Raw genomic sequence first — 57671 nt, forward strand, 5'->3', positions numbered from 1 at the left:
CAAGCGGGTGTAGTTTAGTGGTAAAACTACAGCCTTCCAAGCTGTTGTCGCGAGTTCGATTCTCGTCACCCGCTTTGAACGAAAGTTCATACCAAGTTTTCGAACTTGGGCGCGTAGCTCAGGTGGTTAGAGCGCACGCCTGATAAGCGTGAGGTCGGTGGTTCGAGTCCACTCGTGCCCATTTCAATAGTATTATGGTCCGTTGGTCAAGGGGTTAAGACACCGCCTTTTCACGGCGGTAACACGGGTTCGAATCCCGTACGGACTATATATTCGGAGGATTACCCAAGTCCGGCTGAAGGGAACGGTCTTGAAAACCGTCAGGCGTGTAAAAGCGTGCGTGGGTTCGAATCCCACATCCTCCTTAGGGACGAATAGTAATAACGCGGGATGGAGCAGCTAGGTAGCTCGTCGGGCTCATAACCCGAAGGTCGTAGGTTCAAATCCTGCTCCCGCAATAGTTGGCTCGGTAGCTCAGTTGGTAGAGCAATGGATTGAAGCTCCATGTGTCGGCGGTTCGATTCCGTCTCGCGCCATAATTTTATAATCGGAAGGGTAGCGAAGAGGCTAAACGCGGCGGACTGTAAATCCGCTCCTTCGGGTTCGGGGGTTCGAATCCCTCCCCTTCCATAACCTTTACGGGCATAGTTTAAAGGTAGAACTAAGGTCTCCAAAACCTTCAGTGTGGGTTCAATTCCTACTGCCCGTGTTTAAATATGGCGGGTGTGGTGAAGTGGTTAACACACCAGATTGTGGCTCTGGCATGCGTGGGTTCGATCCCCATCACTCGCCTATTTAATAGTATTGGGGTATAGCCAAGCGGTAAGGCAAGGGACTTTGACTCCCTCATGCGTTGGTTCGAATCCAGCTACCCCAGTTAAAAACTTGAGCCGGCGTGGCGGAATTGGCAGACGCGCTGGACTCAAAATCCAGTGTCCTCACGGACGTGCCGGTTCGACCCCGGCCGCCGGTATAGCTTAAGTTTAGCGAAGCATTTTAGCTTCGTTTTTTTGTTGTCTCTTTAGTATTTATTTTCAAGCTAAAGCGGAAGGTTGAATCGTGATTTTGCTTGTAAATTTATACTCAACTAGTGTAGTGGATATGGAAGAATTTCACTATTAAATGGCTTATAAGATTTAGAATGCTAATAAGAGGCAGCTTGGTTTGTTCCTTTTATTCTCTGATTGAGTTTTATTTAGGGCTTAAGAATCTAATTGTATAATTAAATATTTTTTGTGAAAAGCATCTTACTTTTACTGAAAATTCTTGACTCTTTTCTGTTTTGTGGTATAATTAACCAGTAAAGCTTTAACTGGTTAAGAGAAGGAGGAAAGAAATGACTAATTTAGCGCAGAAGATCGATCAATTTTTAAATGAAGTTATTTTGAAAGCAGAAAATCAGCATGAGATTCTAATTGGTTCTTGCACGAGTGATGTGCCTTTAACCAATACGCAGGAGCATATTTTGATGCTTTTGTCTGAGGAATCTTTGACAAATTCTGATTTGGCAAAAAAACTGAATGTGAGTCAAGCTGCTGTGACTAAGGCTGTGAAATCTTTGGTTCGGCAAGAGATGCTGCAAGCTTTTAAAGATAAGAGAGATGCACGGGTTACCTTTTACCGTTTGACTGAGTTAGCTCAGCCGATTGCAAAGGAACATCAGCATCATCACGCACATACTTTGGAGACGTATCAAAAATTGGCAGAGCAGTTTTCTGCTAGTGAACAGGCGACAATCGCGAAGTTTTTGGAAGCCTTGGTGGGAGAAATCGGCAAATGAGATATATCACAGTGGATAATCTTTCCTTTTACTATGACAAGGAGCCTGTGCTGGAGCATATTCATTATTTTCTAGACAGTGGTGAGTTTGTAACTTTGACGGGGGAAAATGGAGCTGCTAAGACGACGCTTATCAAGGCTAGTTTGGGTATTTTGCAGCCTAAGCATGGGGAAGTGAAGATTTCCAAGACCAATGTGCGAGGCAAGAAATTGCGGATTGCCTACCTTCCTCAGCAGATTGCTAGTTTTAATGCAGGTTTTCCTAGTACGGTATATGAGTTTGTCAAGTCGGGACGTTATCCGCGCAAGGGTTGGTTTCGTCATTTGAATGAGCATGATGAGGAGCATATCAAAGTGAGTCTGGAGTCGGTTGGAATGTGGGAACATCGAGATAAGCGGATTGGTTCTCTCTCTGGCGGGCAAAAGCAGAGAGCTGTGATTGCTCGGATGTTTGCTTCGGATCCGGATATTTTTGTCCTAGATGAGCCGACAACAGGTATGGATGCAGGCAGCAAGGATGAGTTTTACAAGCTCATGCACCATAGTGCTCATCAGCATGGAAAAGCTGTCTTGATGATCACACACGATCCGGAGGAAGTCCGCAAATATGCTGATCGCAACATCCACCTAGTGCGTAATCAGGACTCACCTTGGCGCTGTTTCAATGTGCATGAAAGCGACAATGGACAGGAGGTGAGCCATGCTTAATCTATTTTCCTATGATTTTATGCAGCGAGCCTTCTTGGCAGTTATTGCCATGAGCCTCTTCTCACCGATTCTGGGGACTTTTCTGATTTTACGTCGGCAGAGCCTCATGAGTGACACCCTCAGTCACGTTTCATTGGCAGGTGTAGCTTTTGGTTTGGTTCTTGGGCTGTCACCGACTCTCACAACGGTGCTTGTCGTCATTGCCGCAGCAGTCTTCTTAGAGTATCTGCGGACTATCTATAAGAATTTCATGGAAATCGGGACAGCCATTCTTATGTCAACCGGCTTAGCCATTTCCTTGATTGTTATGAGTAAGGGCAAGAGTTCTAGCTCAATGAGTCTGGACCAGTATCTGTTTGGTTCCATTGTGACTATTAGTACGGAGCAGGTGATTTCTCTCTTTGTCATTGCTGCTGTGGTGCTCGTCTTGACCTTCCTCTTCATTCGCCCCATGTACATCTTGACCTTTGACGAGGATACGGCCTTTGTGGATGGGCTGCCTGTGCGGACCATGTCTATCCTCTTTAATATTGTGACGGGTGTTGCGATTGCCCTCATGATTCCAGCTGCGGGAGCCTTGCTAGTTTCGACCATTATGGTCTTGCCGGCCAGTATTGCTCTGCGGATTGGGAAAAATTTCAAGTCGGTTATTTTGCTGGCAAATGCCATTGGTTTCTTTGGTATGATTGCCGGACTTTATATTTCTTACTATGCAGAGACGCCAGCTAGTGCCAGCATTACGATTATCTTCGTCGGCTTGTTCTTGCTGGTCAATCTGGTCAAAAAATTTATGAAATAGGAGCAGAAAATGAAAAAAATTAGCTTACTATTAGCAGGTTTACTGAGTATTTTCTTAGTAGCTTGTTCTAATCAAAAAAATGCAGATGGCAAGCTCAATATTGTCACGACTTTTTATCCTGTTTATGAGTTTACCAAGCAGGTGGCTGGAGATGAGGCCAATGTTGAACTTCTAATCGGGGCAGGTACAGAGCCGCATGATTATGAGCCTTCAGCTAAGGCAGTTGCGACGATTCAGGATGCAGATGCCTTTGTCTATGAAAATGAAAACATGGAGACTTGGGTTCCAGATACGCTAAAAACTTTGAAAAATAAGGAAGAAACGGTTATCAAGGCGACAGGAGACATGCTCTTGCTGCCTGGCGGTGAAGAGGAAGAAGACCACGACCATGGGGAAGAGGGACATCATCATGCCTATGATCCCCATGTTTGGTTATCTCCGAAGCGGGCTATTAAAATGGTGGAGCACATCCGTGATAGCCTGAGCAAGTCTTATCCTGACAAGAAAGCTGCTTTTGAGAAAAATGCAGCGGCTTATATCAAGAAGCTGGAAGCCTTGGATAAGGAATATGAAGATGGATTGGCCAACGCCAAGCAAAAGAGCTTTGTCACTCAGCATGCAGCCTTTAACTATCTAGCATTGGACTATGGTTTGAAGCAAGTTCCAATTTCTGGCCTTTCACCAGACAGTGAGCCATCCGCTTCACGCTTGGCTGAATTGACCGAGTATATCAAGAAAAATAAGATCAAGTATATCTACTTTGAAGAGAATGCTTCCCAGGCATTGGCTTCCACTTTAGCTAAGGAAACAGGAGTAGAACTTGATGTCTTGAATCCGCTGGAAAGCTTGACCGAAGAACAGACCAAGGACGGAGCAGACTATGTTTCTATCATGCAGGCCAATCTAAAGGCTCTCAAGAAGACAACTGACCAAGAGGGAGCGGAGATTGCAGCTGAGAAAGAAGGAGACGATAAGACAGTCCAAAACGGCTACTTTGAAGACAGTGCCGTCAAGGATCGGACCTTGTCTGACTATGCTGGTGAGTGGCAGTCTGTTTACCCTTATCTGAAAGACGGGACCTTGGATCAAGTCTTTGACTACAAGGCTAAGCTGACTGGAAAAATGACGGCAGCTGAATACAAGGACTACTATGACAAGGGCTACAAGACAGATATTTCCAATATCAATATCACAGACAAGACCATGGAATTTGTGGTAGATGGAAAATCTAAGAAATATACTTATAAATACGTTGGCAAGCACACTCTGACTTACTCTAAGGGAAATCGAGGGGTACGCTTCATGTTTGAAGCGACAGACGAGGATGCTGGTGAGTACAAGTATGTTCAGTTTAGCGATCACAACATTGCACCGACCAAGGCAGCTCATTTCCACATCTTCTATGGCGGCGAGAGCCAGGAAGCACTCTTTGATGAGCTGGAAAACTGGCCAACCTACTATCCAAGTAAGTTGACAGGTCAAGAAATTGCCCAAGAGATGTTGGCGCACTAATATAAAAAAGTAAGAAGACGGGACTATCCCGCCTTCTTTTTTACATTTTTAAAATTAGCGATAAAAATACTTGACAAATTATGATTACAAATGTAAACTAATAAAGAGTTAGATTACATTTGTAAATGATAAGGGAGTGTTAAACAATGGAACAGCAAAATATTAGCCAAGCAGAATGGCAAGTGATGCGTGTGTTATGGGCTTATCCACATAGCCGTAGTACAGAGATTATAGCGCGGTTGGAAGCAGACTTCTCATGGAAGCCCGCAACCATCAAGACCCTTTTGAATCGTCTGAAGACCAAAGAATTTATCGCTATGGAAAAAATAGAGGGTAAGTTTTACTATGATGCTCGGATTTTAGAATCGGATCATCTGGAAAGTACTTTGCAGGCTCTCTTTGATAATATCTGCAACACCAAGCATGGAGAACTGTTGATTTCGATGATTGAGAGAAGTCAGTTCAGCCAAGGGGACTTGGAGCGGCTCAGCCAAGTCATTGATAAGAAAAGGGCTTCAGCTCCGTTAGAAATCAAATGTCACTGTCCGCAAGGTCAGTGTCGGTGCGGGCACGGAAAGGAGGAGCATTGATGAGCGAGAAGAAAGAATACAAACTCTCAGGAATGACCTGTGCATCTTGTGCTATGACAGTTGAGATGGCGGTCAAAGATTTAGAAACGGTTGAGGATGTCAGTGTCAATCTGGCGACAGAACGTCTCAGTTTGCTTCCTAAGGCGGGATTTGACAGCCAGCAAGTGCTGGCTGCTGTAGCCGAGGCTGGTTATCAGGCAGAAGAAAAAGGAAAAGACCGACCGTCCGATGTGAGCGAAGAGGCTGCAATGAAAGCGCAGGAATTGCGAAGGAAGAAGCAAGAATTACTAATTCTTTTGGTTACAGCTCTGCCTTTGCTTTATATCTCTATGGGCAGTATGGTCGGTCTTCCTCTACCTAGCTTTTTGGACCATATGGCGCATCCCTTGGTCTTCGTTCTGTCACAACTTCTTTTGACTCTGCCTGCTGTGTGGATTGGGCGCGGCTTCTATCAGAGAGGATTTCGCAATCTTATCAAGCGACATCCCAATATGGATAGTCTGATTGCAGTGGGAACCAGCGCAGCATTTTTCTACAGTCTCTACTCGGTCAGTCAGGTTTTTCTAGGTTATCATGCCTTTGTTCATCAACTCTATTTTGAGTCGGTTGCAGTGATTATTGCCTTGGTTCTTCTGGGTAAATATCTGGAAAGTTCAGCTAAGGGGAGAACGTCTCAGGCAATTCAGTCTCTGCTTGAGCTAGTGCCTAGTCAGGCGACAGTGATTCGCTATGGAGAGGCTGTGACCATTGATACGGAGGATATCCGAGTTGGAGACATTATCCGTATCAAGCCAGGGGAGCGTATGCCTGTAGATGGCCTTGTGACAGAGGGCCAGACCTTTGTGGATGAGTCCATGATGACTGGTGAAAGTGTCCCGATTGAAAAGAAAGTTGGCGACACTATTACTAGTGCAACAATCAATCAAAATGGTAGTATTGACTACCAAGCAACTAGGGTGGGTTCGGATACGACCTTAGCTCAGATTGTCAGATTGGTGGAGGAAGCGCAGGGTTCTAAGGCGCCGATAGCGGCTTTAGCAGATAAGATTTCGCTTTATTTTGTTCCAATCGTGCTGAGCTTGGCTGCTTTGTCTGCGCTGGGCTGGTATTTTCTAGCTGGTGAGAGTCTTAGCTTTTCTCTGTCAATCTTTATCGCAGTTCTGGTCATTGCCTGCCCTTGTGCGCTGGGATTAGCCACTCCGACAGCCATTATGGTTGGGACTGGTAAAGGGGCTGAAAATGGAATTCTGATTAAGTCTGGACAAGCTTTGGAAGCAGCTTATCAACTGGATACTATTGTTCTTGATAAGACGGGGACGATTACAGTTGGTAAGCCCAGTCTGACGGATCTGCTGCCCTTGAGTGATTTGAATCGGTCTGACTTGTTGCAGCTAATAGCTAGCGCTGAGCAGCATTCTGAGCACCCTTTGGCTCAGGCTATCTTGGAAGCAGCTGAAGAGGAGGAACTTGACTTGCTGCCTGTCATTCATTTTGAGGCCATTGTTGGTCGAGGATTGGCTGCTCAGGTTGAGGACAGACAGCTTCTGGTGGGAAATGAGTCTTTGATGAAAGAAAAGAACATTGACAGCAGTGCTTTTCAAGAACAGTTGTTGGAGCTATCCCAGGAAGGAAAAACAGCCATGTTTGTCGCAATAGATGGACAGCTGGCTGGTATTCTAGCGGTAGCAGATGAGATGAAATCTAGTAGCCTGTCGGCTGTGCAGGAGCTTCAGTCTATGGGGCTAGAAGTCATCATGCTGACAGGAGATCGTGAAGAAACAGCGACAGCTATTGCCCAGAAAGCTGGAATCCAAAAAGTCATCGCAGGTGTATTGCCAGATGGTAAGGTCGCTGCTATCAAGAACTTACAGGAAGCTGGAAAAAAACTAGCCATGGTCGGAGACGGTATCAATGATGCGCCGGCTCTGGTTCAGGCAGATGTGGGAATTGCCATCGGTTCAGGCGCTGATGTAGCTATTGAGTCGGCAGATGTAGTGCTCATGCATAGTGATTTGCAGGATGTAGTCAAGGCTATCAAGCTCAGTCAGGCAACCATCCGTAATATCAAGGAAAATCTCTTCTGGGCTTTTGCCTACAATACACTAGGCATCCCGATTGCTATGGGTCTACTGCATCTTTTCGGCGGTCCCTTGCTCAATCCTATGCTGGCTGGTCTGGCCATGAGCTTGAGCTCAGTGTCAGTAGTGGCCAATGCTCTGCGTCTAGGACGCTTTAAAATGAACTAAATATACGGAGGAATGAATCTATGAAACAAACAGTTCAATTAGAAAACTTATCTTGTCAAAACTGTGTTAAACATGTCACCCAGCACTTCCTATCTATGGAGGGAGTGTCAGATGTGGCGGTAGATCTAGAACAGCAGACAGCCCACGTCACGACTGATAAGCCTTATGGGACAGCTGATTATGAAGTTGCTCTGGCAAAGACAATCTACAGGGTTCTGGATGTGGCAGAAGCTGAATGAATAAAGTCAGTAGCTTTGCGCCTGCCCAGTTGCTAGAATTCTTCTTGTAAAAAGCGATAAAATAATCTATAATGTTACTAATCACATGATTTATCTTACCGTGAGAAAGAGGAGAAAAATGAAGAAAAAAGCTTTACCTTTTTTACTAGCAGGAGCTGCTTTATTAGCTATGACAGCTTGCTCAAAGGGCAGTGCTACGAATCAATCAGAGACGTCTACTAGCAGTACTGGCTCGGTAACAAGTTCTGTGGAGCAGGTATCCAGTCAATCAACTGCAGCAGCAACTTCAGCGGCTAGCAGCACTAGCTCAGAGAGTGCAAGCACAGAAAAAAACAAGGAAAAGAAGGAAGCGATGGACATTTCAGCACTTGCAAATGGCAATTATGCCAGCGTTAAAGGAACCTGGCAGGATGCTTCTGGCAACCAGCTTGTTTTTGATGACAAGGGCTTGGTTTCAAGTGTTTATGAATTGTACGGAGCTTCACTGACAGACTATGGGACTGCTGCTGGCGGTGTCTACGGCGGAGAAAGCGGAGGTTTTCTGATTGAGTTTCTTCCTAAGGGAGTTAAGGTCGCTGACAAGGAAAACTTTACAGACAACTCAGATGCTGGCCAAGATAGAATCTGGACAGGTGTTGGCATGAATAGCTTTGACGAGCAAGGCAGCTTCTATTATCGAGTAGATTAAACGTAGCTTGGCTTTTAGTTTTATAACTTATATATTGAGGAGAGCAGAAAAACATCTGCTCTTTTTTCTTTGGTAGAGTAAGAAATTTTACAGATAAAAAAGCCTGCCTAAATTAGGCGGGCTTCATAATTTTGAGTTGAATTAGGACTCACTATGAGGCATTATAAATTGATCCATAGGGGTTGAAATTACATTCAGGAACAATTTGGCGAAATCCTCTGCAGGCATAGGGTCTTCTTTGATGATCCAAATCTCAATGAGGGAATTAATCCATCTGACGACAATTTCAGTAGCCATCTCTTTCGAAATCCCCAATTTCTTAGAGTCAATTTCTAAATTTTGTACGACCCACTGAGTGAAGAAGGTAGATAGATAGTCACTCCAGAAAGGATCGATAGCTGTAGTGTAGAGCACCTTCATCCATTTCCTATGTTCATAGAGGGTAGGAATCATATGCTTGGCAAAGAAGCAGAATGGATTTTCTCCATTTCCTTCTTCGTAGCTTTCATACAGGGGCAAAAACGGAGCCATAATTGTCTGGCGGATGTATTGGATAATGTCTTCAACATTACTAAAATGCTTTTTATAGATGGCCTGGCGCGATAGACCGGCTTGTTTAGCAATCTCTGAAAAAGTAAAATAAGACTTTTCAGGATTTTGCTCTGCCAGCTCAATTAAGGCATTGACGACTTTGTCTCGAGTATCTTGGGGCATAAGTACCTTCCTTCTTTTATATTAAGTTCTTGCTGGTATGTCTAAAAAAATAGAGCAGACTCCAACAAACTAGTTTACCGTTTGTCAACTAAAATGATAACACTTTATAGAGAAAATGTCCAATTATTTTTAAAATTTAATATAAAAAACCAGTCTTCCCTTACAAGGACTGGTTCTGCCATTTCTCTGCTTTTCTTCTAGTTGGTTATGCGATAACAATTTTGTTTGAAGAACCAGCTGGACTATCATAAGCAGCAAAGCTGGTTAGGGGTGAAGATACAAGGTTGAGAAATGTCTTAGAAAACTGCTTGCAAGGAACGGGGTCATCCTGAGTGATCCAATTCTCGATAAGAGAACTAATCCAGCCGGCCAGCAGTTGATTGGCCAGGTCTTCAGGAATACCTAATTTTTGGTGGTCAAGATTTAGATTCTGCTCGATCCAGTCCTTGTAACTGGCAGTAATAAAATCGCTCCACAGGGGATCGACAGAACTAGTATATAATATTTTAATGCGTTGGCGTTGCTCATAAATAGCGGGAAGAATCGTTTGAGCCAAAAAGGCGAAAGGATCTAAGCCCGCTTCAGAATTGTTGCTATTCCAATTGGGAGCAAAGGCTTGCTTTACCATATCTTGGCGAATGTATTCGATAATTTCAGTAGTGTTATTAAAGTGTCGTTTGTAAATGGCCTGTCTTGACAAACCGGCTTTTTTAGCGATTTCTGTAAAGGTAAAACGCAGCCTGTCTGGCTGTTTATCTGCTAATTCAAAAAATGCATCCAAAATCCTATCTCGTGTATTAAGAGCCATAATTTTATCCCTCCTATACCATTTTACTTTTTCTGTCTGAAATAATCTAGAAAATAGCCCAGAATTTTTACTAAAAAAGTTTACACATTGTTAAATGGAATAATTTATAGATTGCTCTAAGCGCAGCTGGATTGTCACTCCGTAGTAGAAAAAAAGAAGAATAAATTTTAAAGCGGCCTATTGGTCTCTTTTTTGATGGAGAAAATTTTTAAAAATTATGCAAACGTTTTACTAAAAGTGCTTGAAAAAGTAAAAAAAAAACGATATAATGGACAATGTGAAAGCGCTTTGCAAACGAGAGCTTAAAAGAAAATATTTTTAATCAAAAGAAGGGGCTTATTATGGTCGAATTAAATCTGAAAAATATCTATAAAAAATATCCCAACAGCGACCACTACTCAGTGGAAGACTTTAATCTAGATATCAAGGACAAGGAATTTATCGTATTTGTTGGTCCGTCTGGTTGCGGAAAATCAACTACGCTGCGTATGATTGCAGGCTTGGAGGATATTACAGAAGGAACTGCCTCTATTGACGGTACAGTGGTCAATGATGTGGCACCCAAAGACCGTGACATCGCCATGGTCTTCCAGAACTATGCCCTTTATCCGCACATGACTGTCTACGACAACATGGCTTTTGGTCTCAAGCTGCGCAAGTACGGCAAGGAAGATATTGACAAACGGGTCAACGAAGCAGCAGAAATCCTGGGCTTGAAGGAATTCTTGCAGCGTAAGCCAGCTGATTTATCTGGTGGTCAGCGTCAGCGGGTAGCAATGGGACGCGCTATTGTTCGGGATGCAAAGGTTTTCCTGATGGACGAGCCTTTGTCTAACTTGGATGCTAAGTTGCGTGTTTCTATGCGGGCGGAGATTGCTAAGATTCACCGCCGTATCGGGGCAACAACTATTTATGTTACCCACGACCAGACTGAAGCTATGACCTTGGCGGATCGTATCGTTATCATGTCAGCGACCAAGAATCCTGCTGGAACTGGAACGATTGGACGAGTGGAACAGATTGGTACGCCGCAGGAAGTCTACAACAACCCAGTTAACAAGTTCGTTGCCGGCTTCATCGGCAGCCCAGCTATGAACTTCATCCCAGTTAAGCTTGAAGGGAATGAGATTGTAGCAGAAGGGCTGCGCTTGACAGTTCCAGAAGGAGCTCTCAAGGTTCTGCGGGAGAAAGGTTACGAGGGCAAGGAGCTGATCTTCGGTATTCGTCCAGAGGATGTTAATGCAGAAGCTGCTTTCTTGGAAACTTTCCCGAATTCAGTTGTGCATGCCAAGATTTCTGTTTCAGAATTGCTGGGAGCAGAGTCTCATCTCTACTGCCAAGTGGGTTCTAGTGAGTTTGTAGCGCGTGTGGATTCACGGGATTACCTAGAAACTGGTGCAGGTATTGACCTAGGCTTTGACCTCAATAAAGCGCACTTCTTTGATCCAGAGACAGAGAAGACAGTCTATTAATCAGTTGATAAACAAACAACGCAGACAGGCTTGTCTGCGTTGTTTACTGCTTGATGCGTATTGATCATAGATGGGCATAGAGTTGAGAATATGCTATAATTTTAGCAGGAATTGCTTTCAACTACAGGACAAAGCTACTGAATTAGACCTGAAAGTGAAAATACTGTAAGAAATAGGAGGAGCTACATGGGAAGCTCTTGGTATCATTTACTGGGCAATGATTATGTTCGTTTGTTGATTTTGGATCTTGTTTTTACTTTTTATGTGCTGCTTGGCATTCGAAAAAAGCACTTTCCCTATTGGGCATTGCTAGTGCCGAGTCTGACACTTTTTCTAGGCTATCAGATCTGGCGGTTTTTGTGGTAATGTTGTCACTTACTGTTAGATTCAAATAGATGTATAATAGTTTTCTCTAAAGGTTGAGGCAAGCTGTCTCAGCTTTTTTGCTGCAGCAAGATGTCTCTTTTTATCATAAACATTAATAGCTGGATTTTTCTATATAATAGATACTAGTATAAACTCTCATTCTTTGGTATAGAAAGGCTGTTATGAAAAGAATTAAGGAAATTGAACGGACTCACCCTGATGTCAAAAAGGTTGTTAAAAATGGCCTTACGATTGATTCGAAATATGTGGCTAGTCTCTTAGAGACCGATAAAGACTGGCTGGAGACGGCTGATAGGATTCCTCGTAGTCTGGAAGGCTATGCTAATGCAGTTGGACGGAATTTCAATCGCCATGACATTGGCAACAAGGCCAAGGAAACGGCGGCTCTTTCATCTATCATTTCTTGTCGCGCAGTAGGAATCATAGACTCTGCGAAGCATGTGTCAGAAAGTCAGGGACAGGTCTTTTTTGAAGATATTGTCATCTGTCGGCCAACCAAGAAAGAATATCAGGGGCTGACGATTTATGTGCCTCAGCATATCGCTGGCTTCTACCAACCTGCCGATCTGAGACGGATGGTTGGTCAGGTTTTTCCAGTTAAGATTATTGACTTGAAGCAGGTTGTTTTTGCTAAACGTTACGATGTCTTTAAAAAACAGGAAGAGCAACCGCTTGAAAATAAATATGTGGCTCTGGGTGACATTAATATCGCAGAGTACCTGCTCAACAGTCAAGTGTTACAGGAATTGGAAGAAGGTGGAGATCACTCGCCTATCCATGATGTGCAAAAGGGCATGATTAACTATATTTCTGACAATGGTGTTTTTGTGCTGACCGCCAATCTGGAACGGGTTTTTATTCCCAACAAACTTTTTAGCTATCGTTATCATTCGCGCATTTTGAAGACAGAAGATTATGCAGCTATCGGAGAGTTGGTGGATTTCAAATTTTTGCGCGGCCGTTATGAACAGGCGGACGACAAACGACAACGCCTAGGAATTGAGGGGAACTCCCCCAACTTAGTTGGAGAGCGACTTTCTTTGGAAAAAGATCCGGAAGCGGTTGTCAGAGATTTTATTGATGCTGGCCCGGGAACAGTTGCTTCGGGCTATATCACAGACTTCAACGAAATCAAGGGGCATTATTTTGAAATGGACGGAGCTTATGGTTACCCAGTTCGGTTGGTAGCCAATGAACGTTTGACACCTCAACTTTTTCAGAGAAAGCAGAAAATATCAGTGGTTCTGCGTCAAGGCAGTTATGAGACGGTCACAGACAAAGCGGGGAAATCTTATCTGAAAATTCGAGCTACTGTTGTTTATAACTCAACGTTTAGTGAGCATGCTGGCTTGGAGGATTTCTTTGACAGGTAGAATGGCGGCGGAACGAGATGAAATGATAAATATTTCGTTCCTCTCGCTTTTTCATCTCGGCTTGTATCTACAAGCAATCCTCTGCTATTGAGCAAGTGGTTGGGATGGCAGGAAGCTTTTGCTATAACAAGGTGAGGCTGAAACATGATTTTCTCAGCCTCTTTTAGAAAAGGAGCAGCAAGTTGGACTCAACTTTTTTAAATCATATTATGTACTATGTGATTATTGTTGCTGAAATTATTATCGGACTAGCCATTATCATATCCGGAATTGGTTGGGTAGTTGGCGATCAGACCAACAATGTCGAACGAAAACGGAAGTCTGGGCTGGCCTTCCTGATTTCGGTGTCATTGTTTTATATTTTTCGCTTTGGCTCTATCGCAGTTCTAGCTCTGCTCTTTTCAAAGGGGAGTTTGCCTGGAATGGAGGAAAAGAGTTTGGTTTATTTGCTGCGTATTCTGCAGGTTTTGGTTCTAGCTCTGGTACCGACTTTTTCCATTATTCAGCACTATATCTATCGTTATCAATATTTGATTATTGAGCGGGAAGAGAGCCGACAGCGTCAGCGTCTGTATTTTTACGTCGCTTTTGCAATGACGGCCGGTATTGTTGGCTTATTAGAGATTATGATTGGGTTGGTGAAGTGAGGTTTTCATGCTATTTTTACTTTCAAAATTACCTTATAAACTAAAAGGGCATCGAAGTGTTGATTATGTGATCTTTTTGCTGAGAAAGGTGATTTGGGCACTTTTCCTTTTTGGTGCTGCTAGTCTTACAGGAGTCATGCTGCTGGCTGTCATGAGAAAGCAAGTTAGTTTTGGCTTGTTTCTATTTCTGTTTATTATTCTCTTTTTGTCCGTCTTCCTGTCTCTTTATCTAGGGCTGTGGCACACGAATCTGACTAGCCGCCAACGCTACCTGCTGTTTAAAGAAAGGAAAGATTTCAAAGAAAATGATCGCAGTCAGACTATGCGACGTTATATTTTTCTATCCTTTCTATCAGCTCTGATATCCAGCATAGATATTATTGTTTTGACTTTGAATAATTATATCATTGCCATGCTCAATCAGATGTATGTGGCTGCCAGCGACTTTCTCAAAGAAGGGAATACCTATTTTGACTATAAAACTCTATCGCCACTGATTGGTAATCAATTTTGGAATACTTTGCTTTTGATTGCACCAGTTTTTCTCTTTGTCTATCTGCTCTATAACTCCTACAGCAGTGAGATTGTTGTCTATGATGATATGATGAAGCGGTGGTTGAAAAAACGCTTCTTTAAGCATAAGAAAGTGACTCATTTATTTAACGATTTGGACAGAGACGGCGATGCCTATATCCGTTTGGGACGCAATTCGGACATTGGTGATGATGTTATTCTCAAAACGGATGTCAGACGCTTGCACACAGCAGGGTTTGGTCCGATAGGCTCTGGTAAGTCTGTTGCCATTGCTAAGCCGACCATTGTTCAGGACGCCCGCAATGTGACTGTTTATCTGCGAGAATATGCCAAGTTTATCCAGGAGCAGGATCAGCAGATTGCAGCTTTGGGTATTTCTGACGAGCAAACTTTGTTGGAGACTAAGCGAGATTTCTATGAAAAATGGTATGAGAAAGGTTTGGGCAAGCAGTTAATCAACGGTTTCTATGTCAATGAGCCTTCAGGTGACTTGATTCATGATGCGGAGGATATTATCAAGCGAACCGGATTTCCGGAAGAGATGATCTGGCTGGTTGATCCGACTAAGGAAGACACTGATGGAATTAATATCTTTGATGCAGAGACAAATACAGCCGCAGGTCTGACTTCGGATTTGATACGTAATTTCGCGGATGAAGGTGGTAGCAGCGGTGGAAATACTTTCTTTAAAAATGCAGAGCAAGCCTATGTCCGCAATCTGGTCTTCATGCTGAAATCTACATCTCGGATTGAAAATAGCTATCTGGATGTGAATCTTAATGGCGGATCCCCAACCCTCAGCGAGTTTTATGATTTGCTGGAAATTCCTTCTCTGGTCATCAAGCGCTTAAAGCTCTTTAAAGTGTATCGAGATGCCAGTGAGCGAGAGTTCCAACGACTCTATGAAAGACCTTATCAGGAGCTCTACAATCTTGAAAAGGAAGAATTTGTCAAACAAGGTGGTCTCCCATCTCGCTTTGATTCCCATATGTCTCCTAAGTTGCGCAAGGCGTTTAATCAAAAACGAGATGCTGAGTCTAAAAATAAAATCATCAATACGACCTACCATTACTTTGCGGATGCTTATAAAGAAGACCCGCGGACGGGTGTTGAGTACATCACCCACGATGCTAATATTGAAGGTATGAAAAATACCATTCGTAAACTGGCTTCTTCTGACTTGGTGCGACGGATTTTCTTCTCCCAGTCTACCAAGGATATTGATATTCTTCTGAAAACGGGGGGCTTTCTATTGGTCAATACAGCCCGTGGTCCTGTAGACGATGACAGCTCCCGTATGATTGGTCAGATTACGGATATGATTGTGCAGAAAGGGGTTCTCAGACGGAATTCTAGCACGTTGGATCCATTCTTTTCCATTATCGAAGATGAGTACGGCTGGGTGACAACACCCAATACCGAGCGCTTCCTCAATCAATGCCGCAAGTATAATACGGCAGTGCTGGGTCTTTACCAGAATTATGAGCAGATTGAGGCTAGCTTGGGAGCTTCAGATACGGCTGCTCTGCTCAACTCTTATCGGAATATTTTTGTTTTCCAAGGTAGTTCCAATAAGTCAACAGAAACTATCGTAGAGCGGGCCGGAACGGAAAAGAAGGTCAGTCGGATGACCAATAAAGGCAGCGTAGATATGTTGGCAGGCAATGACAACAATGCTTCATCTTACCGAGAGGAAATTGCAGAGGAAGATGTGACTAATAGCTCTGAGCTCTTCCGCTTGGAAAAATTCCAGTTTGCTGGAGTTCATGTCATTGATGATGAAGAGAGCGAGCTAGTCAAGGTTACGCCGACACCATCCTTTGAGCTTCCGATTTTCAAGGATCCTAACTACAAGGCGCCATTTAATATAGAGGAAAATGAAGAAGATCGCCGTGCTTACGAAATTTGGAAAGAGCAGGTCGAGCGCTATTATGTTGAGCGCCATTCGGAAGGTGTCATTCCTTTTGACCGCTTTACACCAGAAGAGCAGCGTATTATTCTTGGATTAGATGAGGAACATAAGTCTCTAGAAAAACCTAGAAAAAACAAAGCTAAGCGCTCGTCTGAAGGAGGAAAACAATCAGCTGCGTCCAAGAGCAGTGACCATAAAGGGAAGTCCCGGTCAGCAGTTCAGAAAAGCAGTCAAGAAAGCGGTTTATCCGACCGACCAGTTGAGCCTGCTTCGGCTCAGCCGTCTAGTTCAGAGTCGGCTGCTAATTCTACATCAGATGCTCAGAGCAAGGATGATGCTCCAAGTATTGAGGCATTCTCTGAGGCTGCAAAACCACATGTTTCCAAAAAGTATAATCCGATGATGGACGATTAAATATTCATAATAGAAGGAGCCTCTTATGACAACTGAACCCCAGTCAAGCTTAACTAAGAAAGAGGATATTGCTGTTCTAGGTGGCTTTATTCTTACCCTTTGCTTTGCCTGGTTTTTATGGCAATATCGAATCAATATCGGTCACAGACTTATTTGGTCGTCCGTTCTCTCCCTTTCCTTTCCTTTTTTCTATCTGATTTTTGCCTACCATTACCTCGTTTCTAGGACTTCTGCAAGGCTGCCTCTTCTTTTTGGGAAGAAATATAGCCAGGCCAGTGATATGAAACTTTCTCTTGCTTGTCTGTGTTTTGTCTTTTTACTCTTGCTTTTAGGTGGTGTGGTAAGTAGCTTCTTTTCCAATCAGTTTAGTTTTGATAAGACCATCTTCATCCATAAAGATAGCCAGCAAGCCAAGCAGATTTTTAGTATGGAAGCTGGAAGCTATTCCGAGTTGCTTGAGAAGATAGAGAGTAAAGATAAGCGGGTTATTCTGTTTTATAAGCTTGCCTGCAGAAAGTGTCAGCGCGCTGTTCCTGAACTTTTAGCGCAAGTTCAAGACCAGGATAAGATTCTTTTTATTGATATATCCTCAGAGGCAGGGGGAAAGGCAGCACAGCGTTATGGTGTAGATCAGGCCGCGACGGCCATGGTCTGGGGAGATAGGGGTTACAAGCTCTATAGTCTGGCGACTAAGGAAGACGATGAGCGAATCACTCTTAATCAAGCTGAGTTAGACTATGTGGTTCAGATTCTTAATATAGACAACAAGTAGAAGTACGTTTTCTTTTCTGCAGGAAGTTCAGCCCTTTCAGAAACGAGTGTTTTGCTAAGTGCAGACTAGGTTACCTACTTTTTATCATAAACTAGAAGAAGGTAGAGTTATGATATACTGATGATACCGGCAAGCAACAATTCCTTTTTTAACTTTTTTCTAATTGGGAGCAGTGTTGATGACTGCTGTTTGTTGGTATCTCCTAAATAAGGTTTTACGACACCTTATTTACTTTAAATCTTTTTATTTGGAGGAGCTGGGGGAAGCCTTATTCTCAGCTCTTCTAGTTTTTTGTTTTGTAAGATGAAACAAAAAGTAACTTGCTTGAAGAATAGAGACGGTCAGCTTTTGCGGCTGTCTTTTTCTTTTTATCATAAACATTTATCTTGTTTTTTTGGGCTATAATACAGACATGGACAATAAAAAGAATAATAACGATGCTTTGGATGTATTTATTGAGAAATATATCGTTGGAAATGCAGTCGTTCAGACCTTGAAACGTAGGGCTATCCTAAGGAAATTTTTAACTTTTTTAGTTCTGATATCAATGTGGCTCTTTTTGCTAATCAATGCTTATTTGTCTCCTCAGCGGATTGAGTATACAGAGGCGCAGCTAGCTACGAGCCGAGACTTTGAAAATGATTCTGGGCGTATTATGCTGACTAAGCAGGTCTATTCAGAAAAAAATGGCATCCTGCTCCTGGAATTTGAGACATCGGATTATACTTCTTCTATTGCTAAAGGTATCAATGCCAAGAACTTAGAGTGGATGCTCTATGCCAAAAAGCAGGGTGAGGATACTAAGATGGAGGTTATTCCTCTAGCTAACCATAAAATTGATGTCATTGTCAGAAATGTTCCAGAGGATTTTGAAGCCATCGCCCTTAATATTACCAATAAGACAATGGCTAACAAAGATGTAGATGTTGATATTGAAGAGTATAACGATATCACTTCCAGCGAAACACGCTATTCATCTAAAAAGAAAAAGAAAAAAACGGATACGGCAGAGCTGAGCAATGAAGTGCAGTTCATGGTGGCTGCTCAGAGTGATAAACTTAAACATGCCTATCTGCAGGATTTGTCTCGGGAAAAGTTTGCTCTCAATGCTTTTGAAGAGGAAAAGAAATTCCAGATGAAGCAAATTGAGAAACTCCAGAAAGCCATTGAAAAGTTGGAAGCTTCCATTGAGGAAAATAGGACGACACTGGAAGATTTAGAGCGGTCAGGCCAGTATCTGGTTGGCAGTAATTTGACCGAAAATCAAGAGAAGATTGAAAATGTTGAAAAAGAAATCAACGGGAAGCAGATGAAGATTAATCAGGCTAAGGATAATATTTCTACCCTGCAGAATGCTGTTGATGCGCTGGATCGCTCCATGCAAGAAGTCCATGACGGGACTTATCAGTTTAATGCACCAATTACTTCAGTTGAGATGGATTTTTAAGAAAAAGGGAACTAGGACTAGCTGCTTCTGGCTAGCCTAGTCTCTGTTTATGCTAGCTCAACTGCAAGGAAAAAGTTAAAGGAGAATCTTATGTCAGAAGAAAACAACTATGAGAACCGTCCCTATGGTTTTCCGCGAGATCTTTTTGCGTCTGTCAAACTTTACGGCATCCGCCTTTTCAGTTTGCTCTTTGTATTTGGGGCTCCAATTCTTGCTATGCAGTTCACAGGCAGTGGGAAAGTCTTTCCTAAGCAACAAGCGGTTGAATACATCAGTTTCGTTGTGCTGACTTTTATCATTGCTCTTTATCTGATGTTCCCTTTTAACGGCGGAAAAAACAATCTTCATGCGATTAGGATTTTCTTAACGCGTCGACGTAAAAGATACCAATCCATTGACCGTATGAGGAGCAAGGAAGTCGCTAAAACAGAAAAGAGAGGGATAGGTAGAAGATAATGTTACAGACTGAAAAACTGCAGCAAAAAGAAGAATACCAAGAAAAAATCATGCCCGATACCTTGAAATTCCAAGACTCAGTGTCAATTGAGGAAGAGGAGAGCTTAACACCTTATCTGGATAAATACACAGAGAATGTTACTGAAAAGATTCGCAAGAAGATTGACAATTTTACAGTTTTTGGCCGGGATAAAGAGGTAGAGCAAGTCATTGTATCTCTTCTGCGGCAGACTAAAAACTCCCCTATCTTAGTCGGAGAAGCCGGGACCGGTAAAACAGCGATTGTGGACGGATTGGTGGTAGAAATTCTAAAAGGCAATGTCCCAGATGAGTTTAAGCATGTAACAGTTCGTTCCTTGGAGTTGTCTAATATCTCCAGCAAGTCAGATGGAGAGGACATGGTTTCGCGGCTCAAGCGGATTATTGAGGAGTTAAAGGTAACCAAGGGTGAAAATATCCTCTTTATTGATGAGGTCCATACCATTGTTGGAGCCGGTGGTGCCGGCAGTATGTTGGATGCCGGAAATGTTATCAAGCCGCCTTTGGCGCGTGGGGAAATTCAGATGATTTCTGCGACGACCTACGAAGAATACCAAAGTTCCATCGAAACCGATAAGGCTTTGGAGCGGCGGGTCCAGATGGTACCAGTCGAGGAGCCTACTGAAGACCAAGCTATTTTTATCCTTGGGAACATTCGTCGGCGTTTTGAAAAAGAAAGGAATATCACCATCACGGACGATGCAGTAGAGCAGGCTGTTCGGTTGGCTGTCCGTTACATTCCTGAGCGTTTTCTGCCTGATAAGGCTATTGACCTGCTGGATGATGCGACCGCTCAGGCTTATTTTGAGAAGCGCAAGGTAGTTGATATTGAAGATATTGCCCGCGTTATCCAGAAAATGAAGAAGATTCCAGTTACAACCATTCTGAAGGATGACTCAGAGAGGCTGATGAACTTCACTGATGAGCTGAAGAAGTATGTAAAAGGTCAGGATTTTGCAGTTTCACAGGTGGCTAATACCATTTATATCTCAAAAGAAGGTTTTCAACGGCCTAATAAACCTCTGGGAAGCTTTCTCTTTCTAGGAACAACTGGAGTTGGGAAAACAGAGTTGGCTAAAGCCCTAGCCAAGATTCTTTTTGACAATGTTGATGCTATGATACGGATTGACTGTTCCGAGTATTCCTCTAAAGGTGACAAGGATAAGCTGATTGGTAAAAACATTGTTGGCTCTAAAGGTCTCCTAACGGAGCCGGTAAAAAACAATCCTTATTCCGTAGTTCTTCTGGATGAGTTGGAGAAGGCCCACCCAGACATCTACGATATTCTCCTACAGGTGTTGGATGAAGGTCACTTGACGACAGGGACAGGGCGCAAGATTAACTTTAAAAATACTATCGTGATTGCGACAACCAACTCAGGTGCTGATGAAATCAAAAAGACCTACGCTAACGAGGGTAACTTCGGAGAGATGACTGACCTAGCTTATGAAGGTTTTATGAATCGGATTGTAGAAGAACTAAGTCTGACCTTCCGGCCTGAGTTCATCAACCGTTTTGGGAACAAGGTAGTCTTCAATATGTTGACAGCTGATATCATTGAGGCTATCGTAGATTTGGCTTGGAAGAAAGAAGAAAAACGGTTGGCTGAGCAAAAGGTCTATCTTCAATATGAAGACAAGGCGGAATTTTATGATTTTCTGCGTTCCAAGGGAACCAGTGTAGAAAATGGTGCTCGTCCTTTGGAGCGTCTGATTCAGGATCGGGTGACCGGTCCCATCGCTGAGAAGCTTTTTCTGTTGCAACGTCGAGGTGCCAAGTACAATGTTCTAATCAAAGTCATTGGAGAGGCACCGGATGGTATTTTTCACCATATTGACAAGCGGACACTGGATTTTGAAGCTACGAAAGTGGAGTAATCAGTTATCCCAAGCAGACTTTAATCTTTTGATTGGCTGATTAAGAGGTTCGTTGCTTTAGGTTGAATTGCAGATAAAAATCTATTTTGCTTTTGCATGAGCTTGTATTTTCTAAAAGAGAATCAGATAAATCTTTTGGGAAAATCTTCATTTCTCTTTATGATACAGCGAAACCGATATGCAACTAGGCTATAATAAAGCATGATAAATAAGAAAAGGAGATACTACCTTGAAAAATCTTAAAGTTAAACAAAAATGGCTAGCAGTGATGACTGCCCTCGCTACATTTCTGACTTCTAGTCCAGTTTTTGCAGGCGGGAAGAACCCGTTTGATTCAGTCAATCAGGGAGCAGATAAGGCGACGCAAAATTTTACTGCCCTTGGTTTTACTATTGCCGTTGCTATGTTGGTTGTAGCTGGTATTGGTCTGATGTTATCACAAAAGATGCGTGAATGGGCTAAAGGGCATATTGTTTATGTAATCATCGGTGTTGTTGTCATTGTCCTTGCCAGTCAAGCCGTTCCATTTATTCAGCAAATGTTTGGTGGTTAATCTATGGCAGGATTTGGTTTAGGAAAAGGAGGAGTTATCAAAGACTCCTCATTTGTTTATATTGAATGGGAAGGCAAAGACTCTCCCAAGCACAATGCAGCGATTAAGGATTTAATTGAAGATCTTGACGAAGAGCATTTTCTAGACACTGGAACCATGGAGGACAGTCTGCCTTATCTGACTTTTCTTCAGGCGGAGGTTCTTTTTCGTGCCTTGCGGGATCAATTTGGGGATTTTACTTTTGCTAAGGTCTCTCTGGCTAATAACGAAAGCGGCAAGCCCTCTATTGAAGATGAACCCAGTATCAGCCCTTTTCTGATTGATCATACTTATGATAATCTGATGACCAAGCTGATGGAAGCTTCCTTGCGCGATCCCCGTTTCAAAGAATACACTTATGATGACTTGGCTCTTTATTTTACGGATAAAGAAAATGGGATTTTAAGAACATATGCGGAAAGTCTGGGCTTATCTCAGGCAGATCTCCCTTATTTTCCTATTGAGTCGGACGTGCAGGGAGCCCTGCAAAGAGCTAGTTCTAAAAAGATTAGAAATAAAGGAGTATCTGAAATGGGAGAACAAAATCCGCTCTTGAGCAAGATTGCTCTGGGGCTTGGGATAGCAGGTTTGTTGATTGGCCTTGTAGGTGTCGTTATTGGTATCATGGGTAATAACAAGCGAGCAGAGCTAGAGGCTCAGACCGCTTATCTTTATCAAGAGCAGCAAAACATCCAAAAACTTCAAGCAAAAGAGCATGCAGCGGATGTGTTTGGACGTTTCTTTATTCCAAATTACTATTCTGGAAATAAGGAAGCGCTCAACCCTTTCCTCTCTTCTGGCGATGCCAAATATACTCAGCCAGAGCAGGCTCAGGTTATCAGTAATCTACTGGAAAGTGTCAAATTGGAAAAAGATGGTTCTTTTACCTTGACTTATGTGATTACTTTTTCGACAGCTGAAGGAGTCAATAAAATCAAACGCCTTTCATTTGGTATTAAAGAAGATAGCAAGGCTGAATATGGTTTCTTGATTACTTCTGAACCTGTCACCAGTATCTATATCAGTGAGAAAAAAGCTGATGAAGAAAATTCAGAGAAGCAGTCGGAAGAAGGCGATAAAAAACCTGAAACAGAAGGCAGCTCAGAGCAATCCCAGCCGTCTGAATCCAGTCAAGCCTCTTCCTCCGAAGAAGGGAAGTGATATGAGTGCCGGCTTATGAAAGTCTTTCAGATTTAATCAGTAAAGCTAATAATTTTAAAGATGATGTGAGTCCTGATTGGCCCTACAACGAATCTCCTACGATTGAGACAGCTAAATTTTATGAGCAATGGTCTAATTATCTATCATCTATTCCACAAACTTTTGCTTATTTTTTGAACTTGCCAGGGTGGATTACCAAAGCACTATATTCAATTAGTATCGCTTTGGAAAATGTTTATAACAACTTATTCAAGCTTTTTGGTTTCTTTGAATACTTGGATAAAAACGACACTTTTGTCGGACAGATTTTCGATGGTCTGCAAAAACTTGGAATAGTTGTTTTTGTCCTACTCTTGGTAATGTTCCTAGCAGCTAGTTTTGTGACTGGTTTAATGAAGTACAAGGATGTCATTGCTCATTTTCTCTTGGTTACAGCAGTTGTAGGCTTGCTGCCCCAAGCAATTAAAGAATTCTCTAAAACTCTTGCTCTAGATGGAAAAACTGTCCGGACCATGTCTGATGATGGGAAGTCCAGCTTTTCATCATTGTCACTTAAACCTTATGAAAGCAATGTCGTTGACTTATATGTACTCATGCAGAATAATTTTAACGTCAAAACATTGGGAATGGATGAAAGAGGATTCTTAAATCCTAGTGATAAAAGCGTAAAATTGAATAAACTGGATGATGGGAATGTTATGCAGACGGACTATAGTGCGTGGTATGGAGGTACAGATAAAGAAGTATTAGAGCAGTTTGAGAAAGATGGGGACAATGGCAATAGTAATTTCAAAGGAGTAGCTCCTATCTTAAGTTCAGTTCTGCGATCGAATGAACAGGGGAATGTCCGGATTGATGAGGTGAAGCCGGGGACTTGGAGTGAATTGGAAAATGTCTTTTCAGCAGTTTATCCTCGCTATAGTGTCAATTGGATTGGCTTAATTGTTCAGCAGGTTATTTTGATAGCCTTACTGATTAGTATGAGTATTCGGTTCGTCCAATCGGTTTTTCAGGTTCTGGTAGCAGGCATGATTGCTCCAATCGTTGGCTATACTTCTGTTGAAAACTCAGAGAAGTTTAAAGAATTGCTTCAGACAATTTTTGGAACTATTACAGGTATTTTCTTTGAGGTTATCCTGCTTCGAGTTGCTATGAGCATCTTGAGAGATTTCCCAGGCATTGTCGTTAGTGGTTTATCAGGAGGCGGTTTTGCTTCAGGCCTCAATTATTGGGAAAGCATCATGGCCTCCATTATCGTTTATGTAGGTGTCTATTTCGCTTTGGTAAGTGGTAATAGTGCTGTTGAGCGTTGGCTAGGTGTTTCTCCATCTCAAGGCGGAGGAAGCAAACTGGCCGGTATGGCCGGCGCTGGTATGGCTGCGGGTGCAGCAGCTTCCCGCTCTGGCATGAAAATGGCTAAAGCCGCCCCTGGTGTGGCTAAGAAGTCTGCTCGTGGCGTTGGAACTGCAGCTCGGAAAGCGGTTGGCGGCGCTAAAGGTGCTGCTCGAGGTGCTGGTGCAGCAGTCAAAGGAATTGGAGCTGGAGCTGCTCGAACTGTTGGCGGTGCTAAGGGTGCTATGGAAGGCATTAAGCAGGCTGGCGGGGTTGGTAAGGCAGCAGCGAATCTAGGTTCTCATGCTAAAGCAGGTATTGATAGTGCTTATGATAGCGCGAAGAACTCTGTTAAAGGCACGGCAGAAGGAGTTAAGAATTCTGTTAAAAATGTTGGCAGTGCTGCTAGAGAAAACTATAATGCTGGAAGAACAGCGGTTTCTAATACTTTAGCTTCTGGAGCCAACTCGAAGGCAGGAACTAAAAGTGAAGCATCAGGTGTCGGAAATGCTGCGACAAATGCGAATAAGCCGAATCAAGCTAAGCAGGGAATTGGTGGAGCATCTGGCTCGCAGATTTCTAATAATACTAATAATAAACCGTCCAGTTCTTCAAACAACGGCGGTATCAATAGGAAAGATTCTGGTAAAAAATAATGTAAAAACGGAAAGAAATTTATCTTTCCGTTTTTACTGTCTTGACAATCATTTGAGATGTAGTATAATGAACATGTATAAATTATTTATTGCTTTTCAGTTGAGTATGAGGCCTGTCGGTTTCATTCTATCTTTAAGAACTGACTTTCTAATCTTTACTGAGACTTAGACTGCTTAAGAGATAGTGCCAAAATACAGAAAAACAATCTACGAAGCTATGGGATTGGTATTTTGAAAGATTTTATGTAACAGCTTAGACATTTATTATGACTATCGGTAATATTATGACTTTTCGGGCTATAGCTTGAAGAACACTAAGGAAGATTTTTTCAGAACTGACTACATAGGATGTTTTGTTATTAGAATCGGTTTTTGGTGTGCTTTGAACTTGTTTGAGAGGTCTTTTTTTGCTGAACAAATGAATGTCGAATCAGAAGGTATTTCCAGTTGGAAAAAATTCTGATTTCACAGGTGTTCAAATGGCAAGCTACAAGTGTGGCTTTTTTGTTTGGACAGACTTATGAACGCATCAATAAAGGAGGTGATCTTATGTATCGAAAAGATTGTGAGCTCAATCTAAAACAAGCTCCCTTTCGAGTGTTGATTTAGTGTCTAATAGACTAGAAGTCAATGCATCTTAACGAAAGGGGGTAGTGTAATGGTAAGTCAATTCTGGGATATCATTCTTTATGTTGTCAAATCAGTCCTAGCATATATTTGTTATAAATGTATTGACTGCTGGTTTGAGACTATTAGAGGTCGTAAGAACAGCGCGAAGAAACCACGCCGGTTCCCGACACGCCGCAGAAAGAAATAGTTCTGCCGCCCCTGTGTTCCATTCATAGAGAACGTAAAAAAGCCCTTATCTATTGCAGTAGATAAGGGCTTTGGGGTAATAAGCAATGGCTTAAAACCAATTCTGGAGCCCTCATTATATCCTATTTTTTTTATTTTGTCAACCTATTTTTTATACCTGAGATGGACTAGTTCTGAAGTTTAGGAGAACTTTTTATCATACATTGTTTTTTCCGAAATTTCGTTATAATATAGTAAATAAAGAAAGTAAAGGTGTCATATGATGAAGAAAAAATATCTCCCTCTGCTTTTAGCAGTTTCCTCAATTTTCCTTCTGTTTTTATCAGCCTGCAGTTCCAATAAAGGAGGCAATACTAATGGTTCCAGCTCTGAAGTACAAAAAACGGAAGAGGGAATTTATGAGCATCTGAAAAATGCTAAAAATAAAATTTGGTATGTGGCAGATGAAGTATCTAAGGAGAGTCATCCTTTTGCTGTCTATGTTTTTAATAAAGGAAAAGTAAAAGGTTATACAACTTTCAATAGGGATGAAGGTAAATCCTTTGGCGAGCTGTCTAAAATGACTGATGAAGAAATCATGGAGTATTATGAAAGTCAGGAAGGGACTTTTTTGAAACATATCTATGATGTGACTGCCAGCAATGCAGAACAATTTCCAGACGAGACTCAATATAAGGAATTAGCAGAAGCGCTGAAACCTTATGGAGATGGTAAGGGCAAGTTACCAACGGCTGATTTTCAGGTTAAGCTTGTAACAGATGATACAGGTAAAAATATTGCTACTGAAAATATTGAAATTGATTTTTTAGATGTTAGTAAGCCGGACCGGAATTTTGGGAATTTTTGGAATTATACCTTGAAATTAAAACATGTTACGAGCACAACCAAGGTTTATAATAGTACTTATAATGGTTTTGAAACAGAGGATGATCACAAGCCGCTCTTTGTCACTCGTAGTAAGAATGAATTCAAACTGGATACCTTAAAAACTAAAGGGATTGACGTTGAATAAAGATGGAACTGGAAAGAAACTTATCTTTCCAGTTTTTTTTGTCTTTCAGAATGGACATTCTTATGCTGGATCCCCAAGAGTCAGTGTCAGAATGCGAGATAAAATCTGCGAAGCTTATAGATGAGTGTTTTGAAAAGAATTTATAGAGAGCCCCGAACATCTATGTTGATGAATTGATTTCTTGAAGAAAGATTTTTCAATGCGATTTAACCCACTTTAAAAGTTTTTTTGCTGGTTTGATACTATCAGAAGTCGTAAGAACAATGCGAAAAAACCACGCCGGTTCCCGACACGCCGCAGAAAGAAATAGTTCTGCCGCCCCTGTGTTCAATATATAGAGAACGTAAAAAAGCCCTTATCTATTGCAGTAGATAAGGGCTTTGGGGTAATAAGCAAATGCTTAGAACCAGTTTTGGAACATTCATTATACCCTATTTTTTCAATTTTGTCAATGGGGATCAACTTAAAGAAAGGTCTTTTTCAGTGTTCTTTATCTTGCTTTGAAAGTTTTTTGCTGGTTTGAGACTATCAAAAGTCGCAAGAACAGCGCGAAAAAACCACGCCGGTTCCCGACACGCCGCAGAAAGAAATAGTTCTGCCGCCCCTGTGTTCAATATATAGAGAACGTAAAAAAGCCCTTATCTATCGCCGTAGATAAGGGCTTTGGGGTAATAAGCAAATGCCTAGAACCTATTCGGAACTTTAGTATACCCTATTTTTTCAATTTTGTCAATGGGGATCAACTTAAAGAAAGGTCTTTTTCAGTGTTCTTTATCTTGCTTTGAAAGTTTTTTGCTGGTTTGATACTATCAGAAGTCGTAAGAACAGCGCGAAAAAATCGCGCCGATTCCCGACACGCCGCAGAAAGAAATAGTTCTGCCGCCCCTGTGTTCAATATATAGAGAACGTAAAAAAGCCCTTATCTATTGCCGTAGATAAGGGCTTTGAGGGTAATAAGCAAATGCTTAGACCCAATTCAAGAGCCTTTATTATACTCTAATTTTTCTATTTTGTCAACCTGTTTTTTTATACCAAATACAGAAATTTTTAGGATGTTTGGATTATGTTCCCGCTAGAAAAGGCAGAAACTTTGATAACCAATTGAGCAAGATATAGCCGAACAGTAGTCCCGAGGTGATGAAACCTAGGAAAATTGCAAAAGTGTAGGAGGCTAGCTGAAAGCGAGGATTCTTTAAATCGTTCCAAGCGACTCCAAAACTTCCACCAAGACCGCCGCAGATGGATGTCAGTGTGAGAATGAGAGTACGTTTAAGTTTGGAGTGAGCTAGACTAGAATAGCTGAAAGCAACAGGAATTTGCCAAAGCAGCCAGACTAGTAAAGTTAGAAAGGGATGTTGTTGGATAAAACTGGAAATCAATAAACTGCCTCTTAGGTTATATTTCTTCTTATTTTATCCCAAGAAAGGGCAAAAATCAATCTAAAACAAGGTCTTCTGCTTTATCATAAAGCCTTATGAGATTTTGATAAAGTATAATGTTTTTATAATATAAAATAGAGAAAAGGATAGGATTTATGGCTCTAAAAAAACCAAGTTCTTCCAAAAAAATGGGAAAAAAGAAAAAACAAGAAACAACTGGAAACGGTAATAGTCGGCTTGGGAAGATTGCGGAAAATCAATTTTCTTATGATACAAAGGAGTTTGAAAATCGCGATTTTCTTTCTACGGTCGAATTGCTGGACACTAAGGCAATCTTAAACAATGTCAAGGGACAGCCGATTGCTTTGGAAAATGGCTACTCAGGCTATCTGCAAATCATGGAAGTGAGAGGGAAAGATTTGAACTCTCTTTCGGACAATGAGCGGCAGCGAACCATTCAAAACTTCAGGAAATGGAACTCTGAGATCACCTTTGACTATATGTTTGAGTCTACAACCTTACCGACAGATACTTCCGAACAGATTATTGAGTCTAGACGGATTTTAAATGAAGTTCGGCGAGAAATGAGCAAGACTGGAATCAGTGAGAACCGAATGGAGCAGCTGAAAGATCGGGAAAGTATTCTCATGCAGAATATTCTGTCAGAAGAAGCTGTCGAGCAGGAGTTATACAATGCAGAATTTTTAATCTGGCTTTACGGAGACACTATTGAAGATTTGCATAGGCAGGTGCGTAAGGCCCAGACTAGCGGAAATGGGGATTTTGTTCCAGTTATTGTTTCGGCTAGCAAAAAAGAGCAGATTCTCAAGCAGTACAACAATCAAAATGAAAAGGTGTAGTAGAGATGTTTTTAAAGAAACGAAAAGTTAAAAAGTTGATAGCTAGAGGCTATGACTTGCCCTTTATCAGCCGGATTCAGCCTCAAGGGAATATTGACTTTAAATCGGATGACCGCTATTGGAAGTCAGGGGATGGTTATCATGCAGCCTTGTTTGTAACGGGGTATCCGACTGGTGGCTTGAATGACTACTGGGGTACTGAACTGATGCAGGTTCAGGGAACCAGAGCATTTATGCATGTCACTCACTTAGATAATAAGCTGGTGCAGGAAAAGGCCTCCAAGGCTGTCGAAGAAAAGAGTTCGCGGATTGATGAAAATCAAAAAGCAACTAAGAATCAGGCCGAACTGGATGAAGTGCAGGATTTGATGTTGCTGGAACAGGATATTCGCCACAATAACTCGGGCGTTAAGGGTATTTGGACTCGTATCTATGCTTCGGGGAATACTGAAAAAGAGCTGTTTGAAAAAATGTCTGAGATTAAAAATGGGGCGCCTAAATTTTCCATGACGTCCTTTATCGGCGAGCAGGACATTGAGTATCATTCACCTTTTGTTCCGCCTTTGCGTCAGAAGGATTTGCCTAATCACCGTCAACCTCAGCCGGTGCCGGTACGGGATTTGTCTGGTGGTTATTGGTTTAACCACACCAAGCTGGCAGATCCGCATGGGACTTACTTTGGCTACACGCCAACCAGCGGTGCAGTCAACCTAGACTTCCTACAGAATGATGATATTCGGACTCGGCCTTTTATGTTTGTAGCCGGTGCTCCTAAAATGTATCAAAAGAAGTTCGTCCTTAAGCACACGGATTCCCTCTATGCCCGAGGACACAAGATTATCAATATTGACTTGGATGGGACTTTTCATGATTTGACAAAGTTTCAATACGGGAAAGTGCTTAGTATGTCTGGTGGTGCTAATAAAATCAATATCATGCAGGTTCTCCCAACCATGACCAAGGAAAATGGAGTTGAAGTCGATGAAATCGGCTCCTTCCGTCTACATGTGGCTAAGCTAAAAAGTATTGCTCAGGTGCTGAACCAGGAGATTACTTCTGACGATCTGTTGCGCTTAGAAGATTTGATTACAGATTTTTATGTATCTATTGGCTTATGGCAGCACAATGCAGAGAAGAATGCCGAAAAGATTCATATCACAACGATTGTTAATGATGAGCATCCTCGTCTGTCTCAGTTTTGTTCGTTTTTGGAACAGCGTTATCGGGCAGCAGGAAAGGCCGGAAATGATCATGATACGAGATCAGTAGGGCGTATTTCCAAAACTTTCAGCTCTCTCAATAAAAACTACGGTCCAATCTTTGATGTCTACACCAACTTTGAAGATTTGTCAGAGGAGCAAGTGGTGACGATTGATCTGTCGGAGCTGACTAAGACACCTATGCTACTTAATCTTCAGCTGACCCAGGTTTTGTCTCTGATTTCTTCTTATGTGGTCAATAACGGGAAAATTCAGCGGCAGAAGCGCAAGCAAAATCTGTCCCTGACTCATGATCAGTTGACTCACTATGTGATTAATATTTCTTCAGCACAGATGGTTTTGGATATTCGCTATTCTCAGTCAGTAACTTTCCTGGCTGATATGATTGAGGAAATGGGGACGAACTATGCAGGAGTTGTACTGGAAATGTCCTCCCTGCAGAATGTTTTGGTTGCCAGCGGAAATACAACCCTAGATATTTATGCATCATCCATCAGGCGGATTTTCTCCTTGATGCAGTATCGTGTCTTTGCTAATACAGATGAGACTACAGTCCACCTACTGGCAGACGCTCTGAGAGAGTCCATGACAGAGTCTGAGCTGGAAACTTTGCCTAACCTAGTTCAGGGGCAGCTCTTTCTCAATATCGCTGGGCATGGGAATGTTGTCTTTAACCAGGAATTTTTAGGGAACGAACTAGAAAGATATGCCAGTGTAGATTAGGAGATGATATGCTTGTTTTACGGTTTAACAACTGGTTTTACTCAACCAAAACCTTAAAAACCTTCTTTTGGCTGCGTTGGATTGCAACAGTAGCTTTTGGTGCTGCTTTTCTGCTCGGCTTTGGTCTGAACTTAGCCTATTTAATGGCGCTATCTGGAGGTCGATTGGTGACGATGACTTTTTCTGTCTCCTTAATTGTTGGAGCAGTTGTTCTTTGCTTTCTCCTTGCTCAGGGAAAGTATCAGGCCATTGTTCCAGTTTTGCTGCTGACTTTTCTCCCTTCTACGCTCTTGACAGAGTTTGGGGTGACAGCGGATTTATATTTGGTTTTGTTGCTGTTTATCTGCTATTTAGAGTCTGTTCATCGCCGGTTTGTGGTTAGTGTAATAGCTAAGCTGAGTAAAGAATTTTCTCCTCTATATAGCAAACGTCTGAATAATAAGAAGCAATATCGGGCTTATCGTCATGCCTATATGGTGCTGGAACTGTTGAATCCTGATGATTTTCGGCTGACCAAGGAAGTGACTAAGACAGTATCAGACAAAGTCACAGGGCTGAATGAAAAAGAAATCACCAGAACTTTCAAAATCAAGGGTTTATGGGGCTCGACAACTATTACTGATGAGCTCTACACTAGTCCCCAAAAAGGCCGTTTTTCTGTCAGACGAAAAATTTAATGCGTAAAATCAATATAGAAAGGACTTCAGGCGGAAAGGGGACTCCCTCTGCCTGAGGAAAATGTAAATGGTAAAGTACAGACTTGTCCGGCCAGATGTAAAAAAAGCTGAAATGCATGAGGAGAGGGAGGCGGAGTCTTCGCATTCTACAAAAAGACGTATCCGAGGCCCCATTTCCCTCTATAAGGATACCGTGGAATCCTATCGTGCCAAAAAGGAATCTGTCAGCAACTATTACCAAAACATGGTAGATGAGCAAAAAACCTACTATGATCATGGTGATGACTGGCAGATTCAGGAGCAGTACAAAAGAGACCGTGAATTTATCAAAAAGCTCTTAAAATACGGTCTGGTTGTAGCTGTCCTCGTTGTATTGTACTGGCTTTTACGAACTTTTTTTTGAGAGGTGTAGAGAAGTATGGTATCAGAAACAGCCAAGAAAGCAGCTAAGAAAGCAGTGAAGGGTGCGGTTAAAAAGGCTATCTTTTTAAAAGTCTTTCTTTGGATTGGAATTCCTGTTCTGCTTATCTTGCTGATTATGTTTCTATTGGCAGCTATCCTGATGGGAGGAGGAGCTGAAAGTAGCGGCGGATCCAGTGATTGTAATCCAAGTGGTCAAACCTCTCCCAATACAACAGAAGAAACAACATCGGCCAATAGCTCTATAGAAGAATTTGTCAAACAGCACGAGAAAGCCTATTTAGACTCCTGGAAAGTAGGTGGCTTTTTGCCGTCTGCCTCTATCGTACAGACCCAGATTGAGACCTCTTTTGATCAGAGTGTCCCATCTTTTGGTCAGGCTCATAATATGGGTGGGGTCAAATGGAATAAAAGGTCAGATTTTACTCAGACTATTTCTTTATATGGAAATAGCTCCGTAGCTGAGAGCGGACCAGGTACAAAAGTTGGAGATGGGACTGGAGGAGAATATGCATTCTTCTCAACCTTTGATTCTGGTATTGTCGGCAAGGCAGAGTTTATGAAAAATCAGACTCTCTATAAGGGGGCTATTAACAATACGGACGGAATCAGTACGCTTAGTGCCATTGCAGATGGTGGTTGGGCAACGGATCCATCCTACAAGACTAAGTTGCACGACCTTTACAACAGCTTGGGCTCTAAGTTTAAGTGGCTAGATGAGAAGGCCATCTCCCAGTATGGCTCTAGCCCTGTAACATTAACTTCTTCTGGCGGTGATTCTTCGGGCAGTGAAACGGATAGCGGTTCCCCTTCATCCAGCGGACCTAAGAAAAAAGGTTGTAAAGATGGCAGTTCGACTGGGACCAATGGTGATGCTGTTGATGGTTCAGGCAAGGTGCCAGAGGATATAACTGCTGCAATCTATACTCCAAGTACTCTTCCAGCTAGCTTAAATCCTTATCTTTTAGATCCAAGAGCTTTTGGTATGGAATATGGTGGCAGTGGAGCTAACTGGGAACACCCTGATGAGTTCTATCTGGCTGGTCAGTGTGTTAATCTGACTATCAGCTTTGGGAATATTCTGTGGGGCCACAAGGGAGTTGTCATTGGGAACGGAATTGACCAAGCAGATGCCTGGGCAAGAATCTTTGGGAATTCTACAAAGAAAGCACCCAAAAAAGGAGCTATCTTTTCCTGTCTAAGTGACAGCGGGAATCCTGCAGGGCATACTGGGATTGTCTGTCATGTCTTTGAAGACGGCAGTATCCTGACCTGTGAGCAGAATAGTTCAGTTAGTGGTACAAATGCAGGTAAACCTTTTACTTGGCACTACTGTGTGATTAGGCCGGCTGAGCAGGCAGAAAAACATTATGAGTTTGCTTATCCAGATGATAGAGAGCCTAATCTAGGCGGTAATAAAACGGGAGCGAGTAACTAGCCAGACGAAAAGAGGTAATGATGAATCCGAGAAAGAAAAGAAAATTAATGATCACCCTAATTTGCTTAGGTACGGTGCTCTTCATAGCCATGCTTGTAACAGTGTTTTTAAATAGGCAGGCTAGGAAGAAGGCAAGAGAAGCGGAGATTTCTCAGACGAGCTCTATAGATGGGTCTTCTGAAAGCTATTCATCTCAGTCGTACCGTGAACCAACACCTAACGAGAAAAATTATCAGCATGCGCGTGCAACCCTAGAGAGACCAGAGAGCGTGGTGACTGAAGAGAAAAAAAATAAAGTGGCTGAAGCTTTAAAAATAGCGGTCGAGGATATCAAAAAGCATCCTGATACAGCAAATATCTCCGGGAATATGGATAATCATTTAGCCTCTACTTCTAGCCCCATGGTCCTAACGTTTGCTATGGCCATAAATTTAGCTGGTTATAACATAGATGAAAGTAAAACAGAGGTTTTTAAGTCCTACAGTGATGATGTGCTTCAGTTCCTCTGTGTCATGACCAAGGAAGGGAAGGAAAATTCCTATTTTGTCGGTAACTACAATGACTATACCGGCCAGCTTCAGATTGCTTCCTACCACGGTGGCAATATCAGAGTTCGGGGAGACTGACTTTATTCATTAACTATTGCTGTATATTCTCACTGCAACTGGTGAAATAAATCGGTTTAGATTATACTAGAAGACAGAAAAGCAAAAGGAGAGGTTGTATGCATAGTCATTTAAATGCAATAGAATTGGATCATCTAATTGAGCAATGCCAAAGTGGCGAGCTGAATGCAGCGGATTTGGATCCTCTCCTGGTCTACGAGATGGAACTCAGAATTAATGAACGCTTAGCAGAAGATCAGGAGCCTTTGATGTTTACTTTTCACGAAGTTGCCTATAACGGCTTTGTTCCGAAGGCCCACTCTGTTTGGGTTCGCGACCGTGATTATGTTAGGTTGTTTGGCTTTCTCTTTTTCACAGTAGCTTTGATTCTTTTATTGCTTTGGATTTTTTCTGGTGGAAGCTTATTCAGTGGTAAAAATTTTCAATCTATCTTAAACTTACTCTTCCTTTCTATTGTAACTTTTCTCATGCTTCTCTTAGTTTCCAACAAACCAGAGGATGATTTAGAAAAAGAAAACAAGTAAGCACTGCTAATTTTAGCGGTGCTTTTATAATTATTCGCATCTTATTTTATTGCTTGGTTCCAACAATCCAGAGTGAAAGTGGTTGCGAAAGGTCACAGAAAAATAGTAAAACTATTTACGATAAACAGAAAAACGCTTACTCCTGAGCTATAATGGGAATAGCAAATAATTGAAAGGACATTCTGTTATGAAAAAGAATAAAATAATCCTTCTATCAGCCTCTGTTCTACTTGCAGCATCTATTGGTGTTAATCTTGTCCATGCTGATGATCCGAATCCAGTGACCCCACCGAGCGATGAACGCCCAGTTCAGCCGACTCCGCCGGTAGATAACAACGGCAATAACAACCAACCAACCCCACCGCCAGCTGATAATAATGGCGGTAATGATAACGGTGGCAACAATGGCGGCAATGGTAATGGTGGTAATAACAACGGCGGCGGTAATAATCAGCCAACCCCGCCAAGCGATGATGGGAACCCAGTCCAACCCACTCCACCTGTAGATAACAACGGCAATAATAACCAACCAACCCCACCACCTTCTGGTAATAATGGCGGTAATGATAACGGTGGCAACAATGGCGGCAATGGTAATGGTGGTAATAACAACGGCGGCGGTAATAATCAGCCAACCCCGCCAAGCGATGATGGGAACCCAGTCCAACCCACTCCACCTGTAGATAACAACGGCAATAATAACCAACCAACCCCACCACCTTCTGATAATAATGGCGGTAATGATAACGGTGGCAACAATGGCGGCAATGGTAATGGTGGTAATAACAACGGCGGCGGTAATAATCAGCCAACCCCGCCAAGCGATGATGGGAACCCAGTCCAACCCACTCCACCTGTAGATAACAACGGCAATAATAACCAACCGACCCCACCGCCTGCTGATAACGGCGGCAACAATGGCGGCGGTAACGGCGGTGGAAATGGTAATGGCGGTAATGATAATGGTGGCAATAACAACGGCGGCGGCAATAATCAGCCGACCCCACCAAGTGATGATGGGGATCCTATCCAGCCGAACCGTCCTGGTCAGCCGAACCAACCAGATCCCAAGCCAGCGGTACCAGATCCATCTGACCAGCAACCTGCGCCGAAAGCTCCTTCCAAACCGAAAGCTAGCCAGAAGTCGGCTGATCAGGTGGCGAAAGGAAATGGAGCAGGGCCAAATGCTGCGGATCCAACCATTTCTGTGCAAGGTTCAGCGGAGAATTTGAAGAATAAGGCGAAGGAGAACAAGCCTGTTGCTACTCCAACTGCCCCAGTCCTTCCTGCCACTGGAACGAACCAAAGTTTTCTTGCTTTAATAGGTACGGCCATGCTATCTGTATTAGCTCTTGTTGGGTTTAAACGTAAAAAAACTGAGTGATTTCTCAACATAACCTTCTAAGTTTAAAAGTCTGATTTGTATTCAGACTTTTTCTTTTTTCTCTCTTTATGATAAAGCTCTATAGGTAATCTTTCCTGTATAATTTTAAGTAAGAAATATTATAAAAAGGAGGTGAAAAAGGATTGTCCAATATCCTAAGTAAACATAGAATCAAACAAACCGAAACCGGAAAGTATGTGGCCATTGTTCCGTCCTGTTTTAGTAAAGATTATTACCAAAGCTTTTATATGAGACGACTCCACCCTAGCCGTTCCTTTCCTTTTCGCTTAAACGGTCTGTATGAAATTAGTTACCAGAATGAAGCGGATTTTCTTTTGGTAGGACGAGAACTGTCCCAACTGGAGAAAGACATTCTAGTCTTTATTGCTCGTTTTCGCAATGTCCAGAAACTTCATATTCAAAAAGAGATGGGAAGCAATGTCTCGGGGAAGCGTATTGAAAAGGCGGTTCAAAAACTATGCCAGTATTTTTTGATTGAGACTTGGGAATTTCCGCGACAGGACAAGCCTGAAGTTAGTGCAGCTGCTTATTCTATCAGCCAAAATGGCTATCGCTTGCTGCGCTATTTTCAATTAATCGAGCAGCAGGAGTACTATAAGCAGGAAAATTTATTTGAAGATGATCTTTATCAGCCTCTTCGCTTTTGGAAAATCGTAGACACCTATCAGATTTTCAAATTATCAGCTCATTACAAAGGTTTCTTGCCTCAGAAAATGTTGGTACCCCAGCCCTATACCATTAAACAGACCAAAAAGAAAATGAATTCGTTGGGAGAAGAGAAGAAGACCCAGACAGAAAGACAGATTTTTTTGCGTCAGGCTCTTTTGCAAGGAGAGTTGCTCTTTGAAAATCCTAGATTGCAATATGTCTTTGACCTCTACCCTCTCGTGACGGAAGCAGACTTGGAGGAACTTCTGCTGATTTTACAACATTGGTCTGTTTTAGAGGATCCCTATCGCTATTTGGTTTTGATTGTGGATTCTTGGGATCGTGTAGAGGAAGTTAGTCACAAGTATGACTTATCTGCTTATGAAGCTAATATCCTATTTTTTGATTTGGACAGCGCACAGCATGAGGATTTACAGAGCTCCCTCTATCAGTTTGATGCAGATAGTAGCAGTTATTCTCTTCTGCCCTTTAAATTACGCATCCAGTAAAGTGCTGGACAGCATTAGGCAATGACTTTTTAGAGCTATGTTGTAAGACTGGACTGAATAAAATTTAACAAAAAAGTTTTTGGTTAAATTTATAGAATTTTTTAAGAATTGTGGTATACTCTTAAAGTAGAAATTCCACCTTTTTTGACGACAATTCTTGCACCTTAAAACTCTTACCGAGGTATGATTCGAGACTCAATAAGCGGTTTCGGATAAATGGACGCAAGAAGATAAATTGGTGTTCTGACAGGCAGAGTACAAGACCTAGACGAGATGATAGAAATAAAAGAGGAGTCAAAATGAATGAAGCAAAAACCCGATGATAAAAAATATTTAGTCATCCATGGAGAAAAACTAATACAGGAAATAGCTCAAGACTTCCCAGTTGTAATCCAAGAGTATGACGGGACCGAGGTTGGTTTGGTGAAAATTGATAATCCAGAACAGCTTCCAGAAAAACTAAAGGCATTATTTGAAGACGGTATTGAAATATTATAAAATCAGGCACTGAAATGAATCAGTGCCTGATTTTATATATCTAAAACGAAAGGAAATCACGGGTAAGATGAGGCGATCAAGTCGGCTAAACTACAAAGGTCAGTCGAGCATAAAGCAGGACTGACACAGTCTTGTCAAAATCTTACTCGTAGACAAAAGTTAGGGGCTCTTGAGTTTTCATATCAATGTATTGCCCTTTGTAGTACATGACATTGGCTTTTCTCAGCCAAGAGGTAATCTTGTCACGGACATTGAACTCAATGCCCAACTCAGCTTCAACTTTTTTAATTTGTTTCTGTTGCATCTCTCTTGAGAAGAATCGGGCTAAGATATCTGTATCGATGAGATGCTCAGCAATGATGATAGCAGGATCCTTCAAGTAATTAATAAAATTTTGATAAGTCAAACTTTTTAAGAAGTCATTACATTTATCAATAAAGCGCTTGGTCATTAAACCCTCTTCGAATTGAAGTAGAGGGAAGTAAAGAAGGCGATAGTAGGTTTCAAAGATTTCGTCAACTTCTTCTTCACTGAATTCTTTGGATAGGGACTTGCTAATGGGACGCTGTCCACCATAGACATTGATGCCGATTTCTAGGCACATGTTATAGGGGCTATAGCCCAGTAACATGCAGTTGATAATTTCTTGATTTTGCTCATCTTTGCTCTGTTTCCTAAAGTATTTCAGCTTATCTTCCAAAAATATAATCTTAATTTCCATGAAACGTTGCTCCTCTGTAAATCAGTTAACGGTCCTAAAATAAAGTTGATTTAAAATCAATCGATTTTCAAGAGCTCGTCTGTGTTTACGTTAAAAATTTTCGCAAGTTTGATTAGTTTATCGCCTCTGATGTTCAGTTGATTGCGCTCCATATGAGAAACAGTCATTTGAGAAACACCTAGTAATTTTGCTAGTTGAGCTTGTGTCATTTTATTATTGCGCGCCCGCAATTCTGCTATCGTTACCATAGAAGACTCCTCAAATTTTATGACTAAAATTATATACTCTTTTTTTTATTTTATCAATAGAATTGTTGATTTAAAATCAATTCTTTTAAAATATAGCTTTTTTAAATAAGCTATAAAGGCGGTTTCATGGGCTTTGTAGATATTATTACATTTTCTTTACATTTTCGTTGATTTATTCTCTTCTTGCTGATATAATCTATTTGGAAAAGATAGATTTTTTAGGAGACTAATCAATGGCGACGGTAGGGGAAAGAATAAGAAAGCTGCGGATTGCTCAAGGATTTACTCGAGCGCCTAGCAGAGATTTTACATGTTAGTAAGGCAGCAGTCTGCAAGTGGGAAAGCAATACTAATCTTCCTAAGGTTATGGAGCTCAAGAATATGAGTAGTCTTTTTCATGTTTCAGCGGATTATCTTTTAGGACTTGCGAATCGTTCGGCGATAGAGCAGCTAGGCAGCGAAAAAAAGCTTGAAGCTATGGCAGGCTATTTTCATCAATTAGAATCTCCAGAAAGGCAACAGGCCTGCATAGATTTTGTTATCAGTCAGTTCAATGAACAGGAAGCTGTAAAAATAGAGGCTGAAAAAATTCAGCGGGCCTTGGATGAGCCTGCTGAAGCGGTTCTTGATATGAATATTATTGTGGATTCCAGCTTAGATTTTCAGGGTGTGGATAAAAGTTGACAGTAAATTATAGCGTTTGGGTCTAAAAATAGAGAATTCGGTAGAGATAGGAATTACACTCTTCTTTTAGCGAGGAGAACTTTGGCGGCGATAGTAACTTGATTGAGATTCGACCAGTCTATTTTGTTCTGATGGACATGAAAGAGCAAAGGAGTCATTTTGAGAATGGCTTCTTTTGTTTTAGGGGTTAAGGAGACGAGAGCTTGTACATCCTGTTCATGGATAATCTGGAACTTCTCCTCCAGATGTTGGATGACCTGCTGATTAGAATAATCTTTTTGACGGAGCCGGTCAGCTACTTTAGCTCTAATTTCCTGGAGATGATTTTCTGTTGGGATGACTTTAATGATAAGCCCCTCTTTTTTCAATACTCGCTGAAATTCATGGTAGTTAGCTGGTGAGAAGATGTCCAGCAAGACATCTATGCTTTGATCCTGAACGGGCAAGTGTGCCAAATCACCTACGAACCATTTTACAGCAAAGCTCTGATCACTTTTTGCAGCTAACTGGATAGAATCTTTGGATAAATCAAAAGTGTAAATCTCTTTGTTGGGAAATACTTCCTGAATTTTTCGAGCATAATATCCCTCTCCGCAAGCGACGTCTAGAATGGTCTGTTCTTCAGGAAGAGCCTGCAGCAGATCCAGCAACTCGTCTAGGATATGCTGATAAAAGCCGGCTTCCAAGATGACTTGCCTATTTTGAAAATTCGTTTTGTCATAGTCTTTAGCTTGTTTGGCCTGGGGAGCTAGATTGACATAACCGAATTTGGCGATGTCGTAGGAATGGCGATTGGCGCACTTGAGGCTGTTTTCTTCCATAGCCAAGCTTTGCTGGCAGAGTGGGCATGCCAGAGCTGGAGCTTGGGCAAAGCGGGCAAGTTTTGGTTTCATAGTCGCTCTCTTTCTATTGTTTTTATATAGCTGAATGACTTCTTTTTGGTAAGACATAGAAAAATCCGATTTAGGTAATCGGATTTGTATCTTTAGTAGGTCAGGACAAAGTATTTCTTCTTACCGCGGCGGATAACTGTCAGCTCGTCTTCCAGTTTATCTGAGGCGCTAAGGACATAGTCTAAATCTTGGATGCGCTCGCCATTGAGGTAGATAGCACCGTTTTGGACATCCTCGCGGGCTTGACGTTTTGAGTTTACCACGCCGGCTGTCACAAGCAGTTCTACAATATTGAGGTTGTCTTCTGCTTGGACCTGATAGTTAGGCACACCGCGCAAACCTTGTTTGAGTTCCTTGACGGACAAATTTTTGATATTTCCAGCAAAGAGCTGCTCAGTGATGTTGAGGGCATCCTGATATGCTTCTTGACCGTGAACCAGACTGACCACTTCGCGAGCTAGGACTTTCTGCGCCAAGCGTTCGTGGGGTGCTGATTCAAACTGCTGGCGAATCTCCTCGATCTCATCCAAAGACAGGAAAGTGAAGATTTTCAGGAAGCGGATAGCGTCTGCGTCCATGACATTCATCCAGAATTGATACATTTCGTAAGGAGAAGTCTTGTCAGGATTGAGCCAGACAGCATTGCCTTCTGATTTGCCGAATTTTTTGCCAGTAGCGTCTGTAATGAGCGGAACAGTCATCACATGGCCAGTCTTGTCAGCCTTGCGGCGCAGGAGCTCTGTACCTGCTGTCATATTCCCCCACTGGTCAGAACCACCGATTTGCAGGGTCACGCCGTGGTTTTGATTGAGGACGTAGAAGTCATATCCTTGCATGATCTGGTAGGCGAATTCTGTATAGGAAATCCCTGTCTCAATCCGGCTCTTTACGGAATCTTTACTCATCATGTAGTTGACAGTGAAGTATTTACCGACATCGCGCAGAAAATCGATAAAGCTGATGCTGCTGAACCAGTCATAATTGTTGACCATTTCAGCTTTATTATCGCCCTTTTCAAAGTCCAGAAAGCGAGAAAGCTGATTTTGGATAGATTTCACCCAGCCTTCCACGGTTTCCTTGGTTTGGAGACTGCGCTCTGCATCCTTAAAAGATGGATCGCCAATCAATCCAGTTGCTCCTCCGACCAGAGCGTAGGGTTTATGGCCAGCTAGTTGCAGGCGGCGGCTGGTCAGAATGGCTACCAAGTGGCCTAGGTGCAGGCTGTCAGCGGTTGGATCGTATCCGGTATAATAAGAGACTTGTCCTTCTTCTAAGGCCTTGCGTAAAGCTTCTTCATCAGTGGTTTGGAATACCAAGCCACGTTCTTTTAGCTCATCAAAAATGTGCATCATGTCTCTCCTATTCTAAAAGCCAAGAAATTGGCTTATCTATATTTTAAATTTATGTTACTCTATTGTATCATAAAGCTTTTAAATAGCAATGTTTCCTTGAAATAAATCATAGATATTTGGTATAATGGGAAGATAACAAGGAGAATCAAACTTGGAACAATTAATAGAGAAATTAAAAGAGTTCTGGGGAAAAGCCCAGCAGTTTATCAAAAAAATACATCTTCCAGAATGGAGCAAGAAGATCGGCAGTGGCAACAATGGCTGGTCTATCGGTGATGTTTTTGCTGTTTTCTTGCGGACTTTTAAACTTCTGATGAATATGGCTTTTGTGTTTATCTTCTTCGGTGGCGTAATCGGTGCTGGGATTGGGATAGGCTATGCAGCTAGTCTTTTCAGTAAGGTGGAAGTGCCCAAGCAGGAAGAGCTGGTCAAGCAGGTGAATAATATCTCCGGTATCTCTAAGCTAACCTATGCTGATGGCAGCTTGATTGCAGAAGTGGACAATGATTTGCTCCGCATCCCAGTTAAGAGTGACGCCATCTCTGAAAATGTAAAAAAAGCTGTTATCGCTACAGAGGATGAGAATTTTGAAACGCATAAGGGAGTCGTTCCCAAGGCTGTGCTTCGGGCTACGCTCGGTTCAGTTGTTGGAGTTGGCTCGTCCAGCGGGGGGTCAACCATTACCCAGCAGTTGATCAAGCAGCAGGTGGTGGGCGATGCGCCGACCTTCAAGCGGAAAGCGACCGAGATTGTCGATGCGCTGGCTTTGGAGCGCTACATGTCCAAGGATGATATTCTGACGACCTACTTGAACGTTTCGCCTTTCGGGCGCAATAATAAGGGACAGAATATCGCTGGTGTCGAGGAAGCTGCTCAAGGGATTTTTGGTGTTTCTGCCAAGGATTTGACGGTGCCCCAGTCTGCTTTTATTGCCGGCTTGCCACAGAGTCCGATTGTCTATTCGCCTTATGCAGCGGATGGCAGTCTCAAGAGTGAAGGGGATATGGCTCTGGGCTTGGAACGTGCCAAGGATGTGCTCTATAATATGTATCGGACGGGCCATTTAAGCGAGAAAGAGTACAAGGAGTACAAGGACTACGACTTGACCAAGGATTTCAAGCCTTCTGAAAGCTCGGAAAAATCTTCGCATGGTTACCTTTATTACACAGCGGTCGAAGAAGCTCAGCAGACCATGTACGAATACTTGATTCAGCGGGACAATGTTTCCCAGCAAGAGCTGAAAAACAACGACACTGTCAAGGCCTACAAGGAATTGGCTGCTAAAGAACTGAGCGATGGCGGCTATACTGTTACGACCACGATTAACAAGAACATCCATACTGCTATGCAAAATGCAGTAGCCAACTATGGGGGTGTCTTGGATGACGGAACTGGCGCAGTTGAAGTGGGAAATGTCCTCATGGATAATAAAACCGGTGCTGTGATTGGCTTTGTTGGTGGCAGAGACTATGCTTCCAATCAGAATAATCACGCCTTTGATACGGAACGGTCACCGGGTTCGACTATTAAGCCGATTCTGGCTTATGGGATTGCTATTGACCAAGGTCTGATGGGCAGCGCCAGCGTTCTTTCTAACTATCCGACTAACTTTTCAAGCGGCGACCCAATCATGCACGTGGACAGCCGTGGTACAGCTATGATGGACCTGCAAGAAGCTCTCAATACTTCTTGGAATATCCCGGCTTATTGGACTTACCGCGGATTACGCGAAAAAGGTGTCAATGTCCGTGGCTATATGGAAAAAATGGGTTATTACATCGATGACTACAGCATTGAGAGTCTCCCAATGGGTGGCGGAATCGAAGTATCTGTAGCTCAGCACACCAATGGTTTCCAAACCTTGGCTAATAATGGAACCTACCAGAAAAAATACATGGTTGAAAAAATCACTGACCGAGATGGGAAGGTGATATACCAGCATAAGGCCAACCCGGTTCAGATATACAGCCCAGCTGCAGCGACGATTATGCAGGAGCTCATGCGGGGGGTTATCAATTCTGGAGCTACTACGACCTACAAATCCAGAATCAGTCAGGTCAACGGAACCTTGGCTGGAGCCGACTGGATTGGTAAGACTGGAACGACCAACACCAACGGCGATATGTGGCTGATGCTTTCTACTCCTAAGATGACTTTGGGAGGATGGATTGGTCATGATGATAATAGCTCTATGGCAGCGTTGACTGGTTATAACAATAACGCTTCCTACATGGCTTATATGGTAGATGCCATCTATCAAGCAGATCCGAATGCCTGGGGCGTTGGTGATAAGTTCACTCTTGATCCGAGTGTGATTAAGTCTGATGTACTCAAGTCCACAGGGGAAAAACCAGGTACAGTAACGGTAAACGGCCGCTCTGTTAATCTCAGTGGTCCGACAGTGCCTAGCTATTGGGCTAAAAACGGCGCTCCGACCACGACCTACCGCTTTGGTATCGGGGCATCAGATGCGGATTATCAGAAGGCTTGGTCAGCTATTCTGGGCGGTTCTACCTCTAATTCTAATTCCAGCTCCAATTCCAACAATAACCGGCAGGGGAACTAGCGCATCAAGAACAGTTTTAACTTTTCAGAAAGCGGATGAAATCCTTGCAATTTCTAGCTAAATAAGGTATAATGATAACAATAATTTGTCGTGTGCTTTATTTGAAATATTGTCCAAATAGAAGCTTACAGCAGTTAAATCAAACTTGAATAAGTCAGATTTAGCTGCTCTTTTTGTGCCTATTTTTAGGAAAAAGGAATTATGTAACCATAATTTAATTTTTCTGAAAATTAAACAAAAGGGACTGATTGTGGCTGTTTTGCAGCATTGTAAATGACAGAGGATTTTCCTCTGAAAACATTTCACAGAACTCGCCCTCAAAGCATTGAGAAAAAGATACCTTTCTTCTCGCTTTATCAAGGGCTCAGTATCTTATCATAAAGGAGTAAAAACTTGGCAGGACATGAAGTTCGATACGGTAAACACCGTACCCGTCGTAGTTTCTCAAGAATTAAGGAAGTTCTTGATTTACCAAATTTGATTGAAATCCAAACGGATTCGTTCCAAGATTTCTTGGATCATGGTCTGAAGGAAGTCTTTGAAGATGTACTTCCTATTTCAAACTTTACCAACACCATGGAATTGGAATTTGTCGGCTATGAAATCCGTGAGCCTAAATATACGCTGGAAGAAGCACGCATTCACGATGCCAGCTATTCAGCGCCAATCTTTGTGACTTTCCGTCTGATTAACAAGGAAACTGGTGAAATCAAGACCCAGGAAGTCTTCTTTGGTGATTTCCCAATCATGACTGAAATGGGAACCTTCATCATCAATGGTGGTGAGCGGATTATCGTATCCCAGTTGGTGCGTTCTCCAGGGGTTTACTTCAACGATAAAGTCGATAAAAATGGCAAAATCGGCTATGGGTCAACTGTTATTCCTAACCGCGGTGCTTGGTTAGAGTTGGAAACAGACTCAAAAGACATTGCCTATACTCGTATTGACCGGACACGGAAGATTCCATTTACCACTCTGGTACGTGCGCTTGGTTTCTCAGGTGATGATGAGATCTTGGACATCTTTGGTGACAGCGACTTGGTGCGCAATACCATTGAAAAAGATATCCATAAGAATCCAATGGACTCTCGTACAGATGAAGCCCTGAAAGAAATCTATGAGCGTCTTCGTCCAGGTGAGCCTAAGACGGCTGAAAGCTCTCGCTCTCTCCTTGATGCGCGTTTCTTTGATCCGCATCGTTATGACCTGGCAGCAGTTGGTCGGTACAAAATCAATAAGAAACTCAGCGTCAAGACTCGCTTGCTGAACCAAACCATTGCAGAGCCATTGGTAGATGCTGAAACAGGAGAAATCTTGGTTGAAGCTGGTACAGTTATGACCCGTAGTGTGATTGACAGCATTGCAGAGCAGCTGGACAATGGTTTGAATAAAATCACTTATATTCCAAACGACTCAGCTGTCTTGACAGACCCTGTAGAATTGCAGAAGTTCAAGGTAGTGGCACCAACTGATCCAGACCGCGTTGTGACTATCATCGGTAACGCAAATCCATCTGACAAGGTTCGGATTGTGACACCAGCTGACATCTTGGCTGAGATGAGCTACTTCCTCAACTTGGCTGAAGGTATCGGTCGTGTAGATGATATTGACCACTTAGGGAACCGTCGTATTCGTGCAGTTGGTGAGCTTTTGGCCAACCAAGTTCGTCTGGGACTTTCTCGGATGGAGCGTAATGTTCGTGAACGGATGTCTGTTCAGGATAATGAAGTTCTCACACCGCAACAAATCATCAACATCCGTCCAGTGACTGCAGCCATTAAAGAATTCTTTGGTTCATCACAGTTGTCACAGTTCATGGACCAACACAATCCGCTGTCTGAGCTTTCTCACAAGCGTCGTCTGTCTGCCTTAGGACCTGGTGGTTTGACCCGTGACCGTGCTGGCTATGAAGTGCGGGACGTGCACTATACTCACTACGGCCGTATGTGTCCGATTGAAACGCCTGAAGGGCCAAACATTGGTTTGATTAATAACTTGTCTTCTTATGGACACCTTAATAAATACGGATTTATCCAAACGCCTTACCGTAAGGTAGACCGTGAAGCCGGCGTGGTAACCAACGAAATCGTTTGGTTGACTGCTGATGAGGAAGATGAATTTATCGTAGCGCAGGCCAACTCTAAGCTTAATGAAAAAGGCGGCTTTGCGGAGCCTATTGTTATGGGACGCCACCAAGGTAATAACCAAGAATTCCCATCGGACCAAGTAGATTACATGGATGTATCGCCTAAGCAGGTAGTTGCCGTAGCGACAGCATGTATTCCTTTCTTGGAAAATGACGACTCCAACCGTGCCCTCATGGGTGCCAACATGCAGCGTCAGGCTGTGCCTTTGATTGATCCAAAAGCACCTTATGTCGGTACTGGTATGGAATACCAAGCTGCCCACGACTCTGGTGCAGCGGTTATTGCCCAGCATGATGGTAAGGTTACCTATGCGGATGCAGACAAGGTTGAAGTCCGTCGCGAAGATGGTTCTCTTGATGTTTACCAAATTCAAAAATTCCGCCGTTCTAACTCAGGAACTGCTTATAACCAACGCACCCTTGTAAAAGTTGGCGATGTCGTTGAAAAAGGTGACTTTATCGCTGACGGACCTTCTATGGAAAATGGAGAAATGGCCCTGGGACAAAACCCAATCGTTGCCTACATGACATGGGAAGGTTACAACTTCGAGGATGCGGTTATCATGAGTGAGCGTCTGGTGAAAGACGATGTCTACACCTCTGTTCACTTGGAAGAATACGAATCAGAAACTCGTGACACCAAGCTTGGTCCTGAAGAGATTACCCGCGAAATTCCAAACGTAGGGGAAGACGCCCTGCGCAACCTGGATGAAATGGGGATTATCCGCATCGGGGCGGAAGTCAAAGAAGGCGATATTCTTGTGGGTAAAGTGACTCCTAAGGGTGAAAAAGACCTTTCTGCTGAGGAACGTCTCTTGCACGCTATCTTCGGAGACAAGTCTCGTGAAGTTCGTGACACTTCTCTTCGTGTACCTCACGGTGCTGATGGTGTCGTTCGTGACGTGAAGATCTTTACCCGTGCTAATGGTGATGAGCTGCAATCTGGCGTAAATATGCTGGTTCGCGTCTACATCGCTCAAAAACGTAAGATCAAGGTCGGAGATAAGATGGCCGGTCGTCACGGAAACAAAGGGGTTGTATCCCGTATCGTTCCTGTGGAAGACATGCCCTATTTGCCAGATGGAACACCAGTTGATATCATGTTGAACCCACTCGGGGTACCATCTCGTATGAACATTGGTCAGGTTATGGAGCTTCACCTTGGTATGGCAGCACGTAACTTGGGCATCCATATTGCAACACCAGTCTTTGATGGAGCAAGCTCAGAAGACCTCTGGGATACAGTACGCGAAGCTGGTATGGACAGCGATGCCAAGACTATTCTTTATGACGGACGTACCGGTGAGCCGTTTGACAACCGTGTATCTGTCGGTGTCATGTACATGATTAAGCTCCACCACATGGTAGATGACAAACTCCATGCCCGCTCAGTAGGTCCTTACTCAATGGTTACCCAACAGCCGCTCGGAGGTAAAGCTCAGTTTGGTGGACAACGTTTTGGTGAGATGGAAGTTTGGGCCTTGGAAGCTTACGGTGCTTCTAACGTTCTGCAAGAAATCCTGACCTATAAGTCAGATGATGTCAACGGACGTTTGAAGGCTTATGAAGCTATTACCAAAGGAAAACCAATTCCAAAACCAGGTGTGCCAGAATCCTTCCGCGTTCTTGTCAAAGAATTGCAATCTCTTGGTCTGGACATGCGCGTTCTTGATGAAGACGACAATGAAGTAGAACTGCGTGACTTAGACGAAGGTGAAGATGATGATGTGATCCACGTTGACGATCTTGAAAAAGCGCGTGAAAAAGCAGCTCAAGAAGCGAAAGCAGCTTTTGAGGCTGAAGGAAAAGAATAAGAATACACACTGATTAGAAAATGAAGAAAGGTATGAAATAGTGGTTGATGTAAATCGTTTTAAAAGTATGCAAATCACCCTAGCTTCTCCAAATAAGGTCCGTTCATGGTCTTATGGAGAAGTGAAGAAACCTGAAACAATCAATTACCGAACCCTGAAACCAGAACGCGAAGGCCTTTTTGACGAAGTGATCTTCGGTCCAACCAAGGACTGGGAATGTGCTTGCGGTAAGTACAAACGGATTCGTTACAAAGGAATCGTCTGTGACCGCTGTGGTGTTGAAGTAACTCGTGCTAAGGTTCGCCGTGAGCGCATGGGCCACATCGAATTGAAGGCTCCTGTTTCACATATTTGGTACTTTAAAGGAATTCCAAGCCGCATGGGACTCACTTTGGATATGAGTCCACGTGCTCTGGAAGAAGTCATTTACTTTGCGGCTTATGTAGTGATTGATCCTAAGGATACACCGCTAGAGCACAAGTCAATCATGACGGAACGTGAGTATCGTGAACGTTTACGCGAGTACGGTGCAGGCTCATTTGTGGCCAAAATGGGAGCAGAAGCTATTCAAGACCTCTTGAAACAAGTGGACTTGGAAGCTGAAATTGCTGTCCTCAAAGAAGAATTGAAAACTGCTTCAGGTCAAAAACGGATCAAGGCTGTCCGTCGCTTGGATGTTTTGGACGCCTTCTACAAGTCTGGCAATAAGCCAGAATGGATGGTCCTCAATATCCTGCCGGTTATTCCACCAGATTTGCGTCCGATGGTTCAGCTGGATGGTGGTCGTTTTGCGGCTTCTGACCTCAATGATCTCTACCGCCGGGTTATCAACCGGAACAACCGTTTGGCTCGTTTGCTGGAACTCAATGCACCTGGTATCATCGTTCAAAATGAGAAGCGGATGCTTCAAGAAGCGGTTGATGCTTTGATTGATAACGGTCGCCGAGGCCGTCCGATTACTGGACCAGGCAGCCGTCCGCTTAAGTCTTTGAGCCACATGCTTAAAGGGAAACAAGGCCGTTTCCGTCAAAACTTGCTGGGTAAACGGGTTGACTTCTCAGGTCGTTCCGTTATCGCCGTTGGTCCTACATTGAAAATGTATCAATGTGGGGTGCCGCGTGAAATGGCGATTGAGCTCTTCAAGCCGTTTGTCATGCGGGAAATCGTTGCCCGTGATATTGTGCAGAACGTGAAAGCTGCTAAACGCTTGGTAGAACGTGGAGATGAGCGTATCTGGGATATTCTGGAAGAAGTGATCAAGGAGCACCCAGTGCTTCTTAACCGCGCACCGACCCTTCACCGTTTGGGAATTCAGGCTTTCGAGCCAGTTCTGATTGACGGTAAAGCTTTACGTTTGCATCCGCTGGTTTGTGAAGCCTACAATGCCGACTTTGACGGTGACCAAATGGCTATCCACGTACCGTTGTCAGAGGAAGCGCAAGCTGAAGCACGTATCCTCATGCTGGCTGCTGAGCACATCTTGAATCCGAAAGATGGTAAGCCAGTTGTAACACCATCTCAGGATATGGTCTTGGGGAACTACTATTTGACCATGGAAGAGGCTGGCCGCGAAGGCGAAGGCATGATTTTCAAAGATATGGATGAGGCGGTCATGGCCTTCCGCAACGGCTATGTTCACTTGCATACTCGTGTTGGTATCGCAACAGACAGTCTTAATAAGCCTTGGACAGAAGACCAGAAGCATAAGATTTTGATTACTACTGTCGGTAAAATTCTCTTTAACGCGATTATGCCAGAGGAATTGCCTTATCTGCAAGAGCCAACCAATGCTAACTTGACAGAAGGTGTGCCAGCTAAGTACTTCTTGGAGTCAGGGCAAGATATCAAGGAAGTTATTGAACAGCTTGAGATCAATGTTCCGTTTAAGAAGAAGAATCTTGGAAATATCATTGCGGAAATCTTTAAACGCTTCCGTACAACAGAAACATCTGCTCTTCTTGACCGCTTGAAGAACTTGGGTTATCACCATTCTACTTTGGCTGGTCTGACAGTGGGTATCGCTGATATTCCAGTTGTTAAAGACAAGGCTGAGATTATTGAAGAATCCCACAAGCGAGTGGACCAAATTACTAAGCAATTCCGTCGCGGTATGATTACTGATGACGAACGCTACAATGCAGTTACTGCTGAGTGGCGGGCAGCTCGTGAGAAATTGGAAAAACGGCTAGTTGCCAACCAAGATCCGAAGAACCCTATCGTTATGATGATGGACTCTGGAGCTCGGGGTAACATCTCTAACTTCTCCCAGTTGGCCGGTATGCGTGGTCTGATGGCTGCGCCAAATGGACGTATCATGGAATTGCCAATCTTGTCTAACTTCCGTGAAGGTCTGTCCGTTCTGGAAATGTTCTTCTCAACCCACGGTGCTCGTAAGGGTATGACCGATACGGCCCTTAAGACTGCCGACTCAGGTTACCTGACTCGTCGTCTGGTTGACGTTGCCCAAGATGTGATTATCCGTGAAGATGACTGTGGTACAGACCGCGGCTTGCTCATCACTTCTATCACAGAAGGCAAGGAAATGATCGAGTCTCTGGAAGAGCGTCTAAATGGTCGTTACACTAAGAAAACAGTTAAACATCCAGAAACTGGTGCTGTCATCATTGGTCCAAATGAATTGATCACAGAAGACAAGGCGCGCGAGATTGTTAACGCTGGTGTTGACGAAGTGACGATTCGCTCCGTCTTTACATGTAACACCCGCCACGGTGTCTGCCGTCATTGTTACGGTATTAACTTAGCAACTGGCGATGCAGTTGAAGTCGGTGAAGCAGTCGGAACCATCGCTGCCCAATCTATCGGGGAGCCTGGTACACAGCTGACCATGCGGACCTTCCACACGGGTGGTGTTGCCTCTAATACCGATATCACGCAAGGTCTTCCTCGTGTCCAAGAAATCTTTGAAGCCCGCAATCCAAAAGGGGAAGCGGTCATCACTGAAGTCAAGGGTGAAGTTACTGCCATCGAAGAAGATGCATCTACTCGTACCAAGAAGGTCTTTGTTACAGGTGCAACTGGCGAAGGTGAATACGTGGTGCCATTTACAGCCCGCATGAAGGTTGAAGTGGGCGACCAAGTTTCTCGTGGCGCTGCTTTGACTGAAGGTTCTATCCAGCCGAAGCACTTGCTGGCTGTCCGCGATGTCTTGTCTGTTGAAACTTATCTGCTTGCTGAGGTACAAAAAGTTTACCGCAGCCAAGGGGTAGAAATTGGCGACAAACACATCGAAGTAATGGTTCGCCAGATGATTCGCAAGGTGCGCGTCATGGATCCAGGTGATACAGATCTTCTTATGGGAACTCTCATGGATATTACAGACTTTACAGATGCTAACCGTGATGTGGTTATCTCAGGCGGAGTGCCTGCGACAGCCCGTCCAGTCCTCATGGGAATCACCAAAGCTTCCCTTGAGACAAATAGCTTCCTGTCTGCAGCTTCCTTCCAGGAAACAACTCGTGTCCTGACAGATGCAGCTATCCGTGGTAAGAAAGACCATCTGCTCGGACTCAAGGAAAATGTTATCATCGGTAAGATTATTCCAGCTGGTACTGGCATGGCTCGCTACCGCAATCTGGAACCTCAGGCTGTCAATGAAGTTGAAATTATCAACGAAGTGACAGAACTGCCAGATGGATTTGAAACTGAAGAAAATATTGTTCTTAAATAAAGAACTTTCCCTCCCGATTTTCGGGAGGTTTTTTTGTTGCAGCCTATAATTTCTTGCCCGCCACTAAATATTATCCTATAATATAATTAGGAACAGTGCTTTTTAAGTTCCCCTTTATGATTGAACGATTATAGAAGAATCACTCAAGATTTCGTGTTTCAGCTTTTTTAGGATAGGAGATGCCAAATCTATTTATAATCAGAAAGATCAATGGTTTCTTGTGGTATGATAGCGCTAGGTTATACTATTTTAAAATTCCTGAAATAGTAGGAGGGGTAGGTTTGAAATTTTTAAAAAGAGGAGGTTGGTTTTAATGGTAGTTGTCGGAGATTGTAAAGATCAGTAGCTGGTATTTATCTAGCCGTTTCATTCATGAAGGGAGTTTTTTTGGAAGATAAAGAATAGAAAACAATTAGATTACAAATAGGATAATATTTTATTGCAATGAATAAAAATTAAAAAAACAGGTAAAAAACACAAGAACCTGCATAAAATATAGATTGAATCCCATAAATTCTTTCCTTTTTATTTATTATTTTGGGAAAACCGAAAAATTTCAGCAACTTTAAGTTACAGTTAAGTTAAGAAAATTAAAATAATCTTAAATAAGTTACCAATGTGTAAATTACTATTAAGAAAGTATAAAATAATAGTTCATGCTTTGATTATTGAAACGCTTGATGGTAAAATAACTAAGGTTACTTAAAACAAACATTTTTTAGTAAAAAGTTAATATAACAATGTTGATTTTTGGTGAGGAAAAATGAAGAAAATTAAGGTAATGGTTGTTTTTGGAACTCGTCCAGAAGCAATTAAGATGGCTCCGCTAGTTATTGAACTGAAGAAGCAGGCAGCCCTGTTTGAAACAACAACAGTTGTGACTGCTCAGCATCGTCAGATGTTGGATCAGGTGCTTGAAATTTTTAAGATTAAGCCTGATTATGATTTGGACATTATGGGGAAGAATCAAACCCTGACAGATATTACTGTCAAGATCCTGCATAAGTTGGATGATATCTTAAAGGAAAACAAGCCAGACATTATGCTGGTGCACGGTGATACGACAACGACCTTTGCAGCTAGTCTCGCAGCATTTTATAATCAAGTTCGTATCGGCCATGTGGAAGCTGGTTTGCGGACTTGGAACAAATACTCTCCTTTCCCAGAAGAGATGAATCGTCAGATGACAGACTCTTTGACGGACTTGTATTTTGCGCCAACAGATCAGAGCAAGGCTAACTTGCTCAAGGAAAACCATCCAGCAGAAACGGTTTTTGTGACAGGAAATACAGCTATCGACGCTCTTAAGCTGACAGTCCAAGCTGATTATCAGCACGAGGTGCTTGATCGTATTGATCCAGCTCGCAAGATGATTTTGGTGACGATGCATCGTCGGGAAAATCAAGGCGAGCCAATGAGAAGGGTCTTTCGAACTCTACGGCAGATTGTAGATGCCCATGATGATGTGGAAATTGTCTATCCCGTTCACCTGAGTCCAGCGGTTCAGGAGGCGGCCAGAGAAATTCTGAGTGACAATGAGAAGATTCATCTGATTGAGCCTTTGGATGTGTTGGATTTCCACAATATCGCAGCTAAAAGCTACTTTATCATGTCAGACTCAGGTGGAGTACAGGAAGAAGCGCCTTCCTTAGGTAAGCCTGTACTGGTACTTCGTGATACAACAGAGAGACCAGAAGGAGTTGAAGCCGGCACATTGAAGCTGGTTGGTACAGAAACTCAAGCAGTAGCAGAGGCGATGGAAGCCCTGCTGACAGATGAGTCACTCTATCAGGAAATGGCCCAAGCCAGCAATCCATATGGTGACGGTCAGGCTTCGGAGCGGATTGCTCAAGCAATAGCTCACTATTTTAAGCAGACGGCTAGGCCGGAAGAATTTAAGACAGGAGTAAAGAATGTTTAGGAAAAAAGGACTAGAAAAATCATTAGCAGTCTTTGTACTGGCAATTGGACTAATTCTTTTCTACAGTTGGAATTTTGCAGCTAACATATTTTATATCGGAATCGCACTGATTTTATTAGGTATTTTTAGTGTCTTTGTCCTATCCGATCTCTTGGTGACCTGGGCTATGATTTTGGGTGTGGTTATCGCAACACTGATTTTGCTCTTTGATGTAACTTATCTGCCGGACAATCAGATTCTCTTCTTGCTTTACGTCTTCCCTGTCAGCGCTTGGCTGACCAGCCGTGTTAATTTCTATCTCCATCAGCGCTTGGGATTAGTACAGGATGACAGTGAAGATGCTGCTGAGGCCTATGGTGAGCTAGTTAAGAAGGTGCATCTGGAAGAAGCTCCAGCCTTTCAGGCTTTGTTGGTCCATTGGGCGCACAATCACCATTTTTATCAAATTCACTCTCGGGAGTACAAGCGGATGCTCAAGAGAATTTTACGACTGCTCAACTGGGACTTCCAGAATGTAGAGACAGTTTACTATGTATCCAATGGTAACTTTCTCGTTCTGGTAGAAGATCTGGATCAGGAAGTCAAGGAATATTTCCAAGAGAAAGTGCGTGCCGATTTGACGACAATGCGCTTTGAAAATAAGAAAACTGACCAAGAAATTCAGTTTCAGTCTGGCAGCTTAAAACTGAATGCTCAAAACATTGATAAATTCCATAATTTTGACGACGCTTTGAGCAATCTGGAGCGTCAGCTTGAAACCGACATTATCGTAGAATATTAGGAGGTAAACACATGTCTTTAACTGAAGTATTTTTTATCGTATCTATGGTGCTAAGTATCTTTTTTGCTATTAGTTTTTTTGTCCTCTTCATCTATTATCTGGTTATCTACAATCGGGTCAATAAAAATTTTAGGGCGGTGACTCGTCATGATTAGTCAGCTTATTATGATTATCACCCTGTTCTCCATCTGGATGTCTCTGGCTTGGGCTTTGGTTATCCTATGTTCTTCCGTGCATTTCTGGATGAAGCGCAGTGACTTCAACGTGGATACCAGTCCCTTGGAGCATTATCCTATGGTTACAGTCGTTGTTCCTGCCCACAATGAAGATGTGGTTATCGCTCAGACGACCAAGGCTATTCTGGACTTGGATTACCCTCATGACCGAGTGGAAGTTCTGCTATTTGCAGACAACTGCTCGGATGATACTTATCAGGAAATGCTGAAAGTACAGGCTATGCCTGAGTATGCTGGACGCAATGTTACAATTACAGACCGTACAGGTACGGGAGGTAAGGCTGGGGTGCTGAATGATGCCCTGAAGATGGCTAAGGGCGAATATATCTGTGTCTACGATGCGGATGCTATGCCAGAAAAGAATGCCCTCTACTTCCTAGTCAAGAAAGTCTTAGAAGATCCAGAACGTCACGTTGCTTCCTTTGGACGCAATAAGACCCGTAATGCCAACCAGAACTTCCTGACCCGTTGTATCAACCAAGAAATCGTTGTAACTCAGCGTGTTTACCACGTAGGTATGTGGCATCTCTTCAAGATTGGACGGATTCCAGGTACGAACTTCTTGATTAACACGGAGTTTGTTAAGAGTATTGGTGGTTGGAAAAATGGTGCCTTGACAGAGGACACGGAAATTTCCTTTAAGATCATGCAGAGCGGCAAGCTGATTGCCTTGGCTTATAACTCCGAGGCTTTCCAGCAAGAACCTGAGACCCTCAAGTCCTATTACTTGCAGCGTAAGCGCTGGGCTAAGGGGAATTACGAGGTGGTTATTGACAACTTCAAGCATCTTTTTAGCGGCGGTAACTGGCGCGTGAAGTTAGAAGTTTTCAATTATTCTTGTATCTTCTTCTGGTTCAATTTGGCGATTGTCTTATCTGACTTGGTTTTCTTTGCCAATGTAGCGGCGATGATTACCCAGCTCTTTATACCGGATGTGCGGATTCCTTTCGCTTTTGATGCTCAGAATATCTATATCGTCCAGCTGATGCTCTTTAACTGGCTTCTGATGATTTTGCTTTATCTTTTGCAGATCAATATTGCCCTGGCTTCTCAGTTTGGACAGGCGACTACCAAACAGATTTGGCTGGCCCTTGTGTCCTATTTGACATACTCTCAGCTCTTTATAGTTGTCTCTTTAGATGCAGTAGGATCTGTTATCTTGGACAAGATTTTGAAGCGGAAAGAAACCAAGTGGGTTAAAACAAAACGATTTGCAGGTTAGGAGAAAGTGTGAAAAGAACAAGATTAAGATTTATTTGGTTTGTGATAATTCTGGCTGTCTTGGCTAGTATCCTGTTGTACACCCGCATGGGCAGCACTCCGAATATCAAAAAGAAAATATACAGCCAATGGTCTAAAGAATATGTCGTAACCAAGGACAAATTGTCTTATATCAGGACGACAAACAGTAAGACGGAAGATGTTGTGCTGTCTGAAGCACAGGGTTATGGCATGGTGATTGCTGTGGATGCAGCTAAGCAAGGCCAGGCAAGTTCGTCTGATTTTGAAAAGCTCTACCAATATTATCTAGCTCATCGTCTGAAAGATACCCAACTCATGTCTTGGAAACAGACGATTAAGGACGGAAAGAGTAATCATGAAGACGAAAACAATGCTACAGACGGTGATCTCTACATTGCCTATGCTTTGATTCAGGCGGCTAAACAGTGGCCGGACAAGGCTAAAGAATATCAAGCTCAGGCTCAGGCTATTCTGAAAGATGTATTGGCATATAACTATAATGAAAGCAATGGTGTTTTGACAGTTGGGAACTGGGCAAATACAGAATCGAAATTTTATAATCTCATGCGGACTTCTGATACATTGCCGCAGCAGTTCCAAGCTTTCTATGAGTTGACCAAAGATAAGCAGTGGCTGACAATCCGAGATAACATGCTCAGCAAACTTGAAGCAATCAGCGCTGATAACAAGACTGGTTTGATACCAGATTTTATCTGGGTTGACGGTGACAAAGTTCGGGCTGCTGAGCCTGATACGGTTGAGTCTGCAAATGATGGCTATTATTCTTATAATGCCTGCCGACTTCCTTACAACTTGGCTCAAAGCAAGGATGAAAAAAGTCAAAAACTGCTGAAGAAGATGTTGAACTTCTTCCTCAATCAAGAAAAGATTTATGCGGGCTACAACCTGAAAGGCAAGGCTCTCAATAGCAATCAGGCTGGTAGCTTTACCGCACCAGTATTCTATGCGGCTAACAACAATATAGAATTCCGCAAATTAGTACAGCAGAATAAATATCTCTTCATGCAAGGTTTGCCGTCAGACAATTACTATGACGCAGCTGTGACAACGATGGTTGCTTTAGAAACGTTATAATGCAGAAACAAGCAGAATAAAAATTTTGCTTAAGATAATACAGACAATAGGGTGGGACAAAACGGTGTTTGTCCCACTTTTTTTGGAGGAAAAACCTTGCGATTTTTTTCACAAACTGTTAGAATAAAATAGAAAACATTCATCATAACATAACAATAGAAAGGATAGCCTATGAAAGCCTATACTTATGTTAAGCCGGGATTTGCCCAGTTTATAGATGTTGATAAACCTGTCGTACGCAAGCCAACAGACGCTATTGTCCGTATGGTTAAGACCACTATCTGCGGGACTGATCTTCATATTATTAAAGGAGACGTACCTGCCTGCAAGAGCGGTACTATTCTGGGACATGAAGGCATCGGTATTGTTGAAGAA

General features: G+C 42.8%; 47 protein-coding genes and 11 tRNA genes (1 of these 58 only partly in view). 52 read left to right on the top strand and 6 right to left on the bottom strand.

The window, feature by feature from the left end; all coding sequences use genetic code 11:
• Positions 1–3 precede the first annotated feature (3 nt).
• From HMPREF9389_RS07815 to HMPREF9389_RS12085, 19 genes are all read left to right on the top strand, one after another.
• Positions 4–74 (top strand) — tRNA-Gly (locus tag HMPREF9389_RS07815).
• A gap of 33 nt (positions 75–107) precedes the next feature.
• Positions 108–181 (top strand) — tRNA-Ile (locus tag HMPREF9389_RS07810).
• Positions 182–196: 15 nt separating this feature from the next.
• Positions 197–268: transfer RNA gene (locus tag HMPREF9389_RS07805), tRNA-Glu, on the top strand.
• Positions 269–275: 7 nt separating this feature from the next.
• Positions 276–365: transfer RNA gene (locus HMPREF9389_RS07800), tRNA-Ser, on the top strand.
• Positions 366–384: 19 nt separating this feature from the next.
• A tRNA-Met gene (locus HMPREF9389_RS07795) sits at positions 385–458 on the top strand.
• 5 nt (positions 459–463) lie between these two features.
• Positions 464–536: transfer RNA gene (locus tag HMPREF9389_RS07790), tRNA-Phe, on the top strand.
• 13 nt (positions 537–549) lie between these two features.
• Positions 550–630: transfer RNA gene (locus tag HMPREF9389_RS07785), tRNA-Tyr, on the top strand.
• Between the two features lie 8 nt (positions 631–638).
• A tRNA-Trp gene (locus HMPREF9389_RS07780) sits at positions 639–709 on the top strand.
• A gap of 10 nt (positions 710–719) precedes the next feature.
• Positions 720–792, top strand: a tRNA-His gene (locus HMPREF9389_RS07775).
• A 13-nt stretch (positions 793–805) separates the two neighbouring features.
• Positions 806–877: transfer RNA gene (locus HMPREF9389_RS07770), tRNA-Gln, on the top strand.
• A gap of 12 nt (positions 878–889) precedes the next feature.
• A tRNA-Leu gene (locus HMPREF9389_RS07765) sits at positions 890–973 on the top strand.
• Between the two features lie 363 nt (positions 974–1336).
• Positions 1337–1780, top strand: coding sequence for a zinc-dependent MarR family transcriptional regulator (locus tag HMPREF9389_RS07760; RefSeq protein WP_002928813.1), 444 nt, complete (start codon positions 1337–1339; stop codon positions 1778–1780).
• A complete protein-coding gene (locus tag HMPREF9389_RS07755; protein WP_002928816.1) occupies positions 1777–2487 on the top strand; it encodes a metal ABC transporter ATP-binding protein in 711 nt (236 codons plus the stop codon). Before HMPREF9389_RS07760 ends, HMPREF9389_RS07755 begins: the two co-directional genes overlap by 4 nt.
• Positions 2480–3286, top strand: a complete 807-nt coding sequence (locus tag HMPREF9389_RS07750) for a metal ABC transporter permease (RefSeq protein ID WP_002928818.1) — start codon at positions 2480–2482, stop codon at positions 3284–3286. The genes HMPREF9389_RS07755 and HMPREF9389_RS07750 overlap by 8 nt, the downstream gene beginning before the upstream one ends.
• A 9-nt stretch (positions 3287–3295) precedes the next feature.
• Positions 3296–4798, top strand: a complete 1503-nt coding sequence (locus HMPREF9389_RS07745) for a zinc ABC transporter substrate-binding protein AdcA (RefSeq protein ID WP_002928819.1) — start codon at positions 3296–3298, stop codon at positions 4796–4798.
• 146 nt (positions 4799–4944) lie between these two features.
• The gene (locus HMPREF9389_RS07740) at positions 4945–5388 is read left to right on the top strand and encodes a CopY/TcrY family copper transport repressor (protein WP_002928820.1); all 444 of its coding nucleotides are present in this window, start codon (positions 4945–4947) and stop codon (positions 5386–5388) included.
• The gene (locus HMPREF9389_RS07735) at positions 5388–7634 is read left to right on the top strand and encodes a heavy metal translocating P-type ATPase (protein WP_002928821.1); all 2247 of its coding nucleotides are present in this window, start codon (positions 5388–5390) and stop codon (positions 7632–7634) included. The genes HMPREF9389_RS07740 and HMPREF9389_RS07735 overlap by 1 nt, the downstream gene beginning before the upstream one ends.
• A 20-nt stretch (positions 7635–7654) precedes the next feature.
• On the top strand, positions 7655–7873 hold the full coding sequence (locus tag HMPREF9389_RS07730) for a heavy-metal-associated domain-containing protein (protein WP_002928822.1): 219 nt from the start codon (positions 7655–7657) through the stop codon (positions 7871–7873).
• An 85-nt stretch (positions 7874–7958) separates the two neighbouring features.
• The gene (locus HMPREF9389_RS12085; protein WP_002928823.1) at positions 7959–8561 is read left to right on the top strand and encodes a DUF6287 domain-containing protein; all 603 of its coding nucleotides are present in this window, start codon (positions 7959–7961) and stop codon (positions 8559–8561) included.
• 141 nt (positions 8562–8702) lie between these two features.
• On the opposite strand, the gene HMPREF9389_RS07720 is transcribed toward HMPREF9389_RS12085, so the two are convergent.
• Positions 8703–9275: a TetR/AcrR family transcriptional regulator gene (locus tag HMPREF9389_RS07720; RefSeq protein ID WP_002928829.1), complete on the bottom strand. Its 573-nt coding sequence runs from the start codon at positions 9273–9275 to the stop codon at positions 8703–8705.
• A 205-nt stretch (positions 9276–9480) separates the two neighbouring features.
• Positions 9481–10083: a TetR/AcrR family transcriptional regulator gene (locus HMPREF9389_RS07715; RefSeq protein WP_002928832.1), complete on the bottom strand. Its 603-nt coding sequence runs from the start codon at positions 10081–10083 to the stop codon at positions 9481–9483.
• Positions 10084–10424: 341 nt separating this feature from the next.
• Between HMPREF9389_RS07715 and HMPREF9389_RS07710 the strand changes: the two genes are divergently transcribed.
• The 23 genes from HMPREF9389_RS07710 (at position 10425) to HMPREF9389_RS07595 (ending at position 37909) form a co-directional block, all read left to right on the top strand.
• A complete protein-coding gene (locus HMPREF9389_RS07710; protein WP_002928835.1) occupies positions 10425–11555 on the top strand; it encodes an ABC transporter ATP-binding protein in 1131 nt (376 codons plus the stop codon).
• Positions 11556–11741: 186 nt separating this feature from the next.
• Complete coding sequence (locus HMPREF9389_RS07705) at positions 11742–11921, top strand: hypothetical protein (protein ID WP_002928838.1); 180 nt, start codon at positions 11742–11744, stop codon at positions 11919–11921.
• Between the two features lie 182 nt (positions 11922–12103).
• Positions 12104–13315: a hypothetical protein gene (locus HMPREF9389_RS07700; RefSeq protein ID WP_002928840.1), complete on the top strand. Its 1212-nt coding sequence runs from the start codon at positions 12104–12106 to the stop codon at positions 13313–13315.
• A gap of 182 nt (positions 13316–13497) precedes the next feature.
• Positions 13498–13962: a hypothetical protein gene (locus tag HMPREF9389_RS07695; protein ID WP_235787852.1), complete on the top strand. Its 465-nt coding sequence runs from the start codon at positions 13498–13500 to the stop codon at positions 13960–13962.
• A gap of 7 nt (positions 13963–13969) precedes the next feature.
• Positions 13970–16822 carry a TraM recognition domain-containing protein gene (locus HMPREF9389_RS07690; RefSeq protein WP_002928844.1) on the top strand — a complete coding sequence of 951 codons (2853 nt, stop codon included), beginning with the start codon at positions 13970–13972 and terminating at the stop codon, positions 16820–16822.
• Between the two features lie 25 nt (positions 16823–16847).
• The gene (locus tag HMPREF9389_RS07685; RefSeq protein WP_002928852.1) at positions 16848–17594 is read left to right on the top strand and encodes a hypothetical protein; all 747 of its coding nucleotides are present in this window, start codon (positions 16848–16850) and stop codon (positions 17592–17594) included.
• Positions 17595–18006: 412 nt separating this feature from the next.
• On the top strand, positions 18007–19041 hold the full coding sequence (locus tag HMPREF9389_RS07680; protein ID WP_002928855.1) for a hypothetical protein: 1035 nt from the start codon (positions 18007–18009) through the stop codon (positions 19039–19041).
• Positions 19042–19131: 90 nt separating this feature from the next.
• Positions 19132–19497 carry a hypothetical protein gene (locus tag HMPREF9389_RS07675; protein ID WP_002896822.1) on the top strand — a complete coding sequence of 122 codons (366 nt, stop codon included), beginning with the start codon at positions 19132–19134 and terminating at the stop codon, positions 19495–19497.
• Positions 19497–21413 carry an AAA family ATPase gene (locus HMPREF9389_RS07670; RefSeq protein ID WP_002928857.1) on the top strand — a complete coding sequence of 639 codons (1917 nt, stop codon included), beginning with the start codon at positions 19497–19499 and terminating at the stop codon, positions 21411–21413. Before HMPREF9389_RS07675 ends, HMPREF9389_RS07670 begins: the two co-directional genes overlap by 1 nt.
• A 229-nt stretch (positions 21414–21642) precedes the next feature.
• Positions 21643–21966, top strand: a complete 324-nt coding sequence (locus HMPREF9389_RS07665; RefSeq protein ID WP_002928859.1) for a TrbC/VirB2 family protein — start codon at positions 21643–21645, stop codon at positions 21964–21966.
• A 3-nt stretch (positions 21967–21969) separates the two neighbouring features.
• The gene (locus tag HMPREF9389_RS07660) at positions 21970–23166 is read left to right on the top strand and encodes a hypothetical protein (protein ID WP_002928861.1); all 1197 of its coding nucleotides are present in this window, start codon (positions 21970–21972) and stop codon (positions 23164–23166) included.
• A 5-nt stretch (positions 23167–23171) separates the two neighbouring features.
• On the top strand, positions 23172–25154 hold the full coding sequence (locus tag HMPREF9389_RS07655) for a pLS20_p028 family conjugation system transmembrane protein (protein ID WP_002928862.1): 1983 nt from the start codon (positions 23172–23174) through the stop codon (positions 25152–25154).
• Positions 25155–26229: 1075 nt separating this feature from the next.
• Positions 26230–26982: a hypothetical protein gene (locus HMPREF9389_RS07650; RefSeq protein ID WP_002928868.1), complete on the top strand. Its 753-nt coding sequence runs from the start codon at positions 26230–26232 to the stop codon at positions 26980–26982.
• Positions 26983–28516: 1534 nt separating this feature from the next.
• Positions 28517–29221, top strand: coding sequence for a hypothetical protein (locus HMPREF9389_RS07640; RefSeq protein WP_002928875.1), 705 nt, complete (start codon positions 28517–28519; stop codon positions 29219–29221).
• 5 nt (positions 29222–29226) lie between these two features.
• The gene (locus HMPREF9389_RS07635) at positions 29227–31164 is read left to right on the top strand and encodes a hypothetical protein (RefSeq protein WP_002928876.1); all 1938 of its coding nucleotides are present in this window, start codon (positions 29227–29229) and stop codon (positions 31162–31164) included.
• Between the two features lie 8 nt (positions 31165–31172).
• On the top strand, positions 31173–31841 hold the full coding sequence (locus tag HMPREF9389_RS07630) for a hypothetical protein (protein WP_002928879.1): 669 nt from the start codon (positions 31173–31175) through the stop codon (positions 31839–31841).
• A gap of 67 nt (positions 31842–31908) precedes the next feature.
• Positions 31909–32244 carry a hypothetical protein gene (locus tag HMPREF9389_RS07625; RefSeq protein ID WP_002928881.1) on the top strand — a complete coding sequence of 112 codons (336 nt, stop codon included), beginning with the start codon at positions 31909–31911 and terminating at the stop codon, positions 32242–32244.
• Between the two features lie 15 nt (positions 32245–32259).
• Positions 32260–33699, top strand: coding sequence for a CHAP domain-containing protein (locus HMPREF9389_RS07620; RefSeq protein WP_002928883.1), 1440 nt, complete (start codon positions 32260–32262; stop codon positions 33697–33699).
• A gap of 20 nt (positions 33700–33719) precedes the next feature.
• Complete coding sequence (locus HMPREF9389_RS07615; RefSeq protein WP_080560747.1) at positions 33720–34325, top strand: hypothetical protein; 606 nt, start codon at positions 33720–33722, stop codon at positions 34323–34325.
• A gap of 98 nt (positions 34326–34423) precedes the next feature.
• On the top strand, positions 34424–34849 hold the full coding sequence (locus HMPREF9389_RS07610) for a hypothetical protein (RefSeq protein ID WP_002928887.1): 426 nt from the start codon (positions 34424–34426) through the stop codon (positions 34847–34849).
• Between the two features lie 187 nt (positions 34850–35036).
• Positions 35037–36233 (top strand): LPXTG cell wall anchor domain-containing protein, encoded by a 1197-nt coding sequence (locus tag HMPREF9389_RS07605; RefSeq protein ID WP_002928888.1) that lies wholly within the window; start codon positions 35037–35039, stop codon positions 36231–36233.
• Between the two features lie 248 nt (positions 36234–36481).
• On the top strand, positions 36482–37411 hold the full coding sequence (locus HMPREF9389_RS07600; protein WP_235787853.1) for a hypothetical protein: 930 nt from the start codon (positions 36482–36484) through the stop codon (positions 37409–37411).
• Positions 37412–37714: 303 nt separating this feature from the next.
• On the top strand, positions 37715–37909 hold the full coding sequence (locus HMPREF9389_RS07595) for a hypothetical protein (RefSeq protein WP_002928891.1): 195 nt from the start codon (positions 37715–37717) through the stop codon (positions 37907–37909).
• 142 nt (positions 37910–38051) lie between these two features.
• Here HMPREF9389_RS07595 and HMPREF9389_RS07590 read toward each other — a convergent pair whose 3' ends face one another.
• Together HMPREF9389_RS07590 and HMPREF9389_RS07585 are read right to left on the bottom strand one after the other, a co-directional pair.
• The gene (locus HMPREF9389_RS07590) at positions 38052–38630 is read right to left on the bottom strand and encodes a hypothetical protein (protein WP_002896795.1); all 579 of its coding nucleotides are present in this window, start codon (positions 38628–38630) and stop codon (positions 38052–38054) included.
• 56 nt (positions 38631–38686) lie between these two features.
• Positions 38687–38878, bottom strand: coding sequence for a helix-turn-helix domain-containing protein (locus HMPREF9389_RS07585; RefSeq protein WP_002896794.1), 192 nt, complete (start codon positions 38876–38878; stop codon positions 38687–38689).
• Between the two features lie 270 nt (positions 38879–39148).
• On the opposite strand from HMPREF9389_RS07585, the gene HMPREF9389_RS07580 reads away from it, so the two are divergent.
• On the top strand, positions 39149–39562 hold the full coding sequence (locus HMPREF9389_RS07580; RefSeq protein WP_002928893.1) for a helix-turn-helix domain-containing protein: 414 nt from the start codon (positions 39149–39151) through the stop codon (positions 39560–39562).
• 53 nt (positions 39563–39615) lie between these two features.
• Here HMPREF9389_RS07580 and HMPREF9389_RS07575 read toward each other — a convergent pair whose 3' ends face one another.
• A complete protein-coding gene (locus HMPREF9389_RS07575) occupies positions 39616–40455 on the bottom strand; it encodes a putative RNA methyltransferase (protein WP_032906312.1) in 840 nt (279 codons plus the stop codon).
• Between the two features lie 92 nt (positions 40456–40547).
• A complete protein-coding gene (tyrS, locus tag HMPREF9389_RS07570) occupies positions 40548–41804 on the bottom strand; it encodes a tyrosine--tRNA ligase (RefSeq protein ID WP_032906314.1) in 1257 nt (418 codons plus the stop codon).
• Between the two features lie 154 nt (positions 41805–41958).
• On the opposite strand from tyrS, the gene pbp1b reads away from it, so the two are divergent.
• From pbp1b to HMPREF9389_RS07530, 9 genes are all read left to right on the top strand, one after another.
• Positions 41959–44373, top strand: coding sequence for a penicillin-binding protein PBP1B (gene pbp1b / locus HMPREF9389_RS07565; RefSeq protein ID WP_002928904.1), 2415 nt, complete (start codon positions 41959–41961; stop codon positions 44371–44373).
• Between the two features lie 393 nt (positions 44374–44766).
• Positions 44767–48333 carry a DNA-directed RNA polymerase subunit beta gene (gene rpoB / locus HMPREF9389_RS07560; protein WP_002928907.1) on the top strand — a complete coding sequence of 1189 codons (3567 nt, stop codon included), beginning with the start codon at positions 44767–44769 and terminating at the stop codon, positions 48331–48333.
• Between the two features lie 40 nt (positions 48334–48373).
• Positions 48374–52021, top strand: coding sequence for a DNA-directed RNA polymerase subunit beta' (gene rpoC, locus HMPREF9389_RS07555; RefSeq protein WP_032906317.1), 3648 nt, complete (start codon positions 48374–48376; stop codon positions 52019–52021).
• A 763-nt stretch (positions 52022–52784) separates the two neighbouring features.
• Positions 52785–53942 (top strand): non-hydrolyzing UDP-N-acetylglucosamine 2-epimerase, encoded by a 1158-nt coding sequence (wecB, locus tag HMPREF9389_RS07550; protein WP_002928910.1) that lies wholly within the window; start codon positions 52785–52787, stop codon positions 53940–53942.
• Complete coding sequence (locus HMPREF9389_RS07545; RefSeq protein WP_002928912.1) at positions 53935–54723, top strand: hypothetical protein; 789 nt, start codon at positions 53935–53937, stop codon at positions 54721–54723. The genes wecB and HMPREF9389_RS07545 overlap by 8 nt, the downstream gene beginning before the upstream one ends.
• An 11-nt stretch (positions 54724–54734) precedes the next feature.
• A complete protein-coding gene (locus tag HMPREF9389_RS12135; protein WP_002928913.1) occupies positions 54735–54878 on the top strand; it encodes a hypothetical protein in 144 nt (47 codons plus the stop codon).
• Positions 54871–56181, top strand: a complete 1311-nt coding sequence (locus tag HMPREF9389_RS07540) for a glycosyltransferase family 2 protein (RefSeq protein WP_002928914.1) — start codon at positions 54871–54873, stop codon at positions 56179–56181. Before HMPREF9389_RS12135 ends, HMPREF9389_RS07540 begins: the two co-directional genes overlap by 8 nt.
• A gap of 8 nt (positions 56182–56189) precedes the next feature.
• Positions 56190–57296, top strand: coding sequence for a glycosyl hydrolase family 8 (locus HMPREF9389_RS07535; protein WP_002928915.1), 1107 nt, complete (start codon positions 56190–56192; stop codon positions 57294–57296).
• Positions 57297–57467: 171 nt separating this feature from the next.
• On the top strand, positions 57468–57671 hold the start of the coding sequence (locus tag HMPREF9389_RS07530) for a zinc-dependent alcohol dehydrogenase family protein (protein ID WP_002928916.1). It continues 858 nt past the right edge of the window; the window shows 204 of its 1062 coding nt (coding positions 1–204); its start codon is at positions 57468–57470; its stop codon lies beyond the right edge, outside the window.

Origin of the sequence: Streptococcus sanguinis SK355 (assembly GCF_000212855.1) — a bacterium.
Taxonomy (GTDB): Bacteria; Bacillota; Bacilli; order Lactobacillales; family Streptococcaceae; genus Streptococcus; species Streptococcus sanguinis_A.

Excerpts from the sequence above, each read along its gene's own strand:
- HMPREF9389_RS07760 (WP_002928813.1), top strand. The coding sequence starts at position 1,337 with ATGACTAATTTAGCGCAGAAGATCGATCAATTTTTAAATGAAGTTATT.
- HMPREF9389_RS07755 (WP_002928816.1), top strand. The coding sequence starts at position 1,777 with ATGAGATATATCACAGTGGATAATCTTTCCTTTTACTATGACAAGGAG.
- HMPREF9389_RS07750 (WP_002928818.1), top strand. The coding sequence starts at position 2,480 with ATGCTTAATCTATTTTCCTATGATTTTATGCAGCGAGCCTTCTTGGCA.
- HMPREF9389_RS07745 (WP_002928819.1), top strand. The coding sequence starts at position 3,296 with ATGAAAAAAATTAGCTTACTATTAGCAGGTTTACTGAGTATTTTCTTA.
- HMPREF9389_RS07740 (WP_002928820.1), top strand. The coding sequence starts at position 4,945 with ATGGAACAGCAAAATATTAGCCAAGCAGAATGGCAAGTGATGCGTGTG.
- HMPREF9389_RS07735 (WP_002928821.1), top strand. The coding sequence starts at position 5,388 with ATGAGCGAGAAGAAAGAATACAAACTCTCAGGAATGACCTGTGCATCT.
- HMPREF9389_RS07730 (WP_002928822.1), top strand. The coding sequence starts at position 7,655 with ATGAAACAAACAGTTCAATTAGAAAACTTATCTTGTCAAAACTGTGTT.
- HMPREF9389_RS12085 (WP_002928823.1), top strand. The coding sequence starts at position 7,959 with ATGATTTATCTTACCGTGAGAAAGAGGAGAAAAATGAAGAAAAAAGCT.
- HMPREF9389_RS07720 (WP_002928829.1), bottom strand. The coding sequence starts at position 9,275 with ATGCCCCAAGATACTCGAGACAAAGTCGTCAATGCCTTAATTGAGCTG.
- HMPREF9389_RS07715 (WP_002928832.1), bottom strand. The coding sequence starts at position 10,083 with ATGGCTCTTAATACACGAGATAGGATTTTGGATGCATTTTTTGAATTA.
- HMPREF9389_RS07710 (WP_002928835.1), top strand. The coding sequence starts at position 10,425 with ATGGTCGAATTAAATCTGAAAAATATCTATAAAAAATATCCCAACAGC.
- HMPREF9389_RS07705 (WP_002928838.1), top strand. The coding sequence starts at position 11,742 with ATGGGAAGCTCTTGGTATCATTTACTGGGCAATGATTATGTTCGTTTG.
- HMPREF9389_RS07700 (WP_002928840.1), top strand. The coding sequence starts at position 12,104 with ATGAAAAGAATTAAGGAAATTGAACGGACTCACCCTGATGTCAAAAAG.
- HMPREF9389_RS07690 (WP_002928844.1), top strand. The coding sequence starts at position 13,970 with ATGCTATTTTTACTTTCAAAATTACCTTATAAACTAAAAGGGCATCGA.
- HMPREF9389_RS07685 (WP_002928852.1), top strand. The coding sequence starts at position 16,848 with ATGACAACTGAACCCCAGTCAAGCTTAACTAAGAAAGAGGATATTGCT.
- HMPREF9389_RS07680 (WP_002928855.1), top strand. The coding sequence starts at position 18,007 with ATGGACAATAAAAAGAATAATAACGATGCTTTGGATGTATTTATTGAG.
- HMPREF9389_RS07675 (WP_002896822.1), top strand. The coding sequence starts at position 19,132 with ATGTCAGAAGAAAACAACTATGAGAACCGTCCCTATGGTTTTCCGCGA.
- HMPREF9389_RS07670 (WP_002928857.1), top strand. The coding sequence starts at position 19,497 with ATGTTACAGACTGAAAAACTGCAGCAAAAAGAAGAATACCAAGAAAAA.
- HMPREF9389_RS07660 (WP_002928861.1), top strand. The coding sequence starts at position 21,970 with ATGGCAGGATTTGGTTTAGGAAAAGGAGGAGTTATCAAAGACTCCTCA.
- HMPREF9389_RS07650 (WP_002928868.1), top strand. The coding sequence starts at position 26,230 with ATGATGAAGAAAAAATATCTCCCTCTGCTTTTAGCAGTTTCCTCAATT.
- HMPREF9389_RS07640 (WP_002928875.1), top strand. The coding sequence starts at position 28,517 with ATGGCTCTAAAAAAACCAAGTTCTTCCAAAAAAATGGGAAAAAAGAAA.
- HMPREF9389_RS07635 (WP_002928876.1), top strand. The coding sequence starts at position 29,227 with ATGTTTTTAAAGAAACGAAAAGTTAAAAAGTTGATAGCTAGAGGCTAT.
- HMPREF9389_RS07630 (WP_002928879.1), top strand. The coding sequence starts at position 31,173 with ATGCTTGTTTTACGGTTTAACAACTGGTTTTACTCAACCAAAACCTTA.
- HMPREF9389_RS07625 (WP_002928881.1), top strand. The coding sequence starts at position 31,909 with ATGGTAAAGTACAGACTTGTCCGGCCAGATGTAAAAAAAGCTGAAATG.
- HMPREF9389_RS07620 (WP_002928883.1), top strand. The coding sequence starts at position 32,260 with ATGGTATCAGAAACAGCCAAGAAAGCAGCTAAGAAAGCAGTGAAGGGT.
- HMPREF9389_RS07615 (WP_080560747.1), top strand. The coding sequence starts at position 33,720 with ATGAATCCGAGAAAGAAAAGAAAATTAATGATCACCCTAATTTGCTTA.
- HMPREF9389_RS07610 (WP_002928887.1), top strand. The coding sequence starts at position 34,424 with ATGCATAGTCATTTAAATGCAATAGAATTGGATCATCTAATTGAGCAA.
- HMPREF9389_RS07605 (WP_002928888.1), top strand. The coding sequence starts at position 35,037 with ATGAAAAAGAATAAAATAATCCTTCTATCAGCCTCTGTTCTACTTGCA.
- HMPREF9389_RS07600 (WP_235787853.1), top strand. The coding sequence starts at position 36,482 with ATGAGACGACTCCACCCTAGCCGTTCCTTTCCTTTTCGCTTAAACGGT.
- HMPREF9389_RS07595 (WP_002928891.1), top strand. The coding sequence starts at position 37,715 with ATGAAGCAAAAACCCGATGATAAAAAATATTTAGTCATCCATGGAGAA.
- HMPREF9389_RS07590 (WP_002896795.1), bottom strand. The coding sequence starts at position 38,630 with ATGGAAATTAAGATTATATTTTTGGAAGATAAGCTGAAATACTTTAGG.
- HMPREF9389_RS07585 (WP_002896794.1), bottom strand. The coding sequence starts at position 38,878 with ATGGTAACGATAGCAGAATTGCGGGCGCGCAATAATAAAATGACACAA.
- HMPREF9389_RS07575 (WP_032906312.1), bottom strand. The coding sequence starts at position 40,455 with ATGAAACCAAAACTTGCCCGCTTTGCCCAAGCTCCAGCTCTGGCATGC.
- tyrS (WP_032906314.1), bottom strand. The coding sequence starts at position 41,804 with ATGCACATTTTTGATGAGCTAAAAGAACGTGGCTTGGTATTCCAAACC.
- wecB (WP_002928910.1), top strand. The coding sequence starts at position 52,785 with ATGAAGAAAATTAAGGTAATGGTTGTTTTTGGAACTCGTCCAGAAGCA.
- HMPREF9389_RS07545 (WP_002928912.1), top strand. The coding sequence starts at position 53,935 with ATGTTTAGGAAAAAAGGACTAGAAAAATCATTAGCAGTCTTTGTACTG.
- HMPREF9389_RS12135 (WP_002928913.1), top strand. The coding sequence starts at position 54,735 with ATGTCTTTAACTGAAGTATTTTTTATCGTATCTATGGTGCTAAGTATC.
- HMPREF9389_RS07540 (WP_002928914.1), top strand. The coding sequence starts at position 54,871 with ATGATTAGTCAGCTTATTATGATTATCACCCTGTTCTCCATCTGGATG.